A 56,935-nucleotide genomic window follows, 5' to 3' on the forward strand; every position below is an offset into this window, starting at 1 on the left:
ACCACGACGATCGGTGCGTCCCCTGGCGCGGCCAGATGGGATTGCACCGTCTCCAGCACCGAGCGGACGAGCCGGCGAACCGCTGCGGGGGTGTGCTCCGCACTATCGCCGAAGGCATTGAGAACCACCGCGTTACCGGCAGTGTGCGTCGATCGGACGGCAGGCAGCTGTACCCGGTCGATGACGAACACCGAGTCCTCGGCGAGTCCCGATGCAGGCTGCGCCCGCAAGGTGACCTGGGCCGAAAACACCGGAAGGCCGCCCTCGGATTCGCTGACTGTCACAGCGAAGCGGTCGGGGGCAATCGCAACGATGCGCGCTTGCAGGTGCCTGCTCGTCGACGGACGGATCTGCACCTGCGCCCAGACGAACGGGATTTTCGGCTGTCCCTGGCTGTCCCCCAACACCTCCGGTCCCAATGCGTGCAGCACGGCATCGAGAACTGCGGGATGTACGAGGAAACCGGATCGAGCGGACAAATCCTCCGGCAGCGCTACCGTTGCGACAACTTCCGGACCGTGCTGCCACACCGCACGCAGCCCTTGGAACGCCGGCCCGTACTCCAGACCGACCTGCGCCAGTTCGTCGTACCGATGCGTGAGATCCACTGGCACGGCGTCGACGGACGGCGGCGCCACCGGGTATGTGACTGTCTCGGTTGCCGAGCCGAGCAGACCGGTGACATGCAGTTGCCACGGTTCCCCCGTTACCCGAGAGTGCAGGGCGAATGATCGCTCCCCCACCTCGGTGGCGGCGCCCACCGATATCTGCAGTTCCACCGCCGTCGTCTCGGGAACTACCAGCGGTTGCCGCAGCGTCAGCTCGGCCACCACCGGACAGCCGACGCGATCGCCGATCCACGCGGCCATTTCCGCCAGTGCCGTGCCCGGCAGCACAGGCCGGTCCCACACCCGGTGGTCGAGCACCCAGGAATCCTGCCGCGCCGACAATCGCCCGCCGAACAGGACGCCCCCACTGTCCGCAACAGCGGTGACGTGCTCGAGGAACGGGTGCTCGAGCCGGTCCGAGCCCGGACGGCCGGGCGCGACCAGCCAGTGGCGGCGGCGCTGGAACGCATACGTCGGCAGTTCGATCAGACCGGCGGCGGTGCCCGCGAAGACCTTCTCCCAGTCCGGACCACTACCGTTCAGGTGCAGGCGGCCCAGGGCGGTGAGCAGGGCGGCATCCTCGGGACGGTCCGCGCGCATTGTCGCCGTGACAAGCCATTCTTCGTCCGGAAACCGGTTGCTCTCCATCATTTTGGTGAGCGTCGCGTCCGGACCCAGCTCCACGAAGACAGTGACGCCGCGCTCGGCCAGGGTCCGAATCGCGTCGCGGAACCGCACCGGCTCGCAAGCGTTCCGAACCCAATATTCCGGCGAGCCGAGCTGATCAGCATCAACCGCGTGGCCGGTAAGGGTGGAGATGACCGGGATTCGCCCGGCGCTCGACCGAAGGCCGCGCAGCGCGGTGGCCAGGTCGTGGGCGATCGGCTCCATCAGCGAGGAGTGGGAGGCATATTGCACACGCAACCACGCGGTGTTGCGACCTTGCGCGGCAAAGTGATCGACGATCTGGGCCACCGCGGGCTCGGATCCCGAAATCACCACGGAGTGCGGGCCATTGACTGCCGCGAGCGAAGCTCCGACGGTCAGCAACGGCAGCACCTCGTGCTCGGCGGCCGCCACGGCCGCCATCCTCCCGCCCGCGGGCAGCGCCTGCATCACTCGGCCGCGGGCCGCGGCCAGTGTGCACGCATCGGACAGGGACAGGACACCGGCCGCGTGGGCGGCGGCGATTTCACCGCTCGAATGGCCGACCACGAGATCCGGTCGCAATCCCCAGGATTCCACGAGCCGGAACAAGGCGACTTCGAGGGCGAACACCGCGGGTTGGGTCCACTGCGTATCGTCGAGCAGCTCGGCCTCCGGCGAACCCGGCGCGGCGAACATGATCTCACGGAGCGGACGACCCAGGTGCTGCTGAAGTTCGTCGCATACCTCGTTCAAGGCCGTGCCGAACACCGGAAACCGTTCGGACAGTACGCGTCCCATGCCGAGGCGTTGCCCACCCTGTCCGGTGAACACGAAGGCCGTCCGGCCCCTGGACCGCTGCCCGCGGACCACGTCGGGCGCCCACAGGTCGCCTGCCACCGCTTCCAGGCTGTGCAGCAGGTCTTCCCGATTCGACGCCGTCACCAAGGCCCCGTGCTGGAAAACCGAGCGCCGGGTGAGCGAGGTATAGGACACGTCGGTCAGTCGCAATCCGGGATGCGACTCCAGGTGTTTCCGGAGCCGGAAAGCCTGATCGCGCAGGGCCTGCGGCGTCCGGCCGGAGATCGCGACCGGAACGACGGGCAATTCCGCCGCGGTAACGTCGCGCTCGTCGAGCGCGGGCGCTTCTTCCACGAGGACGTGCGCATTGGTACCACTGATGCCGAAGGAAGAGATACCCGCGCGACGCGGCACGTCGCTCGACGGCCACTCCTGTGCTGTGGTGAGAAGTTCTACGCCACCAGCAGACCAATCCACATGGTGTGAGGGCTCGTTCACATGCAGGGTCCGGGGCAGGATGCCGTGCCGCAGTGCCAGCACCATCTTGATGACACCGGCGACGCCCGCGGCCGCCTGCGTGTGCCCGATATTGGACTTCAGCGAACCCAGCCACAGTGGATTCGTCGCGTCACGGTCCTGGCCATATGTCGCGAGAACGGCATCGGCCTCGATCGGGTCACCGAGCCGGGTGCCGGTGCCGTGTGCCTCCACCACGTCCACATCGCCGGTCGTCAGGCCGGCATTCGCCAAAGCATCACGAATTACGCGCTGTTGGGACAATCCGTTCGGTGCGGTCAGGCCGTTGCTTGCCCCGTCCTGGTTTATCGCGGTACCCCGGACCACGGCCAGCACCTGGTGTCCGCGTTGTCGTGCCGCGGACAACCGCTCCAGCACCAGAACGCCGACGCCCTCGGCCCACCCGGTGCCGTCCGCCGCGGCGGAGAATGCTTTGCACCTGCCGTCGGCCGACAGCCCGCCCGCTCTGGCGAACTCGACGAACATCCCCGGCGTGGCCATGAGGGAAACTCCGCCGGCCAACGCCAGCGACGACTCCCCCGATCGCAGGGCTTGCGCGGCGAGATGCAGTGCGACCAGCGACGACGAGCAGGCCGTATCCACGGTTACCGCAGGGCCTTCGAGGCCGAGCGCGTAGGCCAGGCGCCCGGAGATGACGCTGGACGCGCTCCCGGTCAGCGCGTGTCCCCCTAGGCTTTCCGGCACGTCCGCCAGGCGTGGGAGATAGTCCTGTGCCATCGCGCCGACGAACACCGCGGTGCGACTTCCTCGCAGTGCCACCGGATCGATGCCTGCTCGTTCCAATGCCTCCCACGCTGTTTCCAGCACCAGTCGCTGCTGGGGATCGGTGGCCAGCGCTTCCCGCGTGCTCATGCCGAAGAACTCCGCGTCGAAATCGCTGTGGCCGGTGAGGAAGCCGCCGAACTGTGGTACCGAGTCATCTACCTCCCAGCCCCGATCCTCCGGAAACCCGGTAATCGCATCGGTGCCGTCGACCACCAACCGCCACAACTCATCCGGTTCGGACACTCCGCCCGGTAGCCGGCACGCCATGCCCACGATGACGACGGGATCGGAGTCGGCATTCGGTATCGAGGTGCGCCGGCGTCCGGCAGACCCAGCGCGCAAGTGCTGCACCACGGCGGTAATGGTGGGATAGCTGAACGGCAGGCTTGTCGGCAATGGCAGGCCAGTCGACCGTTTGAGCCGTCGCACCAGTTCGACAGCGCGTGCGGAGTCGAATCCGAGGTCGCGGAAGGTCCGGTCGGGATCCACCGTGGCGGCATCGCCGTGCCCGAGCACGACCGCCGCCTGCGCGCGCACCAACTCCAGCAGCGCACTGCCCCCGTCCCCGCGCCGTACATCGCCCAGCTCGAGCAGATCGACTGGCGCAGCAGTGTTTTGGTCAACCTGGTCGTCATCGAACCAGTGCCGTTGTCGTTGGAACGGGTAGGTAGGCAGGTCGAGCACCCGGGCACCGGCGCCATCGAAGACGGCCCGCCAGTCCACCGGCACCCCGTACGCGAAAAGCTCGCCCAGCGCCAGCAGGAACCGCCGGAACTCGTCCTCATCCCGGCGCAACGTGCCCTGCACGACCGCCTCCGGCACGGTCTCCTGCACCGGCATCGTCAATACCGGGTGCGGACTGACCTCCACGAAAACCCGATGGCCTGCGGCAGCCAATTTCCGGACCGCATCCTCTAGACGTACCGGCTCCCGCAGATTCCGATACCAATACTCGGCATCCATCGACGACGGGTCCAGCCGGCCGCCGGTCACCGCGGAGTAGAAGGCGATGTCACTCGGATGTGTCACGACATCGCGCCCCGCCGCCAGCACGGCCTCCCGAATCAGCTCCACCTGAGGCGAATGCGACGCGTAGTCGACCGGGATCACCCGCGCGCGAATCCCACGGGCCGCACAGTCCGCGACATAGCCGTGCACATCGGCAACCGCACCCGACACCACGACACTGTCCGGACCGTTGCGTGCCGCGACGGTGACGCCCGCACAGTCGACCGCTCCCGCGGCCACAGCGATCGATGCCATCGCGCCATGACCCGACAGCCGATCGGCGATCGCGCGACTGCGAAGTACGCTCAGCCGCAACGCATCCGGAAGCTCCAGCAAGCCGGCCGCGCATGCCGCCGCGATCTCACCTTGCGAATGACCCACCACCGCGGCCGGAACCACACCCACCGAGCGCCACAACTGCGCCAACGACACCATCACCGCGCACAACGCCGGCTGCAGGACATCCACACGCCGCAACGCCTGCTCGTCACCGAGCACGTCACGCAACGACCAATCCACCAACCCCGACAGCAGACGCGCACACTCGTCCATCCGCGCCCCGAAAACCGGCGACGACTCCCACAACCCCTGAGCCATCCCCACCCATTGCGAACCCTGCCCGGGGAATACCCACACCACACCAGAGCCGGAAACGACCTCACCCGCAACCACATCGGCCGCAGCACCGCCGGTGGCCAACGCACGCAGACCAGCGCACAGCTCACCACGATCCGACGCCACCACCACCGCGCGGTGCGCGAAGTGCGTGCGCCGCAGAGCGGTCGAAGCGCCGATGTCCACCGGCACAGCGGCGGGCTCGGCCAGGACGAAGTCCAGCAGCCGTGCGGCCTGAGCACGCAAAGCCTCGGCAGTTCGCCCCGACACCGCCACCGCCACCGCGGTAGCACCTTCTTCGCTGGCGGCCGGTCGGCCGGGATCGGGCGCAGCGGCCACAACGAGGTGACAGTTCGTGCCACCGACGCCGAAGGACGAGACGCCCGCCAGCGCCCGGTCCGCGGCAGGCCACGCACGCAAACGGTCGTTGAGGCGCAGCAGCCCGGCCGCGAAGGGAATGTCCGGGTTGGGCTCGCGGTAGTGCAGGCTCGGTGGCAGCGCTCCGTGCCGGATCGCGAGCGCGGCCTTGACCAGCCCAGCGATACCGGCCGCGCTTTCCAGATGACCGATATTCGTCTTGACCGATCCGACTATCAGCGGGTTCGCGTCGTCACGACCCGGCGCGAACACCGAAGCCAGTGCCCCTGCCTCGATCGGATCCCCCACCACCGTTCCGGTCCCGTGCAATTCGACATAGTGCACGTCCGCCGGATCGACACCCGCGCCGGCGTACGCGCGACGGAGCAGGTCCGTCTGCGCCTCGACACTCGGTGTGGTCAGGCTGTCGCCGCCGCCATCGTGATTCACGGCCCCACCGAGAATCACGCAGTAGACAGGGTCGCCGTCGGCAAGAGCGTCGGCGAGCCGCTTGAGCACGACCATGGCGCCGCCCTCGCCTCGGACGAAACCATTGGCGCGCGAGTCGAAGACATGGCACCGGCCATCCGGCGAAAGCACCCCGGCACGAGCCAGCGCAAGGCCGCCGTCGAGCGCGAGATTCAGGTGCACACCGCCCGCAAGCGCCAGATCGGACCGGCCGGAGCACAAGCTCTCGACAGCCCACTGCACCGCGACCAGCGACGACGATTGTGCGGTATCCACCATGACGCTGGGACCGCGTAGACCCAACGCGTGGGACACCCGATTGGCGATCAAGCTGCGGCTCGAACCGGCCAGCGTGTGCTCGGAAACCGCCTCGGGACCGCCGTCGTGCACAAGTGCCGCGTAGTCGTCGCCGGCGGCGCCGATGTAGACGGCGACCTCGTCAGCCCGCAGTCGGTCCGCGACTATGCCGGCGTCTTCGATTGCCTCCCAACTCAATTCGAGCGCGAGACGCTGCCGGGGATCAGCCGCCGCGGCCTCCGGAGGCGACATCGCGAAGAACTCGGCATCGAAACGGTCCACTTCGGCGAGGAAGCCTCCGCGACGCAGCACGGCCGCCTCGGGAATCTCGTCGAGGCGCCACCGCCCGGCGGGCATCTCGGAGGTCGCGTCCACTCCGTCCCGCAGCACCTGCCAAAAGCTTCGGGGGTCGGCAGCACCGGGGAACCGGCAGGAAAGACCCACGATCGCGATCGGCTGGCGCATAATCTGTCCCCTATCCAAGTCGAGCGAAGCTGGGCTGCGATCAGCCACACACGGTCCTGACGGCGTCGGTCGCCGCTACCACCCGGCGCGTTGAGAGCACATTTGCTGCCGCACGTTCGGCATGTGGTTCCCCACCCCTGACCCCCAAAGTCGTTGCGGCACCAAACCGGACCATCCGAGCCCGCCAGTACGGCTTCCCCAAGATAGAACGCGTTCCATAATCACGCAAGCAGAGAATGACGTGAAACTCCTGGTACTGCATAAACTTTCGGGATCGACGAAACACTAGACAGTGGAACCTGTTATCGATACAGTTCGGCGTTGAGTATCGGGACGGGGATTGAAGGGGTTGTCCGAGCGGGGATTCGGACGCGCTCGTCGTCGCATTCACCGCACGATGATCTGGATTGGGAGGGATGATGAACGGACGGACGAGGCGCGCAGGAATCGTCGGCGGCGGAGTCGGCGGGTTGGCGACCGCCATCGCGTTGCGGCAGGCCGGGTGGCAGGTCACGGTGTTCGAGCAGGCGCCGGAATTCGGCCGAGCCGGGGCCGGAATTGTTCTGCCCGCCAACGGCATCGCCGCCCTTGACGCCCTCGGACTCGGGGAACGGATTCGTGAGCATCAAGTACCTGATCGAAGCTCGCAAATACGAACATCGACCGGCCGCACGCTGATGAACTTTCAGTTGAGCGACGCGATGGGCTACCAGGGAATGATCCTGCTCGCGCGATCAGATCTCATCGCACTACTGGTGGATGCCTTGCCCAGCGAGTGCATTCACACGGACGCAACGGTGCGGGCAGTGCGCGAAAACGGTGTGGTGGAAACCGATTCCCGCACCGCGGAGTTCGATCTGGTGGTCGCGGCCGACGGAGCCCATAGTGTCGCGCGGCAACAATTGTGGCCGGATGTCTCGCTGCGGCATACCGGAGTCACCGCCTGGCGTTGGATCGTCGAAGGCCTGTCGACGGACTACGCCGGAATGGTGTGGGGTCCGGGCGGTGACGTCGGGATATACCCCATGCCTCGCAATCGCACCATGGTGTGGGCCGCGGGCCGACCGGGCGTCGACGACCTGGACTACTATGCCGACTGGCTCGACCCGGTGCCGGAATTGATCGCCGCCGCCGATCGAATAGTCCGCAACGACGTTGTCTACCTGCCGGTTCCGCGTTCGCTGGTTCGTGGCCGGGTAGCGCTGGTCGGCGACGCGGCGCACGCGATGGTGCCGTACAACGGCCAGGGCACCTCCGTGGCCTTGGAAGATGCCGTCACCCTCGCCGCATGCGCGCCGAACCTGGCGGCCTACACCGCGGCACGGCGTCCTCGCGCGCAGTACATGAGTCTGATGGCGCGGTATGGCATGCCCACACCCGCGACAAGCAGAGCCGCCGTGATCACCGCCCCGATGGCGGGATTGTTGCCGAACCGGTCGTTGCGGTGGGCCGCGCGCGCGGGAGTGCGGGCGACGACGACCTGGACCCCACCGGAGATCCGGCCTCGCGTCTCCCCGCACTGATCCCGAATCTGGAACGGAGCAACCATGAGCACGTCGACGGATACCGCCGTCGATCACGAGATTCTCATCGTCGGCGCGGGTTTTTCGGGGATGGGCACGGCGATCGAACTGGATCGGGCCGGTGTGCGCGACTACCAGATCCTCGACGCGGGCGACGGTCTCGGCGGAACTTGGCGGTGCAACACCTACCCCGGTGTCGCGGTCGATTTCCCGGTCTTCAGCTATCAGTTCTCGTTCGAGCAGCGATCGGACTGGTCCCGCGTCTACGCCCCCGGCTCGGAGGTACAGGAGTACGCGGAGCACTGCGCCGACAAATACGGCCTCCGTGCACGGATGCGGTTCGATACCAAGATTTCCAGAATCGACTTCGAGGGCCACGCGAATCGATGGCGGGTGACGACGACCGCGGGCGAGACGATGACCGCCAGGTTCGTCGTCAACGCGACCGGAAGCTTTCCCGAACCGAACATCCCGGAGTTCAACGGGATCGAGAACTTCGCGGGACGGGTCCTGCACACCGCACGCTGGGACCCCGCGGTGGACCTGACCGGCAAGCGGGTCGGGATCGTCGGCACCGGAGCGTCCGGCGTACAGCTTGCCTCGGCCGTCGCGACCGAGGTGGCGCAGCTGACCGTGTTCCAGCGGACTCCGGTCTGGGTGGTGCCGAAGTACGATGCGCCGCTGTCCGCGCGGGTGCACTGGGTGTTCGAGCACGTTCCGTTGCTGAAGCCCGCGATCCGGGCGTTGAGCCAGGCCTATATCGAGACGGTCGTCCTGTTGCCCGCCCAGTTTCACAAGCTGTTCCCGTTGACCAAGCTCGCCGCGGTCGCCCTGCGGCGTGAGCTGGCCGCGCAGGTGCACGATCCGGTAGTCCGGGACAAGCTCACGCCGCGTTATGCGCTCGGCTGCAAGCCGCCGGCCTATTCCAACGCGTACCTGTCCACGTTCAACCGCGAAAACGTGTACCTGGAAACCGATCCCATCGACAAGGTGACCACGGACGGCGTCCGCACAGCTGAAGGCGTCGAGCATGAGCTGGACGTGTTGATCCTGGCGACAGGGTTCAAGATGCCGTTCACCTCCGGCGCGCCCTTCCAATGCGTCGGATCCGGCGGGATCGATCTGCACGAATTCTGGTCTCGGGAACGAACACAGGCGTACCAGGGGGTGAGCGTGCCCGGCTTCCCCAACTATTTCTCGGTGTCCGGCCCGTACTCCTACAACGGTTCGTCCTACTTCAACCTGATCGAGGCCGGCGCCAAGCACATCGCCCGCTGCCTCGGCCATGCCCGACGGACCGGAGCGACGCGGGTGGAGGTCACGGAGCGGGCCAACACGGCGTACTTCGAGGAAATGCTGCGCCGCCGGTGGCGGCAGGTGTTCTGGCAGGACACCTGCGGCCGCGCCAACGCCTACTTCGTCGACGTGAACGGCGACGTACCGCTGCGACCGACGCTCAGCCTCGAAACCGCTTGGCGCAGCGCCCGATTCCCGCTGAGCGACTACCGCTTCGACAACACGCCCACGCGTGAAACAGTCAAATAACTTATGCAGGCTTGAAGGGGAAAAGATGACGGTCCTGGAATTTCGCGATTCCGAGAGTTCGACCCGGCGTACCGTGCGGTGGGTTCGCGAATGGGGATGGTTCGCATCCTTGCTTTTCGTGCCCAAGATCCCCAACCGATTCAGTCTGGTGTACGACAAAGTGATGACCGGACACAACACACTGGGCGAGGAGTCGCTATTCATCAACCTGGGCTACTGGAAAGATAGCCCCCGAACTTTGGACGAAGCGGGCGCGGCACTGGCCCGGCTGGTAGCGACGGAAGCGGGCCTCGGGTCCGATGACGTAGTAGTGGACGTCGGCTGCGGAATGGGTGACCAGGACTTTCTCTGGATGAAAGAATTCGGCCCGAAACGAATCACCGGCGTCAATATATCCGCGAAACAGATCCAGGTCTCGACCGCACGGGCCGCCACACTGGGCCTCAGCGACGTCGTCGAGTATGTGCACGGGTCCGCAAACGACCTACCGCTGCCGGATGCGTCCGCGACAAAAGTGACCGCACTCGAATCACCGCTTCACTTTCCGTCGCGTCCACGATTCTTCGAGGAAGCATTCCGAGTCCTGGCACCTGGCGGCCGGTTGGTGACAGCCGACGTTGTGCCACTCGCAAACGAGCATGTCTCGAGCGAGGTCAGGCGGTCGCGCCTCAAACGACTTGTGGTGCACGGAATATTCACAACCGGCCGCAAGAACAATACCGATGCCGAGGAATACCGCCAGGCGCTCCTGGCAGCCGGCTTCCAGGATGTCCGGGTCTACTCCATCCGCGATCACGTCTACCCGCAGTATGCCGAATATGTAAGCCGTCAGCACGACCAGCCGCAAATTCGACGAATCAACCCGTTGCTTCGGGGCTTCTTCGGCCAGAAAGGCGCCGCGTTCTGGGCCCCTTGGCTGGACTATATCGTCGCAGTTGCCGACAAGGCGCCCAGTGGCCCCGCACAGGGTGCTTCCGGCGCGGGGCCTCGAGACGAAAAGAGCTGCTAGGAGCTACTTTTCAGGCCCTGAGCATCACTCACTACGGAGCCGAGGCCGGACAAGGCACCAGCTGTGTTCAGTCCAAGTCGATGCGAATGGTCAGTAGATCGGTACCAACCGCTCGTACCACTGCGCTGTTGGCCCACGGCAATTCACGAAGCCGCGCTCGTGCGTCGTCGCCGCGTACCAAGTGAGCGGTGCCGGAGTACCACCGGCCGCGAATACGCAACCTGACACGGTTGTCCACCTGGATGTTTCGAATGTACTGGGATTTCTCACCGAACTCGGAAACGAGCCAGAAGGAGTTGCCGCTTCGACGGCCGCCGATCGGCGTGATCCGTGGCTGTCCGCTCTTGCGCCCCGTTGTTTCGAGCAGGGTCTGAACCGGCAACCGTCCCATGATCGGGTTACCGATATATCGTTGCCCTGCCGTCACCACACGGTGTTGCAGGTCTCGCAGCTCTGCCATGACCCGATCGTATCCGTGAATTGTTCTGGGGCCGTACGGAGTGACCTTCCCAGGTCGCCCACGGCGACAAGTTCTCTCGGGTCCGGGTTGTGCTCATCCGAATTCAGGCGAGCGTTCGGTGGGCCAGCTCGATGCCGGCGGTGCGAAGTGCGGTCAGATCGTGGTGAACCAGATGGCCGTGACGTTTGACGACGCGGCCATCGACCAGGACGGTGTGGACGTTCGCCGGCGTCAGCGCAGTGACCACGCCACCGCCACTCGGTTGGCTGAGGCCGTCGAGCACGATGATGTCGGCTCTCTTGCCCACGGTCAACGAGCCTGTCTTGCCGCCGAGGCCGATCGACCGGGCGCCGTGGACGGTCGCATTCGACAACACCTGAGCGGCGGGATACATGGTGCGGGAACGCATTCGCTCGAATCTGAGCGTGTCGCGCATCGGCTCGAACAGGTCTGCGGGCGCGTTGACGACGACATCGGTGCCGAGCGCAGCATGTCCTCCGGCGTCGAGGAACGTGCCGAAGGCCGAGGTACCGTGGCCCATCGTCGCTTCCACCACCGGGGTGACCGTGACCGCGACGCCGGCATCGGCCAGCATTCGAGCCTCGGCCGGCGTCATCGCGTTCATGTGGACGAGGTTGAGGTCTGGCCCGAGCAGGCCTGCCTCGTACATCCGCGGGAACGGAGAGTCCGGCCCGCCGCTCGCGTGCATCGACACCGGCAAGCCGAGTTCGCGGGCCAGGGCAATCTCGCGCACGCCGTCGTTCCACGATCCATATTGCGGGCCCAGGATCGCCAGGCCACCGCTGATCAGGCCATCCATGCCGGCAAGTCGCTGCAGGTTGGCCTTGCGGGCCGGGACCGTATGGCCGACCACGACTCGCAATCCGCCGGCGGCGTAGCCGTCCAGCACCGCCTCCGTGTGTTCCGGCGTGACGGTCGTGTTGCTCCAATCGAAGACTGAGGTGACGCCTGAATCGAGCGCTTCGGCCGCGCCGAGTAGCGCCGCGAGCCGTGCGTCCTCGGGGCGGAAAGCCGCGAGGACGCGTCCGAGAACCATGCCGAGGTAGTCCGGCAGGGTCATGTCGGCGCCTATCCCCCGCAGCGGCGCTTGCCAGACGTGGCGGTGCGCGTCCACGAGCCCGGGCATCACCACCATTCCGCTCGCGTCGATCCGGGTGTCGGCGGGGTGCGGCAGGTCCTTTCCGATGGCGGTGATGACACCGCCCTCGGTGAGGACATCGGTCTCGGGCAGTTCGGGACCGCCGTCGCCGGGGATCACGTGGCCGTTGCGGAGCAGGATGCTCATCAGGTACCTCCATAGAAAGCTTTTCTAAAAGGTATGTCAAAAGCTTTCTTGGTGCAAGTCTCCGGGTAGGATGACCTTGTGAGCAGGGATATCGTCGACGTCATCGCCGAGGCTTGGCGCAAGGAGCTGCCCGAAGTGGCCGGCTTGGAGCTGGAGCTCAGCAAGCGAGCCGCGCGGCTGTCCGCTCTGCTCGGCGAGCGGGTCGAGGCCGAGCTGGCCCGCCTCGGGCTTACCAAGGCGGAGTACGAGATCCTGGCCGTGCTGCGTGCCACCGGCAAGCCCTATCGGTTGCGCCCCACCGAATTGTCGCAACGTCTCCTGCTGACCTCGGGCGGCACGAGCAATCTGTTGCGGCGCCTTGCCGCCGCGAAGCGGATCGACCGAGAGCCCGACCCGTTCGACGCCCGCAGCTCCTGGGTCAGCCTCACGCCGCAAGGCGTGACGGACGCCGAGGCGGCCGTAAAGGCAGCGGGCCGAGCTCAGGCCGCACTGCTCCAAGCCGTGCCGGACGGCACGGCTCGTGCCGCAGCCGACGCCCTGCGCGAGGTCTTGGTCGCGCTCGGCGACCAGGCCGACCAACAAAACTCGGACAACTGAATCTCAGTGTTCGCCGACCGGCTGAACGCGATCAGCCGCGGGGCTCGATGGCACACTCGTCAACGGTTGAAAGCACGCCACTCACTGCAGGTGTCCCATGCGAGATCCGAGTTGCAGATCCGCATCTCGGCGTGTTCGGTCCGGATCGCCTGGGGATCCCACACAACCTTGTTCCAGTTCTTGTTCTTGTCGACCGGATTGCGGAATTCGTTGGGCGAGTACCCCTCTACCGCCACTTCCAGATAGACCTCTTGATCATTGTCCGTCGTGTCGTGAGTCGTGCCGTTGAAGACGAATCCGCCGTGGTTCTGTCCCGCAGCAGCGAAATACACTGTGCCGGAGAAGTATCCACCGTCCTCGACGGAGATCTTGACTTCTTGCCGTGCTGCGGCCTCGCCCGGCCCGGCATCGGTCTCCGAGGCCGGAGGGCCCGGTGCTTTCCCGTCCTCCGGGGAGCCCGGATCCGCCGGCTGGGCCTGGCTCGTCGGTGCCGCCACAGCGAGTGCGCACAGGATCGTGGGAATCCTTGGTCGCCACCCGGAATCGCACTGTCTGCGAGCGGCAATCGTTCGAATATCGCCTCCCCTTTGTGATTTCCGCTGCCCTCCACCCTCCCAGCGACCACACCAGTTGGCCAGCCATCGATTTTCACGCCATCGATTCATCGGGCATAGCGCTCATCGCACTGCCGGCAGGCTGCTACATCCTTGCGTCAGAACTGGTGGACTACAGCGGCATTGCTACGCACCAGCGGTCGAATGCATGGATATCCCTGTTCTGCGACGTAGATTTCGGCACGAAGGTGTCCTGCGCGACGATCAGGTACCGGGACCGCTCTGCGGAGCGAAAAGCCTCTACCTTCCAATACTGGACCGGCGACGCCGAGTCCGGCGTCTGCCATCGGTAGGAGTTGTACTCGGCAGCGAAACCCTTGGTGTTGGGCGGAAGGCCTTCGACGACTCGGCTTACGTCGGACTGGTCCCGATAGGCCAGCACCGCATACGTCGGTTTGCCCGTGACGCCGTAGCAATCCCAGGCCGTAACCCAGGGGCCGAGGTTCAGCGAACCGTTTCGAGGTGCCTCCAATGTGGCACCGGTAGGTGCGTATTTGTAGCCACAGCGATGTCCGTCGTATCCCGCTCCGGAAGAACCCAGTTCGGTCGGTCCGTCTGGCTGCACCAGTCCAGGGAACGCATTACGCATCTTGTCCAGATCGGTCCCGCCGCTGCTGGAAGTGCTGCTCTTCCGAACGGCGAACAACGCCACAGTAGCAATCAGGGCGACTACCAGGACACCGACGATGATCCAGATCGAGGCATTCGAGTTCCGCCGCGGCCCGCCGGGATGCGGCGGCATTCCATACTGGGGTGGATACGCTGGCGGGGGCGCCCAACCACCTTGCTGGACAGGAGCATTGGGATAGGGTGCGCCAGGACCTTGCGGTGCCCAACCTTGTCCGTACTGCTGCATACTTCCCCCTAGATGATCACTTGCGAGTGACCCTATCAATGGCGTCGACTACTCCGGAGCAAGTAGGTCTTCGACGGTTGCGACCGCCACGACGTCGCGGGCCATAGCCGCGAAACTCGCGTCAACTGTCACCAGGGCATCGGCCTGCAATCGAGCAACCGCCAAATATTCGGCGTCTCCGAGACTTTCCCAGTCGTGCTCACGAGCGAGCTGCCACGCGACACGACGCGACACCCGGTCCCCGAGCAGCCGGATCTTGATCTGAGTCATTCGCTCGTGAGCCCGCAGCGCAGCCTCTTCGGACCGCCTGCCCGCGCGGACCTCACGCAGCAGCAATTGCAGCGCCGCTGACCTGATCGAGTTCGGCGCGACCAGTTGGTGATCCGGATCGAGGCGAAGCCCGCGATCAACCAAATGCAGCAGCGTCCGCGCATCAATCACATAGCGAGCCATCGATCCAGCTTAGCCAGGCACATAGCCGGCGAGATCCGCAGAACAGGCGGTATCAGCGTGTGTTGCGACATCCAGCTGCCCCGACCCCCTGCCGTCGGGAGCTAGCCGGTTCAAGAACGCGCTGGCGGAATATGGAAGCGCTCGTGATTGTGGAAGCGGCTGTGGTCATGAACGCAACTGGGGTCAGCGACACGTAACCCGTTGCGCACGCGCGTCTTCTCATCGATGCAGAAGCCGCCATCCCCAGTCGGCGTTGCCTCGGCACTCGCCGTCACCGCGCTCGGCGCCCCGATCGCCGCGGCAATCAGTGCGCCAGCCAGGGTGCGGCGTAGCAGCGCGCCAGTCACGGGAATTGTTTGCCTCATCGGCTTCCTTCCGTTTCAAGATCTCACCGTTCTATCAACCCATCGGTGATCCTCTCGAGGAAGTTACGGAGACACCGGCCACAGGCATCGCCCACTATTCGAGCTGATCCCCACTCATGGCAGAGGCCCCGCGCTGGATTCTCCGGTGCGGGGCCTCGAGTCGAAAAGAGCTGCCAGGAGCTACTTTTCGATCACCGTTCCGGATCAACGGCATCCTGGCCTGCGGCAACCGTCGAGCGACGACAGTCACATCGGGCGCCAGCGCGGCGGGGAAGCCCGCGCAGCGTGTCGGCGACCGCAGTTCGGTCGAGCCGAGTGCGAAACAGGAGATCGCGTCCGTGCGTTTGGCTTCGGCTGGGATGAATAGGTTCATATACATTCCGAACAGGCCGCGTCGCTGGTAGCGAACCCGGCGCGCCACCACCAGCGCGTGATTCATGGTTTCCAGGCCCAGCGTGTCCGCGACCCAGCGATCGGCCCGGTAAACGACGCGCCGTCCCCATGCGACTCCCGCGCCGGAAAACGCGACCAGCCACACCGTGAACGCGAACCAGAACATGTCGGCAGGCAACTGGATGAGGTTGACGAACCACGAGCCTGCGCGTCGACTACGCGCCCGCGAACGGCTCGCCGAGATAGCCGCCGCAGCGTCGGTCGATGGCGATTGGTGATCACCGACTACCCTGCCGATGATGAGCGCGGACGACTGGTTGACCGATACCCGAATCTCCTACGACACAGTCGCGTCGAGCTATGCCGACCAGGTGCGCGATGCCCTGGCTGGACACCCATACCTCCGTGCGGCTCTGGCATTGTTCGCCGACAGCGTGCGGGCCGACAGTGGCGGGCTCGTCGCCGATGTCGGATGCGGTCCCGGACACATCACCGCCTACCTGCACGAGCTGGGTGTCGATGCCTTCGGCGTCGATCTCTCCCCCGGGATGATCGAGACGGCTCGGCGTGACCACCCCGGCCTGCGGTTCGAAGTGGGTTCTATGACGGAGCTGGACTTCCCGGCAGCCTCGATGGCCGGCCTGCTGGCCTGGCAGTCGTTGATCCACATCCCCGACGACGAGGTCCCGGCCGTGCTGAGACGCTTTCATCGAATACTGCGGCCCGGCGGAACTCTGCAATTACTGTTCCACGTCGGCAACGAGTCGCAGTTGAAGACCCAAGGCTATGGCGGTCACCCGATGAACGTCCATGTCCACCATCGACAGCCCGACCTCATGACGACCTGGCTGCGTGATGCCGGATTCAAGGTCGAGGCTCACCTGCTCCTCGCCCCGGAAGAGAAAGCATCGCAAGCAATACTTTTCGCACGTCACCAGCCCTGCCAGTAGTTCAGAGAAGCTTGCCTCCGATGCCCCCGTTCTCATCGTTTCCCCGAGCGAGCGGCCCCGGCTGGTCGTGATCCGCGACAACCTTCGGGACCGCATCGCCGAGTCCGAACGTGAGGGCTGGCTCGGTGAGATCGAAGGTCATTCCGTCAGTCTTGCCGCGGCCGAGGAGAAACTCGCACAACTCGACGCCCAGCAAGTACGAAAGGACGCACCTGTCTTCCTAGAAATACTGACGCTCGATCAGGTCATCGCACGAAAAGGCGATGCTGGGCCACCATGATCAGTAGGTCACGAAACCGCCGTATAAGCCGCATTTTCGTGCGTAGGGCTGATAGTGCCGACGAGCGGCACATGGCTGCGGCAACGCGCGAGTGGGCCCACCACCATGTGCCACTCACAAACGTCGTCGCGTTGGCGTTTCCGACTGCGATGGCGCCCATGTGCTCCAGGGCGGGTCGGATCGCCTTGCCGAGATAGTCGGGGATGAAACCGGAGAGCGGACAGGCTCACCGTGAGAAGTCGATACCGGCCCGGTAGTGCACACGGCAACTGTCGGTGCCGGTGGGTTCGACCGTCACGCTCCGTGAAGTTCGAGAGATGCAGTCGCCGACCAAGATCGGCTGCGAGGCGAATGTTGCGCGGCCGTAGCAATGGACTATCAGACCTTGTCCCACGTCATTGATGCAGGCATCGTGTGTCCGCATCACTCCATGGGCGCTGACGATGTGAGGGGTGTGGCAGCTCTCGTCCCGCGCTGAGGCTCATCGTGCCGGGGCGAGGCAGAATACGGCGTCGAAGACGTTGTCCGGGTTGCTCTGGGCTGCCTCTCTTTTCAACCGCACACCTTGCACCTTGGTCGCCGCCGGGATGCCCTGGCAGGTGTCGCGCGTCGCGGCGACCTTCTCGAACCGGGCCAGGACACGGAATGCGCCCGGCTCGGTGCAGGGTGCTTTCCGGCCGCGTTTCCCGGTGCCGACCGCTACGCAGTCGCCCACTTGGGCGATATTGATGCCGGCGGCCGGATCGGCGCCTACGTCCCCGGCGCAGAACACGCCGATTGTGGCTCCCGCGGCGTCCTTATGGCGATACTGCATGTGCACGCCGGGCACCTGCCAGCAGTCGGAGGTGGCGCCGGGGAGGTTCTCGAGCAGCACGTAATCCGCTGTGGGGTCACTACATTGGACGACGGCGAAGCCGGTCGGGATGTCGTCGAGGCAGTCGCCCTTCTTGACCGCGACCTCCGCGGGAGCGGACGGCGTCGTGACGGCGGACGACAGTGCCGACGTCGAGGGCTGGACGTTCGGATCGGTCACCGTGCACCCCGCGACCAGCAGAACCATCAAGGCCGGGATCCAGCCCCGGCCGCTTCGTAATGTCCCCACCGTGTCTCCTAACTACAAGCCGCCCAAGGATATGTCGTGGTCGAACCGTTGTGAAGCCGAGCGGCACAGGCGGAATTCGAGCTCCGCACTCACGGCCGCGTCGCTTGCAGAGGTGATATGCGCACGCCACCACGGGGGAATCGCTGAAGTTCAGGCGTACGAACGTAAATACGGTGTGCTCGCGGAGGGCAGCGCTGAAGATTGGGACTGGTCGAGGTCGGCGCCCTCGACCAGATATCGGCCGCGGAATTCGAGGCAGCATGGACGATGGCTCGTAAAGCAATCGAGCAGCGGTGGCACACCCGGTAGCTGAGCAGCTTTCCCGAAACGACAGGCCGCTCGCTCGTCGGCTACAGGATGTGCTGAGCCGTAGCCGTTCTCGATCGCTACCTGCTGCGGTCTAGTCGGTCGGCCCCACCGTCACCGGGTTCGCTGCGAAGATCTCGTCAGCTGCTCTTAGAGCCTCTCGTTCGTCCATTGTGAGGTGCGACGGAATCGATCACGCCGATGCTGCCGCCTTCCGGAGAGGCGATCTCGACTCCACTCCTTCGTACGCGGTAAATGACTGGCCTGCAGATGGATTACGAGGTCGCTGCCCCTGGTTTCTCGTCGTCGGCTGATCCAGCCGCGCCGAGGCAGCCGCGAGTCGCACATATGCCCCGGTAGGCAGCACGGCCGCGTACCCGGGTATGTGACCGTTTTGAGCGTGACAGGCCGGTATTCGAGCTGATCTCCAGTGATGGAAAGGCCCCGCACCGGATGTCTCCAGTACGGGGCCTCGAGTCGAAAAGAGCTGCCAGGAGCTACTTTTCAATCACTGAACATCACTCACTTGCTGGCGGCCTTGGCCTCACGCCGGCGCCGGTGCAGGATCGGCTCGGTGTAGCCATTGGGCTGCTTGGTGCCTTCCAGCACCAGTTCCTTGGCCGCCTGGAACGCGATGCTACCGGCGAAGTCCGGGGACAGCGGGCGGTAGTTCGCGTCGCCGGCGTTCTGCTGGTCGACGACCGGGGCCATGCGCTGGAGGCTGGCGAGGACCTCGGCTTCGGTGACGACGCCGTGGCGCAGCCAGTTGGCGACCTGCTGGCTGGAGATGCGCAGGGTGGCACGGTCTTCCATGAGGCCGACGTCGCGGATGTCGGGGACCTTGGAGCAGCCGACGCCCTGGTCGATCCAGCGGACGACGTAGCCCAGGATGCCCTGGGAGTTGTTGTCCAGCTCCTGCTGCTTCTCCTCCGCGGTCCAGTTGGTGTCCTGCGCGAGCGGGATCTCCAGGATCTGGTCGACGGTGGCGCGGGGGCCGGCCTTGGCGAGCTGCGCCTGCTGCTTGAACACGTCCACCTGGTGGTAGTGGGTGGCGTGCAGGGTGGCGGCGGTCGGCGAGGGGACCCAGGCGGTGTTGGCGCCGGCCTTCGGGTGGCCGATCTTCTGGACGAGCATGTCGGCCATCAGGTCGGGCATGGCCCACATGCCCTTGCCGATCTGCGCCTTGCCGGGCAGGCCGGTAGCCAGGCCGGTGTCGACGTTCCAGTCCTCGTAGGACGAAATCCACTGCTGCGACTTCATGTCGGCCTTGCGGACCATCGGCCCGGCCTCCATGGAGGTGTGGATCTCGTCGCCGGTGCGGTCCAGGAAGCCGGTGTTGATGAACACGACGCGCTCGGACGCAGCGTTGATGCACGCCTTCAGGTTCACCGTGGTGCGGCGCTCCTCGTCCATGATGCCGACCTTGAGGGTGTTGGCGGGCACGCCGATGACCTCTTCGATGCGGCCGAACAGCTCGTTGGTGAAGGCGACCTCGTCGGGGCCGTGCATCTTCGGCTTCACGATGTAGACCGAGCCGGTGCGGGTGTTCTTCAGCTCGGTGTCACCGTTCAGCGCATGCTTGGCGATCAGCGAGGTGATCAGGCCGTCCATGATGCCCTCGGGCACCTCGTTGCCTTCGGCGTCGATGATCGCGTCGGAGGTCATCAGGTGACCCACGTTGCGCACAAACAGCAGCGAACGGCCGTGCAGCACGAGCTCGGAGCCGTCCAGCGCGGTGTAGACACGGTCCGGGTTCATGGTGCGGGTGAAGGTCTTGCCGCCCTTGGACACCTCTTCGGCCAGGTTGCCCTTCATCAGGCCCAGCCAGTTGCGGTAGCAGACGGTCTTGTCTTCGGCGTCGACGGCGGCGACCGAGTCCTCGAAGTCCATGATCGTGGTGACCGCGGACTCCAGCACGATGTCCTTGACGCCGGCGGTGTCGGTGGACCCGATCGGCGAGGACGGATCGATCTGGATCTCGATGTGCAGACCGTTGTGCTTGAGCAGGATCGAGGTGGGCGAGGCCGGATCGCCGAGGTAGCCGACCAGCAGCGACGGATCGGCCAGGCCGATGGTGGTGCCGTCTTCCAGGCCGACCTCGAGCTCGTCGTCGACGATGGTGTAGCTGGTGGAGCCCAGGTGCGAGCTGGTGATCAGGGTGGCGACGTCGTCGAGGAAGTTACGGCCCCACTCGATGACCTTGTCGCCGCGCACCTTGTTGTAGCCGGTGCCCTTCTCCGCCCCGTTGTCCTCGGAGATGGCGTCGGTGCCGTACAGCGCGTCGTAGAGCGAGCCCCAGCGCGCGTTGGCGGCGTTGATCGCGAAGCGCGCGTTCATCACCGGCACCACCAGCTGCGGGCCGGCCTGCACGGCGATCTCGTCGTCGACGTTCTGGGTGGAGATCTGGAACGCGGCCGGCTCGGGGCGCAGGTAGCCGATCTCGGTCAGGAACGTCTTGTAGGCGGCCTTGTCGTAGCCGGTGCCCGGGTTCGCGGCGTGCCACGCGTCGAGCTTGGCCTGGATCTCGTCGCGCTCGGCCAGCAGGGCGCGGTTGCGCGGCGCGAGATCGTTGATGACCTGCTCGGCGCCCGCCCAGAACGCCGCGGAATCTACGCCGGTGCCGGGAAGCGCCTCATTCTCGACGAAATCGTGGAGAACACTGGCCACCTGAAGGCCACCGACCTGAATCCGCTCTGTCATCTCATGCCTCACTTGTCGAGAAGAACCGGTTTAAATAAGACGCTCGTAATGTTACCCGTCGGTAGACGCTGCTCCGCGCGTCGGGTCAACACAAACAGCCAGCAATCTGTTCCGGGAGGCCGGTCAACCTCTTGATTCTAGCTCGCGCCCGATTTAATGTACTGATCGGAACATTATGTGGCGCAGGAGGCTGAATGCCGGACCAACCGTTGCTGGATCAAGTCGTGCTGGTGACCGGCGGCAGCCGGGGACTCGGGCGGGAGATGGTGCTGGCCTGCGCCGCCGCGGGCGCGGACGTGGTGATCGCGAGCCGCAAGCTCGACGGCTGCGCCGCACTCGCCGAGGAGGTCAAGGCGACCTACGGACGGCGAGCGCTGCCGGTCGCCTGCAATGTCAGCGACTGGGAGCAGTGCGGCGCGCTCGTCGAGACCGCGTACGCGGAATTCGGCCAGGTCGACGTGCTGATCAACAACGCGGGCATGTCGCTGCTGTACCCGAGCTTGACCGAGGTCACCGAGGCCATGTTCGACAAGATCATCGGCGTGAATCTCAAAGGGCCGTTCCGGCTCTCGGCCCTGATCGGATCCCGGATGGCGGCCGGTGCGGGCGGGCGGATCGTCAATATCTCCTCGATCGAGGCCAGCCACCCGGAACCCATGGCGGTGCCGTACGCGGCGGCCAAGGCGGCACTGAACAATCTGACCGCCGGGCTGGCCCAGACCTACGGCCCGAAGGTGCGGGTCAACGCTATTCAGTGCGGGCCGTTCGCGACCGATATCGCCAAGGCTTGGACCGAGGAGATGGTCACCTACATGAGCGGCCACAACGCCCTCGGCCGGATCGGTCAGCCCGCCGATATCGTCGGCGCCGCACTGTATTTCGCGACCGAGGCATCCGCGTTCTGTACCGGTTCCACGCTCACGCTCGATGGAGGATGGCGATGAAGGCGCTCACTTACGAAGGACCGCGGCAGATCTCGTTCAGCGAGGTCGCCGATCCGAAGCTGCCCGGCTCCGATGGCGCGATCGTGCGGGTCACCGCCGCCGGAATCTGCGGCAGCGATCTGCATATCTACAGCGGGCACGGATTCGTCCAGGGCACCGGCTACGGCGTCGGGCACGAGGCCGTGGGCGAGATCGTCGAAATCGGGCCGGACGCGCACGGATTCGAGGTCGGTGACCGCGTGCTCGTCTCCGCGTCCGCAGGCTGCGACCAGTGCCGGAATTGCCGTCAGGGCTTGGTCGCCGCGTGTGCGCGCCATCCCCTCCCCGTCGATGTCTGCTACGGGCTCGGCGGTTCGCTCGCCGGTGCGCAGGCACAGTATCTCGCCGTGCCGCACGCCTCCGGAAACCTTGTCCGCCTGCCGGATTCGATCAGCGACGAGGCCGCGATCGTGCTCACCGACAACGCGCCCACCGCCTGGTACGGCGCACGCCGGGCGCGGATCGCCCCGGGCGATCACGTCGTGGTGATCGGCCTGGGGCCGGTGGGACTGATGGCGGTGCAGTCGGCGTTCGCGATGGGGGCCGCGCGCGTGCTCGGCGTGGACCTGGTCGCCGAACGCCGGGCGCGGGCCGCCGAACTCGGGGCCGAGCCGGTCGAGTCCGCGGATCCCAAGGCCGCTATTCGCGAGATGCTGGACGGCGGTGCGGAAGTCGCGATCGAGGCGGTCGGCGCGGATGCCACCATCAAACTGGCGATGAGCGCGGTCCGGCCGCGCGGGCGGGTCAGCGTGATCGGGGTCAGCCAGAACCCGGCCTACCCGATCAATATGCCGCTGGCACAGGTGAAAGAGCTCGAATTCCATATCGGGCTGTGCTCGATCCAGTACGAACTTCCAGCGCTGCTGCGGCTCGCCGCCGCGGGGCGGCTGCGGCCCGAAGTCGCGGTCACCCACCGGATGCCGATGTCCGATGGTGCGGCGGCCTACACCATGTTCGCCGACCGCGCCGACGGCGTCAGCAAGATCGTCCTGGACCCGTGGCAATGACCGCGGCAGCGCGCAACGGCGACGACTCGGGCGCACCGAGACAGCGTGGCGGCCCGGTCGCGGCGGGCTCCGGCACGCCCGCTCGCCGCCGCGGCCGGCCGCCGGCGGCCCACAGTTCCGCCGGTGACACCCGTGAGCGGATCGTCCGCGCGGCCGTCGAGCTGTTCGCGGACAAGGGTTTTCACGGCACCGGCGTCGCCGAGATCGGCGATCGCGCCGACGTGCAGCGGGGCGCGCTGTACTACCACATCGGCTCGAAGGAGGAGCTGCTGTGGGAGATCCTGCGCGACTACATCCAGCTGATGCGCGACGACGCCGAGCAGATCGCCGCCAGCGGACATGATCCGATCACCAAGCTGCACAAGCTGATTCAGTCCTATGTGGCCTTGATCATCGCGCACCGGCGGGAAGTCGCGATCCAGTTGCGCGATGTCACCGCGTTGACCGGCGAACGCGCCACCCAACTCCAAGACCTGCGCGACGACGTGCAGGACTGCTGGCAACGAGTACTCGACGACGGCTACGCCGCCGGGCTCCTGCGCACCGCCGACCACGTGATCACCAACAGCCTGCTCGGCATGCTGAACATGATCACCGTCTGGTACCGCCCGGACGGCAACCACTCCCCCGGCGAGATCGCCGACCTGCTCGCCACCACCTTCCTCGACGGCATCACCACGGAATCTACGCAGTAGTACCTCAATGAAAGGTTGATCATGGCTTGGGATTTCGACACCGACCCGGAGTACCAGCAGAAGCTCGACTGGGTCGCGGAGTTCGTCAAGACCGAGGTGGAACCCCTCGATCTGATCTACCCCGAACCCTATGACCGCAAGAACCCGGAGGTCCGGGCGCTCATGCGGCCGTTGCAGGAGAAGGTCAAGGAGCAGGGCCTGTGGGCCTGCCACCTCGGCCCCGAGCTCGGCGGTCCCGGCTACGGCCAGGTCAAGCTGGCGCTGCTCAACGAGGTGATCGGCACCTCGAAGTGGGCCCCGCTGGTGTTCGGTTGTCAGGCGCCCGATTCCGGTAACGCCGAGATCCTCGCCCACTTCGGCACCCCCGAGCAGAAGGCGACCTACCTACAGCCCTTGCTCGACGGCGAGATCGGCTCCTGCTACGTCATGACCGAACCCACCGGCGGTTCGGACCCGACCGCGTTCCGGACCCGCGCGGTCCGTGACGGCGACGAATGGGTCATCAACGGCGAGAAGTGGTTCAACTCCGCCGCCGAATTCGCCTCCTTCCATATCGTCATGGTGGTCACCGATCCGGACGCCGCCCCGCACCAGCGGCTGTCGATGTTCATCGTCCCCGCCGGCACCCCCGGCCTGGAGATCGTCCGGAACTTCACGGTGCCCGGCTTCTCCGACAACGAGGGCCACCTGCGGTTCACCGATGTCCGGGTGCCCGCCGACGCGCTGCTCGGCGCGGAGGGCCTCGGCTTCATCGTCGCCCAGACCCGCCTCGGCGGCGGCCGGGTCCATCACGCCATGCGCACGGTCGCCATGGTGCGCAAGGCTTTCGACATGATGTGTGAGCGCGCGGTCTCGCGGCCCATGCGCAAGGGCGTGCTCGGCGGCCTGCAGATGACCCAGGAGAAGATCGCCGAGGCCTGGATCGAGATGGAGCAGTTCCGTCTGCTCGTGCTGCGCACCGCCTGGCGCATCGACAAGGAACAGGACTACCGCAAGGTCCGCCACGACATCGCCGCCATCAAGGTCGCGATGCCGAAGGTCATGCACGACATCGCTCAGCGCGCCATGCACCTGCACGGCGCCATCGGCGTCAGCACCGATCTGCCCTTCGTCGACATGATGAACTACGCCCAGATCATGGCGATCGCCGACGGCCCCACCGAGGTCCACAAGATCACCCTCGCCAAGGAGGTCCTCAAGACCTACACCCCGGGCGACCCGGTCTACCCCTCCGGCTTCCGCCCCACCCTGCGCGACGCGGCCCGGGAGTTGGTGGCGCAACGGCTCGAACACACCGTCGGCAACCTCTGACTAGCTGGAATAGCTCAGGATGACGGCGCAGCGCGCGGCGGTGGCATCGGCGAAGAACTCCAGCAGGAGTTCATGGCAGAGCTGGTAGCGAACCAGTTCGTCGATGGCCCGCAGCGCGAGTGCGTCCGGATCGTCCAGCGTGATGTCGGGATCGATGTCCGGTAGCTCCGTGCCATCGAAATCGGCGGCCAGGTCGTCGAACGGCGTTGCCCGCAAAAGGGATTCGATCACGGCGGCCCGGTCGTCGGGGATGCCGAACACTCCGGCCGTGCCGATCGCGTACGCGGACAAGTCCTCGGGACGGAAAGAGACCTCGACCTCGGCGGCGTCCAGCAGATACTGGACGCCGTGCCAGGCGTCGTCGACAGACAGGTGATAGTCGAGTTCGCTCGATTCCTCGGCCAGCGTCGCGGCCCCTTGCGGGTCCGCGACCGCGGCCGCCAGCGTGTCCGCGTTCACCGCGGTCATCGTGATGTGCACGCGGAGAAGGATATTGGCTCAGGACGATTTCGGCGCGGGGTGCGAACGAGCCCACCCTAGGGGTGAATCTGCGCCGCGGCGCTCGCGCGGCTGAACCGGCGCCGCGACCCGGTCGTAGCTCTCGGGCATGACGACAACTACTGCTGCTGATTCCCGTACCGCCACCGACTGGGTCACCCTCGCCCGTTCCGTCGGTGCGACACTGCGCGCCGAGGTCGCCGACCGCGACCGCAGCGGCGAGATCAATGCCGCCGCCTTCGAGCAGCTGCGGGCGACCGGGCTGTCCGCGGCGCTGGTGCCCGTGGAGTTCGGGGGCGGCGGGGCCACGCACGCCGAGATGGGCGCGGCGCTGCGGGAATTGGGCCGCCACGATCCCGCCACCGCGGTCGCCTTCGCGATGCATTCGCATCTGGTCGCGACGCAGGTGTGGCGGCACAACCACGGGCAGGACGCGACCGCGGTGTTCGGGAAGGTGGCGGCCGGGGCGATCCTGGTGAGCACCGGCGCCTCGGACTGGGTCGGCTCCAACGGGCGCGCGGTGCGCGTCGACGGCGGATACCGGGTGCACGCCCGCAAGGCCCCCGCCAGCGGCTGCGAGGTCGGCACCGTGCTGGTGACCAGCTTCCGCTGGGACGACGCGCCCGGCGGCGCGCAGGCGCTGCACTGTGCCATCCCGCTGGCCGCGCCCGGTGTCCGGATCGAGAAGACCTGGAACACGCTGGGTCTGCGTGCCAGCGGCTCGCACACCGTGGTGCTCGAGGACGTCTTCGTACCCGACGCCGCGATTTCACTGGCCCGCCCGGCCGACGTCTGGCCGCCACTGCTCAATGTCGTGATCGGCGCGGCGCTGCCGCTGGTCATGGCGGCCTACCTCGGAATCGCCGACAGCGCGGTCGAACTCGCGACCGGCCTGGTGCGCGGGCGCACCGACGCGCACGTCTACCAGCTGGCCGGCGAGATGATGAACGCCTACACCACCGCCGGGGACACGATCGAGGCGATGTTCCACGGCTCGGCGAACCTGACCTTCGCCAATACCGACGAGTACGCCGCGCGCACCCTGAGCCGCAAGACCGTCGCCGCCGACAAGCTGATCGAGACGGTGCGCCTGGCCATCGAGACCGTCGGCGGCCTCGGTTACTCCCGGACCTGCGCCCTGGAGATGTACTACCGCGATATCCACGGCGGCCAGTTCCATCCGCTGCCGCGCGCCAAGCAGCTTCAGTTCACCGGACGGGTAGCGCTCGGTCAGACGCCGCTGGGCTGACAACTATTAGGCGTGTGCGGCCGCCACGCGGTTGAATAGGGTATGGCCTTCGCGAGGAGAAAACCTCAGAAGAAGATCGTGCTCGCGGTCGCGGCGGTGCTCGTCGTCGTGGTGGGCGCCGGTCTGGCCTTCTTCCAACCGTGGAAGCTGGTCACCGACACCACCGTCGTCGAGGACGCCCCCACTGCGGTCCTCGGCACCGATCCGGGCGCCGTGCCGCAGCTGCCGGTCCCGCTGTCCAGCGGCCGGTTCATCTCGCATGAGCACAGCACCACGGGCAGCTTGGTCATTCTGAAACTGCCCGACGGCAGCCGGGTGCTGCGCCTGGAGAATCTCGACACTTCCGACGGGCCCGCCCTGCACGTCTGGCTCACCGACGCGCCGGTGCTCGAGGGCCGCGACGGCTGGGGCGTCTTCGATGACGGCGCACACCTCGACCTGGGCGGGTTGAAAGGCAATAAGGGCAGCCAGAACTACCCCATTCCGGCGGACGCGGACCTGTCGAAGTACACCAGCGTCTCTATCTGGTGCGACCGGTTCAACGTCTCCTTCGGCGCCGCGGTGCTGGAAAAGGCCTGATCTACAAGAGAATTCGAAACAGCACCTACCGGTCGGCGAAATAAATGAGCCGACAACGGTGGGTGCTGTGTGCCACCATGGAATCAGACGATGATCAAGGAAGGAGGAGACGGCCTGTGCAACCGCACGAGATGAAGAATTCGGCGAATACGCCCTTGATCGGCATGTGTGGACAGCGGATCAGTGATCCCAGCCCCGTCCTCCTCCAGGCCGGTCGCTAGACCCGCCCCATCCCACCGCAGCCGCTCCCGCAAGGGCCGCCGCATTCTCCGAATTCGTCCCATTCTTCATGAAACATGGTGAGCCCCATGCCGTTCCGACGTGCCGCTCCGGCGGCGTTGACCGCAGACAATTGGATACACACTCCGGTACTGGTCTTGAACGCCTCTTTCGAGGCGCTCGACGAGATCAGCGCCGACCGTGCCGTAGTGCTGCTGATGAGCGGGGCCGCCGAATCCGTCGCCGACCGCGAACCGCAGTTCCCGATCCGCTCCAAGCAACTGGAAATCCCACTGCCGGAAACGATTCGGCTGCGGCGATACATCTATATCCAGCACACCGCGCTGGTGCACGACGAAAGCCGCGCCACCCTGGCCGGCGTGCTGCGCCGCGACGACCACCGGTGCGGCTACTGCGCCGCGTGGGCCCGCACCGTGGACCACATCCGGCCGCGCAGCCGGGGTGGCCCGAACACCTGGAGCAACCTCATCGCCTGCTGCGCCCCGTGCAACTCGGTCAAGGCCGACCGCACGCCGGAAGAAGCGGGCATGCGGCTGCTGTGGGTACCGAAGGCGCCGAACCACCTGGCCAAGCGTCAACGTCAGATCTGGAAGACCCTGGCCACTGCCTGACCAGGCCGGAGATCGGAGAAAGGAGCAAGGACCATGACAGTCCGAACCGAGCTGAGACGTACGGCCAACGACGTCACCGAACCGACCCTGGCGGACCTGCTCCCACTCTCGGACACCCGGGACTGGCATCGGGCCGCCTGCCGCGGCGACGCCAACCACGACGCCTGGTTCCCGTACCCGTCGGAGGACTTCGAGTACGCGCGCGGCATCTGCGCCGGCTGCCCGATCCGGGTGGCCTGTGGTGAATTCGCCGCCGAGACCGGACAATCCGGCGTCTGGGGCGGGCACGAGTTCGACCGCGGGCGCATGATCCGCGAGTGAGCCGCTCGCCGACCATGGCGAGCGACCAGCACGAAGACGTCCCGCGTCAGGCATGGGCTGCCGTCATGCACCGAGTGCATGACGGCAGTCCGTGTGCCGCCCGCGCTCGGGCTGACCGGTCGCCCAGTAAAGCGGAGGTGACCATAGACTGTGCGCCGTGGGCACTCATCGCAGCGGAACCAGATCCCGGGGCGTCAGCAAAGGTCCGGTTATCGCAGTGGTGGCCGTGTTGTTGCTGGCCGGGGCGGTCTTCGCGTGGTTTCAGCTAAGTGACAGAGCCGCGCAGGAGAATACCGCCGCGGCCTCGGAGTGCGTCGAGGGTGACGCCACGTTGTTCGTCACCGTAGATCCGGACCTCGAAGCGCCGGTGCGCGCCATCGCCGGCCAGTACAACGCCGCGAAACCACAGGTGCGTGATCACTGCGCGAAAGTCGTGGTGACCGCGCGCCCGTCGGCCGACATGGTGGCCGGATTGACCGCGGGCGGGGCCTGGAACGGCGTGCTCGGGCCGCAGCCCGCGCTGTGGATTCCGAGTTCCTCGCGCGCCATCGAGGCCGCGCGAGTTCCCGGTCTGATCGAGGGCGATCCGGCGTCCATCGCGGCCAGCCCGATCGTGCTCGCCGTCCCCGAAGACCTCCGTCTAGCGCTCGAGAAGTCCGAGACCACGTGGGCGGATCTGCCACGCCTGCAACAGGGTTCGCTCAGCACGATCGGTCTGCCGAACTGGGCGGGCCTGAAACTGGCGCTGCCCGCCGGCGACGCCACCCTGGCCGTCGCCACCGCCGTCGCCGCGGCGACCTCGGGCACCGACCCGCTCACCGAGCAGGCCGCGCAGACCGGTCAGGTCGTGTCGGCCGTCTCCGGGCTCGCCGCCGGCGCGCCCGACGCCGACACCGCGGCCGCCCTCACCACGATCGCCGCGCCGCAACCCGCGAAGGCGGCGATCCACGCGGTCGCCGCCACCGAACAGCAAGTGCGGGCACACGCCGGGGTAGCCATCTACCGCCCGGTGGGCTCCGCGCCGGTGGCCGATCATCCGGCCGCATTGATGTCGGGCGCGTGGGTCGATCAGACCCAGAACCTCATCGCCAGCGTCTTCGCCGAGTACCTGCGCGCGCCGGAGCAAGCACAGTTCTTCACTTCGGCCGGATTCGCCGCCGCGCCGCCCGCAACCGGTCCCGGCGCGACCCGGACCGCGCTGGAGAAAGTGCGCGCCACCCTCGACAACCCCGTGCTCGGCGTGCAATCCACGGTCCTGCTCGACACCTCGTCGTCCATGTCGACCATCGACGGCTCGGCCACCCGCCTCGCCACCGTGATCGGCGCGCTGAAGTCGACCATGAACGTGATGCCGCCCGATTTCGGTCTCGGTGTCTGGGCGTTCGCCAAGAACCTCGACGGAACCACTCCGTACGACGTGCTGACCCCGACCAAGGCGCTCACCGACGACCACCGCGCCGCCGTCAACACCGCGCTCGGCGATGTCGAGGCGGCCGAATCCCGCACCGACCAGGCCTACCCGACGCTGCTCGCGGCCTACCGCAACGCCGTCACCAATTATGTGGCGGGCAAGACCAATTCGATCCTGCTGGTCACAGACGGACCGGACGACGATTCCACGGTCACCGGCCAGAAACTGCTCGCCGACCTCACCGCCGCGATCGATAAATCCAAGCCGGTGCGCATCGATATCATCGTGATCGGCGGGGCGGGCACCCAAACCCTGCAAGCCCTCGCCCAGCAAACCGGGGGCACCTACACCAAGCTCGCCACCTCCAACGACCTCAGCTTCGGCACCGCGATGGTGCAGGCGCTCACCACGCCGTAACCCCGATTTCGCCATACCACGACTGGGGAGCGACAATTGCCACGAACGAAGGATTAAACCTTCAATTAGTGTTCAGATTTCGAGCGGGAGTTTGTTTGTGGAGACCCAGCGTCGTCCTGGTGGCCGTAGTGCGCGCGTTCGGGACGCGGTGCGGCAGGCAACGCTGGTAGAGGTGACCCAGCGTGGCTACCAAGGCCTGACGGTCGAAAACGTGGCCAAACGCTCGGGCGTGCACAAGACCTCGATCTATCGCCGCTGGGGCAGCCCGGAGGGACTGGTCGCCGACGCGCTGGAACTGGCCGCCACCGAACCCATCCCGATCCCCGACACCGGCACCGTCGGCGGTGACCTGCGCGCCCTCACCGAAGCCGTCCGCGCCGGTTTCGCCAGCCCGCAGGGCGGCGCCGTCGGCTGCGCCTTCATCCTCGCGGGCATGCAGAACCCCGCCGCCGCCACCGCCTTGCAGTCCTTCATCGCCGCCCGCCGCCACCAGTCCCTGGTGATCGTCGACCGCGCGGTGCAACGCGGAGAACTCGCCGGCTCCGTCGACGGCGACGAACTGATCCGCTTCGCCCTCGCCCCGATCTACTACCGAATCTTCGTCACCCACGAACCCCCGACCCCCGAGGACGCCCGCAAGTCCGCTGACGCCGCCCTGGCCGCGGCCCGCGCCGGAATCCTCTGAATTCCCCAGTCGGCGTGGTTTACGGGCTTGCGCGACTCGCTGGCGGCGTGAACCCCCTGGGCCACACCGTTTTCTGACTGTAGAAGATTCCATCCAGCTTCGCCCGGTCCAGCTGAGCATCGGTGAGGTCGGCATCTGCCAGGTTCGCCCCGGTCAGATCCGCACCGTTCAAGTGGGCGCCGGTCAGGTTCGCGGCGGGCAGGTTCGCGCGAGTCAGACTCGCACCCACCAGGACGGCATTGGTCAGGTCCGCGCGGGACAGGTTCGCCGCGACCACGCGGGCACCGCTCAGCTGCGCGCCGCGCAGGTTCGCCACGGCCAGCCACGCCCCGGACAGATCAGTGTTGACCATGGCCGCGGAAGTCAATGCGGCGCTTTGCATCTGCGCGCCCGAGAGGTTGCCGCCCGACAGGTTCGCGTTGGCCAGGCGGGCGCCGCCGAGCCGCGCTCCGGCGAGGCAGGTACGCACCAGATCGACCTCGAGCCCGTCGTCGCGATCCGTGTCGCGCCGGCCGATCACCGTGACCGCGGCCTGGAGGTCAACCGGCAGCCGCTGCTCGGGGTCGGTCCCGTCGACCACTGTGCCGGGTGGCGGGCACGAGGAATAGGGGCTGTGCGTGCGGAGGAACGCGGCGAGGACGTCGATGACGGTGCCCTGATCCGCCGGGGAGTCACGCGCGAGTCGCTCGAGCAGGAATATCCCGCCGAGCCTGACGTCGAGTTTGTCGGATCCCAGGTTGTCGATCGCGCCGCTGAATCTCTCGGTGACCTGGCTTTGTTCGGCCAGCCGATACTGGCCGCGAGTGGCGTCGAGTGATTGGCCGGTGAACCAGAGCCCGGACACGGCGGCGACGGCCACGCCCACCGCGGCGACTCCGGCGATCGCGCGCCCGAGCTTGGCCCAGCCCGCCCAGCCGAAAATCCGGGCGGCCGCCGACCGAGCCCGTTGCGACCGGCGCGGCGACTCGTCCGGATCGGGCGCGGATGGCAGTGGGCCGGAACTCATGCTGGCAATCATGACGGGCCCGCCCCGTGCCCGCACTGTTATCCATAGCCGCGCAGCGATATTCGCGGCCGCGCCGCCGGATCGTGGCGGTCCGCCCCGCGGTAATGCGGGACGGACCGGACTGCTCAGTCCGCGTAGTCTTCCAGCGGCGGGCAGGAGCAGACGAGGTTGCGGTCGCCGTAGGCGCCGTCGATGCGGCGCACAGACGGCCAGACCTTGGCGCGGGCGTGGCCGACGCCGCGCGGGTACACCGCGGTCTCCCGGCTGTAGGGGTGATTCCATTCGCCCACAAGACATTCCGCGGTGTGCGGCGCGCCGCGCAGCGGGTTGTCCTCGATCGGCCAGACACCGGCGGCGACCTGGTCGATCTCGGCCTTGATCGCGATCATGGCGTCGCAGAAGGCGTCGATCTCCTCCAGGTTCTCCGACTCGGTGGGCTCCACCATCAGCGTGCCCGCGACCGGGAAGCTCATGGTCGGCGCGTGGAAACCGTAGTCGGCCAAGCGCTTAGCCACATCGTCGACGGTGACGCCGGTACGCTTGGTGATCTCGCGCAGATCGAGGATGCATTCGTGCGCGACCATGCCGTTGTCGCCGGTGTAGAGCACCGGGAAGTGCTCGTCGAGACGGCGGGCGATGTAGTTGGCCGAGGCGATGGCGGTGAGGGTGGCGCGGCGCAGGCCGTCCGCACCCATCATCCGGATGTAGGCCCAGGTGATGGGAAGGATTGAGGCGGAACCGAATTCGGCCGCCGACACCGCGTGCGAACCGGCCTCCAGCGGATTGCCGGGCAGGTACCGGGCCAGGTGCTCGCGCACCGCGACGGGACCGACGCCGGGGCCGCCGCCGCCGTGCGGGATGCAGAAGGTCTTGTGCAGGTTCAGGTGGCTGACGTCGCCGCCGAACTTGCCCGGACGGGCCAGGCCGACAAGGGCATTGAGGTTCGCGCCGTCGACGTAGACCTGCCCGCCGGCCTCGTGCACCAGGGCGCACAGTTCGGCGACCTCGTGCTCGTACACGCCGTGCGTGGACGGGTAGGTGATCATGATGCAGGCCAGCCGCTCGGCGTGGTCGGCGATCTTGGCGCGCAGGTCGTCGAGGTCGATATCGCCGTTCTCCCGGCACTTCACGACCTCCACCCGCATGCCCACCATCGCGGCGGAGGCGGCGTTGGTGCCGTGCGCGCTGGACGGAATCAGGCAGGTATCCCGGTGCGTATCACCGCGATCCAGGTGGTAGCGGCGGATCGCGAGCAGGCCCGCGTACTCCCCCTGGCTACCGGCGTTGGGCTGCAACGAGACCCGGTCGTAGCCGGTGACGTCGCACAGCCACCCCTCCAGGTCCGCGATCAACTTGCGCAGGCCGGGAGCGTCCTCGACGGGCGCGTACGGGTGCACCCGGCTGAAACCGGGCCAGGTGATGGGCTCCATCTCGGCGGTGGCGTTGAGCTTCATGGTGCACGAGCCGAGCGGAATCATGCTGCGGTCCAAGGCGATATCCTTGTCCGACAGCGAACGCAGGTACCGCAGCATGGCGGTCTCGGTGTGGTAGCGGGTGAAGGCCGGCGCGGTCAGGAACTCCGAGGCGCGGTTCTCGATATGCGGGCGCGGCTTGCCGTGGAACAGCGCGCCTTCCGGCCCGACCGGCACCTCGGCGCCGAAGCAGTCCAGCACGGCCACGACATGACCGTCGGTGGTCACCTCGTCGCAGGCGATCGCGACGTGGTCGGCGTCGACCAGGCGCAGGTTGATGCCCGCGCCCTTCGCCTTGGCCACGATGGCCTCCGCGCCGGCCGGAACCTTGACCAGCACGGTGTCGAAGAAGCTCTGATGCACGACGGCGTCGCCGAGCCCGGCGGCCAGCCACTGCGCGTGCCCGTGCACCCGGCGCGCGATGTTCCGCAGCCCCTCCGGACCGTGATAGGAGGCGTACATGGCGGCCACGATGGCCAGCAGCACCTGTGCGGTACAGATGTTGGAGGTCGCCTTCTCCCGGCGGATGTGCTGCTCACGGGTTTGCAGCGCGAGCCGGTAGGCGGTGTTGCCGTCGGCGTCGACGGAGACGCCGACCAGGCGGCCCGGCAGCTGCCGCGCGTGCGCGGAATGCACCGCCAGATAACCGGCGTGCGGCCCGCCGAACCCGAGCGGCACACCGAAACGCTGGGTGGTGCCGAAACAGACGTCGGCGCCCTGCTCGCCGGGCGGGGTGATCAGCGTCATCGCCAGCAGATCCGCGCCGACCCCGACCAGTGCGCCCCGCTCGTGCGCGGCGTCGATCACCGGTCCGGCGTCGATGATCCGGCCCGAGGCGCCCGGCTGCTGCAACAGCACACCGAAGAAATCCCCGTCCGGCAGCGCGCCCGCGGACAGGTCGGCCGCGACGATCTCGATGCCCAGCGGCTCGGCCCGAGTCTCGAGCACGGTCCGGGTCTGTGGGAACAGATCGGTGTCGACCAGCAGCCGCACCGACTTGGACTTGCGGTTGGCCCGCTGCAACAGCGTCATCGCCTCGGCCGCGGCGGTCGCCTCGTCCAGCATGGACGCGTTGGCGACCTCCATGCCGGTCAGCTCCGACACCATGGTCTGGAAGTTGAGCAGCGCCTCCAGGCGGCCCTGCGAGATCTCCGGCTGATACGGCGTGTACGCCGTGTACCAGGCCGGGTTCTCCAGCAAGTTGCGCACCAGCACGGGCGGGGTGAGGGTGTCGTAGTAGCCGAGCCCGATCATGGTGGTGGCCACGGTGTTCGAATGCGCCAGCGCGGCCAGCTCGGCCAGCGCCTCGTGCTCGGAGACGGCCGGCGGCAAGGCGTCCAGGCCGTTGGCGGCGATCTCGTCGAGAATGCTCGCGGGCACGGCGCGACCGGCCAGCTCGTCCAGGGTGCCCACGCCGACGACGGGCAGAATCTTGGCGAGTTCGCCCTGATCAGGACCGATATGGCGGTCGGCGAAGGTACGGGTGGGAATCACGGCGGCTCCAAGGTCGGGGCGGGTCGACGGGTGCGGTCGACAAGGGCCCTCCCCCTCTGTCGTTGGAGCCTGAGAGATTCGGGAGTGGTCGTCCCTTTCCCCATGGGCGGGTGAGGTGCTTCGGATAAAGCACGACCACCACTTTCCAGAGGCGCCGAAGCCCGTACGGTCCCTGTTGCCTGAGAGATTGACGGGGAGGTGCTGCTCCTTCGGCGCCCAGCCTCGAATTGAGACCAGGACTCTCCCGCACGGCGGCGACGCACCGCCCAGTTTAGGTGGTGTGCCGACGAATCCCTGCCATCAGGTCCGTGTTTCGTGCGTCACGGGCCCCTGGCCCCGGAAGACGAGCCGGATGAAGGTCTCGGTGTGGGCGCGGATATCGGCGCGGGCCTGCGCCCGGTCCTGGTCCGACGCGTCGGCGTGCAGGTGCAGGATCCGGGTCAGGCCGATGAATCCCGTGAAGGACATCGCGAGGTCGTCGGCCGCGGCGCGGTCCGCCGGAATCAGGCCGGCGGTGATCCAGTGGTCGAACAGGTCCCGCACTCGAGATCGCATGGCCGCGACCGCGTCGTGCAGCGCGGGGCTGTGCAGCAGACCGTCCCGCGCCATCACGCTGATCAGCAGCAGCGCGTCCTCCCGCTCCCACTCGTCCAGTGACACGCGTACGAGTTCGCGCAGGTACCGCGGTGGGTCGTCGTCGACTCCGGCATTCTGGGCCGCCTCCCCGAGTGACGTATTGGGCCCGAGCGTGGACAGCACAGCATCGAAGATCGCCTGCTTGCCGGCGAAATGCGCGTAGAGCACGCTCTCGCTCAGCCCGACCTCGCGCGCGATGGACCGGATCGAGGTCCCCGCGTAGCCGTTGCGGGCGAACAGCCGCAGCGCGGCGTTCAGCAGGTCGGCTTTGGTATCACCGGCGTCCGCTTTCCGCGGCCGGCCCGGTCCGCGCCGTGGCGTTGTCATCGGGCTTCCACTCTTCCTCCTGCGGGGATACTATTAATCGAACGCTCGATTATTTTATAACCACAGGAGGGTGTCATGTCCACTGCACAGCAAACCCATGTCAATCCGGCCCCGCCCTACGTGGAGACCGCGCCGTACGGCTACGTCTACCTCGGGTTCCGCGCCGACCCGCCGAGCCGAATCCCCCTGGTGCTCCCCAGTTCCCGGCGCCGCGCAGCGCTCCGCCGCTGCCAGGACCTCGTCCGGCGACTCCAGGAACTCGACGAGGTGCGCACGGCCACGGTCTACCGGGCCATAGCGATCCAGCCCTCCGCGGTCAGTCCGCGCTTCGACGTGATCGTCCTGATCGAGACCACCTCACCGGACACGATCGCGACCGTGCAGGCCGCGCCGGCGTTCGGCCAGCTGCAGGCCGACTTCGTCATGACCGCCCGCAACATCCGGCGGCTCGGCGATATCGACCGCTCCCCCGCGGGCACGTTCCTGTTCAACCACTTCACCTCCGACGACCCGGACCGCGCACTGCGGTACTTCGACTCCGTCGCCGGATGGTTCAGCTATGACGCCGAGGTGGACGACATCGCGCTGCTCGGACCGCTGGCGCCCGCACCCTACGTTTTCGTCAACCAGGTGCGGCTGCCCGGCACCCTGGCGGGCTTTCTGCTCGACCTGATGCGGCCGAACTTCCGGAACGCCGTGTACCGGAAGATGCGGGCGAATCAGATCGGTTTCGCCTCGATCATCTGCACACCGATCTGACTCGCCGGCCGCGTCAGCCGACGTTGCGGTTCAACCTGGCCTTACGCCGGTAGGACAGCTCGTCCTCGGGCCGCTCGGTGACCGTGGACGCGCGCTCCGCGGGGAAGTTCGCGATCGCGCCGGTGAGCTCCTTCATGGCGCCGCTGACGGCGATACCGAACACGCCCTGCCCGCCCTGCAGTAAATCGACGACCTCTTCCGCGGAGGTGCACTCGTAGACCGTGGTGCCGTCGGAGAACAAGGTGATCCCGGCCAGATCCGCCACGCCACGGTCCCGCAGATGATCGACGGCGATCCGAATGTTCTGTAGGGAGATCCCGGCGTCCAGCAGCCGCTTCACGATCTTGAGGACCAGGATGTCCTTGAACGAGTACAGCCGTTGCGAGCCCGAACCCGCCGCGCCCCGAATGGATGGCACGACCAGACCGGTCCGTGCCCAGTAGTCCAGCTGCCGGTAGGTGATTCCGGCGACCTGGCATGCGCTGGGGACCCGGTAGCCCACCAGATCGTCGGGCACCGAGTCGTCCGGGAACAGGCCAGGCTGTACGACGTCATCCTGCGTGTGCTCTGCCACTGACCACTCCCTTACTTCGACGCCGAGCCCCTATACGAGGACTTGGCGGCCCGCCCAACTTCCGAGATTACTCCCCCGATTCTCCCGGGAGCAGGAGCATCGGACCAAGCGCGACGCGCGGTAAAAGTCTCTAGCTGTGGTCTAGACTCCGGGCCCTACCGGGAGCATGCCCTAGCTGTCGGTCGCCTTGAAGTCGTCCGGGGAGACCGATTCGAGGAACTCCTTGAACTTCTCCACCTCGTCTTCTTTCTCGTCCGGCATCACCAGCCCGGCCTCCTCGAGCACCGGTTCCTCGGCATAGATGGGGCAACCCACCCGCAAGGCGATGGCAACCGAGTCCGAGGGCCGCGCGGAGATCCGCAAGCCGTTCTCGAAGACCAGATCCGCGTAGAAGGTGCCCTCCTGCAGATCGACGATCCGCACCTCTTTGAGGGTGTGCCCCAGCTTGGAGATCAGCGTCTTGATCAGATCGTGCGTCAACGGCCGGATCGGGGTCACCCCCTCCTGCTCGAGCACGATCGCGGTCGCCTCCGCCTGACCTATCCAGATCGGCAGATAACGATCACCCGACACCTCGCGGAGCAGCAGCACGGGCTGATTCTGTGGCTGCTCGACACGAATGCCGATGACCCGCATTTCACTCATCGAACTGCCTCCCATACTCGCCGGCCGCCCGGCATGACCACCGCGGGGCTCGCCGTACCCCCGAGTCTAAGCGAACTCGGAGCACCTCTGCGATCGGTGTGCACAGCCGAAATCGGCGTGTTGCCATGGTGGAATACGGGACTGGGGAATGGGCGAATACCGGTCAGTTACCCAGAGAGTTCCGTACCGAGGCCTTGACCAGGCAGGTATGCAAGGTCAACGACAGCGCCGCCAGCTCCCGGACGGTTTCCTCGGCCCGGGCCCGCGCGCCGGCATCCCGGCTTTTCGCTATCGGCGCAGCGATCTGCGCGACCAGGGCGGCCTCGCGGTCGGCAGCGAGCTTGAACGCGCGCAGATGCCGTGCCTCCAATCCGAATTCGGCCATGGCGCGGGCGGTGCGGGCCAGCGTCACCGCGTCGGCGTCGAAATACCCGGCGGCGCCGGGGACGATCAGGTTGGCGCGGATCAGATCGTTCAGGAACGGCTCGTCGATGTCGGCCTGAGCCAGCAAATCCGCTCGGGTGAGCCGGATTTCGTGATCGAAGCGCAATTCCTCCGGCGAGACCTCGCCGGGCACCACACCCAGCTGGACGGCAGACGCCCGGGCGCGGGCTTCCCGCACACCGAGCGTCGCCGCACCTTTGTCGATCGCTTCCAGCTGTTCCTTGATCACCTTCAGCGGCAGGTACTGGTCACGTTGCGCGGTCAGCACGAATCTGAGTCGTTCGGTGTCCGCGACCGAGAACCTGCGGTAACCCGACGGCGTGCGTTCGGGCCGGATCAAACCCTCGGCTTCGAGGAATCTGATCTTCGAGATGGTGATGTCCGGAAAATCGGGTCGCAGCAGGTCGAGCACGGAGCCGATCGACATCCCGCCGCGAGCCCACTGCGCCGCTCCCGTCACAGCGCCGATCCCGTCGAGATCGTCGGCGCTGCCTTTCTCATAAGCTGCCTGCACCCGCCGCCGAGTCGGTGGCCTGCGCGCGCGGACCGGTGAGGAAGACCAACCGGAACTTGCCGATCTGCACTTCGTCGCCGTTCTGCAGCTCCGAGGAGTCCACCGGTTCGCGGTTGACGTAGGTGCCGTTCAGGCTGCCCACATCCACCACCTGGAACGTGTCGTCGTCCTGCCGGAATTCGGCGTGCCGACGGCTGACGGTGACGTCGTCGAGAAAGATGTCACTGTCGGGGTGGCGGCCGGCCGAGGTGGTCGGCTGGTCCAGCAGGAACCGCGAGCCCGCGTTCGGGCCGCGCTTGACGACCAAGAGGGCAGCACCCACCGGCAGACCCTCGACCCCTTGGACCGGCTGCTCGCCGGTCACCTCTGCGGAGCGCGACGCGTCGGCCTCGTTCAGGAAATCGGCGCGGAAGACCGACGTCGTCTCTGCCGCGGTCTCCTGGTAATGCGGGCCTTGGTTCTCGCTCACCGTTTCTCTCCTCCTCGAACCTGATTATCTATGCAAGCAGGTGATGCCAACTCCGACACGAACGCTGGGGCTGTGTCACTAGTACACCGGGGTCGCGACCCCGGCGGAACTGTTGGCATTGACCGTACCCTGCCAGGGCGTACCCGTGCAGGTAGAACTGGGAAGGGACCTTCAGCCCCCGATAACTCCTTGATAACCTGCGGAATCCAGCAATTCGGCAAGCGTCTTGTCGAGTGCTTCGGCGTCGTCGACCTCCAGCTCGAACATCCAGCCCTCACCGTAGGGGTCGGTGTTCAGCGTCTCCGGCTCGGCGTCCAGAACCTGGTTCACGGCAACGACTTTGGCCGCCAGCGGAGCGTAGATATCGGACACGCTCTTGGTGGACTCCACTTCCGCGATGCTGTCACCTGCGGCGACGTCGGAATCCGACTCCGGCAGCTGCACGAACACCACATCGCCGAGCTGGGATTGCGCGTAATCGGTGATGCCGACCCGGACCCGGGTGGGGCCCACGCGGCGCACCCATTCGTGCTCCTCGGTGTAGCGCAGATCGTCGGGCAGATCGGTCACAAGCCGTCCTTTCCTTTTGAAGGTTGCACGTAACTCTATGCGCTACTGGGTGGGGTGTGCCGCAGCAGGTATCGCTCGCGCTACCGCGACTGCCTTGGCCACATACAGGACGCCGGTCCAGACGTACACCACCGTGCCCCAGACCAGGAATGCCCCGCCGAATGCTCGGCCGAAACCCGCCAGGGCCCAATCCATCTGACCGGCCAGCAGCCACGGCAGCGCGGACATCAGCGCGAAGGTGGCGGCTTTGCCCAGGTAGATCACTTCCGGCGGGTCCAGATCACGGCGCTTGTAGACCGTGAGGGTGACGGTCAGGACGAGGTCGCGTGCGACCAGGATCACCGCGACCCACCACGGAATCAGGCCCCGGATCACGAAGGCCAGCAACGTGGTAACCAGATAGAGCCGGTCCACGAAGGGGTCGAGCAGCGCGCCCAGTCGCGAGGACTGATCCAGCAGGCGGGCCAGTTTGCCGTCCAGGAAGTCGGTGACGCCGCTGGCCACCAGCAGCGCGAATGCCCAGCCATCGGCATGCCGCACCAGCAGCAACCACAGAAACAGCGGGACACCGAGCAACCGGATCACGCTCAGCACGTTCGGGACGGTCACGATGCGGTCGGCGAGGACCGCGCGCAGGCCGGTGGGTTCGGTTGTCACAGCCCGTGCATACCGCACGGCGGCGCGCAACGCCATCCAGGCGCGCGGACACCGCCAGCGACTGCTCGCAGGTCGCTCGAAAAGATCGGCGGGTGGCCGAACATCTCTATCAGTGGGATTTTCAACGTGAAACGATTCACACTCATCGGCTCGCTGAGTGAGAGGAAGTCATGCCCGCCTTCGACTACGACGTGGTAGTGATCGGTTCCGGTTTCGGCGGCAGCGTGAGCGCGCTGCGCCTGACCGAGAAGGGGTACAAGGTCGGGGTGCTGGAAGCGGGCCGGCGCTGGACCGCCGACGATCTGCCGGGCACGAACTGGAATGTGCGGAAATCGATCTGGGCCCCGCGGCTGGGGCTCACCGGCACCCAGCGGATCAGCATCCTGGGCAAGTGCGCGGTGTTCTCCGGGGCGGGCGTGGGCGGCGGATCACTGATCTACGGCAACACCCTCTACGAGCCGCTGCCGAACTTCTACTCCGATCGGCAGTGGGCGCACATCACCGATTGGAAAGCCGAACTCGCCCCCTACTACGACCAGGCCAAACGCATGCTGGGAGTGGCGCCGAACCCGCGCCTGTCCCCCGCCGACGAGGTGATCAAGGAGATCGCCGAGGACCTGGGCGTCGGCGAGACCTTCCACGCCACCAACGTGGGCGTGTTCTTCAATGAGGCCGATCCGGGCGCCGAGGTCGAGGATCCGTACTTCGGCGGCGTCGGCCCGCGCCGGCGCGGCTGCGTGCACTGTGCGCAATGTTTCACCGGCTGCCCGCACAACGCCAAGAACACCACCCCGACCAACTATCTCTACCTCGCGGAGCAGGGCGGCGCCGAGGTGCACGCGCTCACCGCGGCCACCGCCGTCCGGCCGTTGCCCGACGGTGGCTACGCCATCGATACCGCCCGCCCGGATCGCTGGATCCGCAAGCAGGCCAAGACGTTCACCGCCCAGCAGGTGGTCTTCGCCGGGGCCGCGCTGGGCACCCAGAAGCTGCTGCACAAGATGCGCGACGAGCGGGTGCTGCCGGGCCTGTCTCCGCGCCTGGGGGAACTGACCCGCAGTAATTCGGAAGCGATCCTGAATGTGGTGAGCCGCACACGCAAGGACTTCGCCGAGGGCATCGCGATCACCTCCTCGATCCATCCCGAGGCCGACACCCACATCGAGGTGTGCCACTACGGCAAGGGCCAGAACGCGCTGTTCCCGATGTCGGTGCCGATCGTGGACGGCGGCGCGTTCCGGTTCCTGCGGTTCCTGCTCGCGATCCTGGTGCACCCCCTGGTGTTCCTGCGCAGTCTCAACGCCCGGCGGGCCTCGGAGAAGTCGGTGATCCTGCTGGTCATGCAGTCGCTGGACAACTCGCTGACCTCGTTCCGCAAGCGCGGCCAGCTCAAGACCAAGGCCGGCACCGGCGAACCGAATCCGACCTGGATTCCGCTGGCGCACGACGTCGGCCGCCGGTTCGCCGACAAGGTCGGCGGCGACACGCACGGCCTGGTCATGGACGTGTTCAACATTCCCGCGACCGCTCATTACATCGGCGGTTGCGTGATCGGCGAGAACCCCGAGACCGGTGTGGTCGACCCGTATCAGCGGGTCTTCGGTCATCCCGGACTGCATGTGGCCGACGGCTCGGCGGTCACCGCCAATCTCGGCGTGAACCCGTCGCTGACCATCACCGCGCAGGCCGAGCGCGCGATGGCGTTCTGGCCCAACAAGGGTGCGACCGACCCGCGTCCCGAGCTCGGTGCGGCATACCAGCGGATCAGCCCGGTGGCGCCGGAGCAACCGGCCGTTCCGGCGGCTGCGCCGGGGGCGCTGCGGCTGCCGATTTCCCCGGTGTGAGCGGTCCGCGTGCACCACGCGGACCCCGGGCCTGCCGAATCAGGTGCGATGGTCGTGACCGGAACGACACAGCATCTGTGATCCGCGCACGCTAGCGTGATCCGTTGTGTCAGACAGTGGTATCGATCTCCGCACTTACGTTCCGGAAGAGGAAGTCCGCGCCCGCGGCCGGGCGCTGCGGGAGGCTACCCCGATAGCGGCCCGCGACCGCGCCGCCGCCGGGCCGGATCGCCCGGACGTGCTGGACTATCTGCGGGCCGCGCACGCGAATCGATTGCCGCATCTGGTGCCGTTGCGCGTGGGCCGGATGATGTCGAGCCCGTTCACCTTCTATCGGGGGGCGGCCGGGCTGATGGCGGCGGATCTGCACGGCAGCCCGGTCTCCGGGTTGAACGCGCAAATCTGCGGTGACGCGCACGCCGCGAATTTCGGCTTGTTCGGCACCTCGCAGGGCGAAATCATCATGGACATCAATGATTTCGACGAAAGCGTGCCCGGGCCCTGGGAGTGGGATCTGGAGCGGCTGGCGGCCAGCCTGGTGCTGGCCGGGCGGGAATCCGGGGTCGACGCCGACGGCTGCCGCGCTGCCGCGCGGGACGCCGCCCGGGCGTACCGGCTCGAGATCGACCAGCTGGCACGGATGCATTTCCTGGAAGCCTGGACCGCGCTGCCCGACGAGTCGGTGATCGGCAAGGCCAAGGCCGACGATCTGCTGGACAACTTCAAGAAGGCCGCGAAGAAGGCGCGCAAGAACACCAGCGCCAAGGTCGCGGCGAAATGGACTCACATCGACGACCACGAAACCGGTATCCGCAAGCACAGATTCGTCAGCGAGCCGCCGGTGCTCACCACGGTCGACGATCAGGTCGCGGAGGCGGTGATCGACGGCCTGGAGCGCTACGCCGCCACCCTGCGCGACTCGCGCGCCAACCTGCTGGCCCGATTCACGGTGTCCGACATCGCTTTCCGGATCGTCGGTACCGGCAGCGTCGGCCTGCACAGCTATGTGGCGCTGTTGCACGGCAACGACGGCGAGGTGCTGGTGCTTCAGCTCAAACAGTCCATCCCCTCGGCGCTGACGCCGTTCCTGCCGGTGCCGCCGGTGCCGCACGAGGGCGAGCGAATCGCGCGGGCCGCCAGCCTGGTTCAGGCGCAGAGCGACCTGCTGCTCGGCTGGACCTCGGTGCGACTGACCGACCCGCACGACGGCTCCCCCGCGGAACTGCCGTTCATCGTGCGGCAGTTCCGCAACTTCAAAGGCAGCATCGACCCGGCCGCGCTGTCCGCGGACGACCTCGACGACTACGGCCGGCTCGCGGGCGCGCTGCTGGCCCGGGCGCACGCCCGATCCCTGGACCCGCGCTTGACCGCCGGATATCTCGGCGACGACGAAGGCTTCGACGACGCCGTGGCCGCGTTCGCGGTGCGCTACGCCGACCGCACCGAGCAAGACCACGCGGAACTGGTCCGGGCGGTCGAAGCCGGCCAGCTGGCCGCCGAACTACCGCTGGACTGACGGTGTCATCGAAAGAACACGCCGAACCCCGCCGCAGCGGCGCGGTGGGCCGGACGGCTCGTATTCTGAGCACTGACGACTGAAGGGCGGTCACCATGCTGGTACGAGTCCAGAACCCGGCAGGCACGAATGCCGAACGGGCGCTGATCGACTGGCTGCGCACCTGGAAGGAACCGGACAACCCCAAAGGTGTCGCCACCATCAATTGCAGCCTCTTCCACTCCGATCGGCTGCATCAGTTCGACGCGGTGGTGTGGACCCCCACCAGTTGCGTGGTGATCGAGGCCGAGGCGCTGGTCGCCCGGCAGGACGGCGTGCTGGAGATCCCGCTCAACGGTCCCTGGACCATCAACGAGGAACCCGCCGTCATGGAGGGCCGGGACCGGCGCACCCCGCTGGAGAAATCCCGTGAGCACACCTTCGCGCTGCAGAACTGGCTGGCGGCGCGTGGGCTCGGGCAGCGCGCGGTGCACGGCGTCGCGCTGGTCGTGCCCTTGCGCGGCGCGCAGCTGACCGTCGAACAGGCTTGGAGCGACCCGAGTTTCGATGTCATCCTGGGCAGCGAGCCGGCGGAGCTGGAACAGTACTTCGACGCGCTCGCCGAATCCGAGAAGCACCTGTGGACGGCCAACGACGTGGCGGTCGCGTTCCGCGCGATGGGCATCCTGCCCTATCTGCCGTCCCCGCAGGAACTGCTGGCCGAGGGCTTCCTCGGGCCGATCGACATCACGCTGTGGCACGGCGGGCCGCAGCAGGCCCAGGCCGAGGCGTACGCCGAGGAACTCGCCATCGCCGAACGCGAGGCCGCGCGGGAGGGCCGGCGGGTGGTCGTCGCGCCCTGGTACAGCCCGTGGAAGTTGTATCCGGTGGAGTCCGGGCAGGTGAACATGGGCCGCGGATTCATGCGGACCGCGCTGCTGTTCGGCATGATCATCGCCTTCGCCTGGGTGCTGTGGTTCGTCATCACCGCACTGCTCACCTACGGGCCGTAGCGGGGGTCGTGGTTGACTTCGACGAGTGACGGTTCTGGGTAGGCGGCCGGGTTTCGGCTGGGCAGGCGTGGTCGCGGTTTGTGTGCTGATCACGGTGCTGGTGCCACTGAGCTTTCCGGTGGGCGGCGGAGCCACCGAGGTCGATCGCGAGGTCTCCGGTGCGATCCACGGGGCGCTGGACGGACGCGGTGTCTACCAGGCGCTCGTCTTTCCCAGCAACGCCTATGTGGTGCTGCCGCTGCTGCTCGCCGCGGTGGCGTGGTTCGCTTATCGACGTCAATGGTGGCGTGCCGCAACGATGTTCGTCGTCCCGGAAATCACGCTGGCGATCAACGCCGGATTCCTGAAACCGTTGTGGGACCGCCCGCTCGACGGCTACCTCGCCTATCCGAGCGGTCACACGGTGCACCTGGTCGCCGTCGCGACAACCTTTGCGCTGCTGACGGATTCGGCTCGCGTCCGGTACTGCGTGGCCGCGGTGACCGGGCTGGCCACGGCGGCGGTCACCGCCGGCATGATCGGGCTGGGCTACCACCATCTCACCGATGTCCTCGGCGGCATCGCGGCGGCGATCGCGCTGGTCACCGCGCTGTGCTGGGCGGCGCAGCTCCTGGCCGATCGTCTCCCCCACTGAATTTCGTTGTCGCCCCGCCTTCCTCGCACGTACGGTGGATGCGGGAAGGGAGCTCGATATGTCCGGGAAGACGCCGTGGTGGGCCATTGTGGCCGGGTTGTTCATGTTCGTGCTGCTCGCGTCCAGCCTGCTCCAGGCGGTGCGCGATCTGTTCACCTACGCGGTCGTTCTCCTGTTGCTGGTCGCGGTGGCGCGGCTGGTATACGTGATCCGGCACGAACGCGCGGTGGCCGAGAAGAAGCAAGCCCGCGCGCGGCTGGAGCGCAGGCAACAGCGCGGCCCGCGCCGGCAGGGCGCGATGTTGCTGGGCGCCATGGAGTTCCCGGCGCCGCGGGAGTCGCGACGCCGGGATTGGCGCACCCAGAGCTGAGTCAGGAAGGCTTGCGCGCCGGGAACTCCGCGGCGAGTTCGACGAACATCGCGGTGTTCATGGCGAAGGCGCGCTGCGCCTCGTCCAGCGCCCGGCGGCGGTCCAGGTCATTCAGCGACAGTTCGTCCAGCAGCGCACGGTATTCGCGCTTGAACGCGGCCGGATTGCTGATGCCGTCGAACACGTAGAACCGCACACCATCGCCGCGGCGCGGCAGATCCCACAGCTTCTCGGCGGTGCCGCGGATGACCTGCCCGCCGGACAGATCTCCGAGGTAGCGGGTGTAGTGATGCGCGATGTACCCGGCGGGCCAGTCGCGGGCGCACTCGTCGATGCGCGCGGCATAGGCGGCGGTCGCGGGCAGCGCCTCGATCCGGTCCCGCCAGCCCGGGCCGATCAGCGCGTCGAGATCGCGTTCCAATTCGGCGGTCCGGGCCAGTTCCGGCCGGATGAACGGGCCCGCGATCGGATCCTCGGCCAGGGTGTCCCACCGCGCCTCCAGCGCGCGGTACACGAACCACAGCTGCCCGGTATAGCGATGGTAGGAGTCGATCGGCAGCCCGCCGCCGAGCATGTCGCTGATGAACGTGGAGTTCTCGGCCTCGGCATGCTGGGCCGCGGTCGCGGTCCGGATCTGCGCCGAGAACGGAACTGCTTCGGAAACATCCTGTTGCCCCACGAGCCACCTCACCGATCACCTGCTCCTCGGCAACCGACTTTGGTTACCCTAACTACTCGACCATACCGACTCGACGCGCTCCCCGATATCCAACTTTTGGTGGAATCCGTTCGATCATTGGGCGGAATGCCCGCGCCGGATGCGACGGGGGCGGCGCACCACGATCGGACGACGCAGCGCACCAGCCCGTTTCAGAATCTGCGGGCGCAACTGCGTCCGGTCGAACCATTCACCGAGGGTGACGCCCGCGGCCAGCGCACAGCTCACGCCGAAGGCATTGATCAGCTGGTTCAAACCGACGATCAACTGGTCGTTGAGCAGTCCGTACAGACCGCGGTAGACGCTCAGGCCCGGGAGCAGCGGCGTAATGCCGGCGACCGCGACGACCAGCGGCGGCGTCAAGGCGCGGCGGGCCATCAGACCACCGGCCAGGCCGACCACCGTGGCGGCCACGCCGGAGGAGACCACCGGACCGAATCCGGCGTAGCGCACCAGCAGGAAGACGATGGTGCCCGCCGCGCCGCCGAGCGCGGCCGCGACCAGGGCGCGTTTCTCGGCGTAGCAGGCGAGCGCGAAGGCCAGCGCCGCCACCGCACCGGCCAGGAGCTTGACCGGCAGATTGGTGATGTCGCGGCCGGCGACCATATCGATCGCGGGCACGGTCGCGCCGATCTGTTCGCCCAGCCGCAGCGCGAGCGCGATGCCCGCGACGATGCCGCCGGTCATCATCACCACCTCGAGCATGCGGGCGGTCGCGGTGATCGGCGCGCCGGTGATCGCGTCCTGGACCGCGCCGAACAGTTGCAGACCACTGAGCAGCACCGTGATCCCGGCCGCGATGACCAGCGTCGGATCGGCCGAAATGCCGCGTGGCTCCGCGAAGGTCGCGAGCAGGATGGCCGGTGTCGCGGCGATCACGCCGCCCACCATGTGCTGGAAGAAGAACGGCAAGCCGAAACGATTGAGCACCCGGTTGGTCCGGTCGATCGCCGCGGTGGCGACGAAACTGACCGCGGCCACGATCAGGTTGCCGCCGAGCAGGGCCGCGATCGCGGCGGCCAGCAGCGACCAGCCCACCGTGGCGGTCCAGCGGTGGTACGGATGGTCGGCCCTGGTGATCTCGTCGAGGGCGGCGCGCGCTTCGTCCGGCGGCACCACCTGATCACGAATGCGGCGCGTGAGCCGGTCCACCGCGGCCAGGCGGGTGAAGTCCAGGGCGCGCTGGCGCACCACGCGCATGCTGCTCGCCGGCGGCAACGCCGGGCCCCGGTCGGCCCAGATGCGGATCGCGTCGAAGGTGACGTCGACATCGCAGCGCGACAGACCGTAGGTGGCGGCGATGAATCGGACCTGGTTGGTCGTGTCCATCACGCCGGTACCCGAGGCCAGCACCACTTCGCCGACGCGCACCGCCAGATCCAGCACCTCGGCCACCCGGGCGTCGTCGCTGAGATCGATCGGTTGCAGCGGCGTCGGCGCCGAGACGATGGTGTCGACGGTGGCCTGCCGATCGCCGACGAGGACGCCGACAGCTTGGCTCACCACCGGAATATGCGCCCGGCGCGGCCGCAGCCGGCTCCGCCAGGTCCGCTGGTCGACCGGCGCTCTTGGTTCCTCTCCTCCCGAGGACGTATCGAAACCCATGACCGTCGAAGGTAGTCGAAGCCCTTAACCCGAACCGGCAACCGTGGTAGAACTTGTTACAGTTTTCGACGATGGGAGTCTGCGCGGTGCGCTACGGAATTGTGTTGTTCACCAGTGATCGAGGCATTACGCCCGCGGATGCGGCGGCCACCGCGGAGCGGGCCGGATTCGATTCGTTCTATGTTCCCGAGCACACCCATATTCCGGTGGTGCGCGCCGCCGCGCATCCGACCACCGGCGACTCGACGCTGCCCGACGACCGGTACCTGCGCACCCTGGATCCGTGGGTCGCGCTGGCGACGGCGGCGGCGGTGACCGAGCGGATCACGCTGTCCACCGCGGTGGCGCTGCCCGCCGAACACCACCCGATCACCCTCGCCAAAACCCTCGCCTCACTGGACTTCCTGTCCGGCGGGCGGGTCAGCCTGGGCGTCGGATTCGGCTGGAACACCGATGAACTGGCCCATCACGGCGTGCCCGCGAACAAGCGCCGCACCGTGCTGCGTGAGCACCTGGACGCCATGCGCGCCATCTGGACCACCGAAGAGGCCAGCTTCGCAGGCGATTTCGTGAACTTCGGGCCGAGCTGGTCCTGGCCCAAGCCGGTGCAGAAGACCATCCCGGTGCTGCTGGGCGCGGCCGGCGGCGAGAAGTCGTTCACCTGGCTGGCCAAGCACGCCGACGGCTGGATCACCACCCCGACCGAGGGCGAACTGAGCGGGAAGATCGAACTACTGCAACGGATCTGGAAAGAGCAGGGCCGTACCGGATCCCCGGAGATCATCGCGCTGGCGGGTCCGCACAATGCCGAACAGCTGGCCCAGTGGGCCGAACTCGGCGTCACCGAGGTGGTTTTCGGCATGCCCGACCGCGACGCGGATGTGGTGCGCGGTTACCTGGGCAAGCTCGCGGGCAAGCTGGGCCTGAATCCCTAGGTCACGTCGATCCGGCGCGCGATCGCTTCCGGCACTTCGTAGATCCGCTCGGGCGGCAGTAGCCGCTTCGCGGCCGCCACGTCACCGCTCCTGAGCAATGCCGCCATCTTCGTCACCTGTGGCGTCAGGTCACGGATTTCGACGGTCCACTCGTCGACATAGCGGTCAATGATCTGGCGGCTCAGGCCGATCTGGATGCTGCGGTGGTCCAGCTTGGCGTCCCTGATCGAGTATTCGGGATCCCACTGGACATGGACCGGCGCATGCCGGAACGCCGCACGCCACTCCTCCGCCGACCGATAGACCCGGGAATTCGGGCCGGTCAGTACGGCATTGGCGAGCGCGTCCTCGAAACCGGCACGGGTGATCCGGACCGCGAGGACGTGCTCCTGGCCGGGTTTACGACCCCAGCCGCTGCGGTGCATCATCCAGCGGAAGGACGGCTTGATCCAGGTCATCCGCCCCAGCGAGAAGGGCGGCACGAAACGCTGTGCGGCGACCGCCGGTTCGGCGATCGCCGCCGAATACGCTTGGTAGACAACGACGGTGTCGCGATCGTAGTCGGCCCGGATCTGGTTCATTTTGGTACTCATAACCAGAACAGCATCGCAGGGCGCGCGCCCGGTTCGCAAAGCATTTACCGGCGAGCCACCGCTCGAACCCCATTGGTCGAGCGGCGGCTTCCGTTCGCCATCAACGCAAATCGCGCCGGCGGAAGGCTATGATGCCTGCCGCGACGAGAGCGGCCGCGATACCGAGCAGCCAGGGCAGCGGCTCGGCCTGGAACGGCGCGCCGGGCAGCTTCGGCGGGTGGATGAACGGGACCAGGTCCACCATCCACTGCGGCAGGCCGTCCAGGGATCCGACCAGGAACAGCACGATCATGCCGCTGAGCACGCCCCAGGCGACCGGGGTGAAACGCGGGGCGAAGCCGTAGATCGCGACCGTGCTGCCGGTGACCACCCAGACGGCGGGCACCTGAACGGCTGCGGCGCCGAGGGATTCGGGCAGTTTGCTCATCTCCCCCGTCGAGGCGCCCCACACGATGCCGATCGCCGCGCCGGCCACCAGCAGCAGCACCGCCGGTCCGAGCAGCGCGAATCCGATGTGGCTCAACGCGTATCGCGACCGGCCGACCGCGCCGGACAGGGTGGCCTCGACGCGGCTGGTGGCTTCCTCGTCGTGCAGGCGCAGCGCCGCCGAGATGGAGTAGGCGGCGGCCGCGGCGGCCAGCATGGTGATCGCGTAGCTGACGAAGGAGTTCTCCAGCGCGCTGGAGCCGCCCATGCGTTCGATGAGCTCGCGGACCGTGCTGTTCTCGTTCAGCATGTCGCCGACGCTGTTCACCGCGCCGCCGATCAGCATGCCGTAGAGCGCGAATCCGACGCCCCAGCCGAGGAGGGTGCCGCGTTGCAGCCGCCAGGCCAGGCCGAACGGACCGGACAGCGCGGGTGCCGCGCCGGCGGGGCCGGGTCGCTCGGCGATCAGCCCGGAACCGGTATCGCGGTTGCGGAGCAGGCTGTAGGCGGCCACGGTGCCCAAGACCACCATGGCGAGCAGCGGGAGCAGCACCCACCAGCGTTCCTGGGCGTACGGCCGGATCTGCAGCGACCAGCCGATCGGCGAGAACCAGCTCAGCACACCGTTGCCGGCGTCACCGACCGCGCGCAATGCGAAGGCCGCGCCGAGCGCTCCGAAGGCGACGCCGCGAGCGACGCGGGCGCCGGTGCTCACCTGCGCGGCGACCGCCGCGACCGCGGCCCAGGCCAGGCCGGAGCCCGCCAGCGCCGCTCCCCAGGCGATCGAGCCCGCCGCGGGCAGGTCCGCGCCGTACAGCGATGCGGCACAGAGGATTCCGGCGATCAGTGTGCCGCCGAAGGTCATGATCAGCGCGGCGGTGAGTCCGGCGTTGCGGCCGATCGCGGTGGCGCCCACCAGTTCCGCGCGCCCGGTCTCCTCCTCCACCCGGGTGTGCCGGATGACGGTCAGGATCGTCGCGATGGCGATCATCGTGTACATGGCGCCGGCTTTCCAGGTGCCGACCGAGCCGAGCGTGCTGTCGAACACCGGGCCGTACATGGCGGCCAAGGCCGGGCTCTTGGCCAGGCTCGCGGCGTATTGGTCCAGATCGGCCTGGGTTTTGTAGAGGCCCTTGACGCTGAGCACCTGGATTGCCGGCATGAAGCCGAGCAGCAGCACCCACAGCGGCAGCACGATGCGATCCCGGCGCAGGAACAGCCGCAGCAGTTTCGTGGTGCCGGTGAAATCCGAGGAAGGGCCGAAACTCGGTATGGCCGAGGGTCGTTCGGCGGTGATCGTGGTCATGCCCGCACCTTCTCCCCGGATGCGGTGGCGGCCGGAACTTCGCCGTCGACGTGGTAGTGCCGCAGGAACAGCTCCTCCAGGGTGGGTGGCGCGCTGGTCAGGCTGCGCACACCGGCGTCCCCGAGCACCCGGATCAGCTCGCCCAGATGTTCGCCGTCGACCTGGCAGCGCAGCGTCGAGCCGTCGCGCTCGATGTCCTCGACACCCTCGATTCGACTGAGATCGCCTGGGTCGCCGAGCAATTCGGCCGTGATGGCGGTGCGCGAGAGGTGCCGCAGCTCCGAGAGCGTGCCGCTCTCCACGGTGCGCCCGGCCCGGATGATGGTCACCCGGTGGCACAGCGCCTCGACCTCGGACAGGATGTGGCTCGACAACAGCACGGTCGCGCCCCGCTCCTGCGCCTCCTTGGTGCACTCGCGGAATACCTGCTCCATCAACGGATCCAGACCCGAGGTCGGTTCGTCGAGCAGCAGCAGCGGCACATCGGAGGCGAACGCCGACACCAGGGCGACCTTCTGCCGGTTGCCTTTCGAGTAGGTGCGCGCCTTCTTGCGCGGATCCAGATCGAAGCGTTCGATCAGTTCCGCACGGCGCTGGGTGTTGATGCCGCCGCGCATACGGGCCATCAGATCGATGGTCTCCCCGCCCGACAGCGACGGCCACAGCGTGACATCGCCTGGCACGTAAGCGATCTCGCGATGCAGGCCGACCGCGTCGGACCACGGATCGCGGCCGAACAGGGCGGCGCGGCCGGAGGTGGCGCGCAGAATGCCGAGCAGGACTCGGATGGTGGTGGACTTGCCCGCCCCGTTGGGGCCGAGGAAGCCGTGGATTTCGCCTTCGGTGACCGAGAGGTTCAGCCCGTCGAGGGCGGTGACGTGACCGAAGGTCTTGACCAGATCGTGGACTTCGATGACCTCGGACATCGGTCCTCCTATTTTTCGGTATCAGGTGGTAGCACCGTCTCCAGCAGTGTGGGATCGGTGAGCAGGCCCTGGGTGTACAACTCCAGGGCGGGTGGCGTGAGCTCCTCGGTGAGATCACGAATTGCTGTGCGGTAGTTGAGCTTTCCGTCGCGCTGCTCGCGCATCTGCATCCATACGACGGTGGCGCCGACATTGAGCAGCATCAGATATCTGGCACGGGCGGCGGGATCGCGACTGGGCTTGATCGCGCCCGCGTCGATTCCGGCCTGAATGTAGGTCTCGGCGTCGGAAACCATGTGCTCGAACAGAGATTCGGCGAGTGGGCCGCCGGCTTGCAGGCTGCGGACCATGTACGCGACCAGGGGGCCGTATTCCTCGATCTCCGCCAGCGCGGCCAGCATGCCCTTGCCGAGATTGTCGGCTTTGATCGCCTCGACCTTCTTGTCCCGGATCAGCTGTAGCACCCGCTCGTCGCAGACGCCGCGCAAGCCTTCCTTGGAGCCGAAGTGGTGGTTCACCAACCCGGGCGAGACGCCGGCTGCGGCCGCGATCGCGCGGACACCCACGGTGAAGCCTTGTTCGCCGAACACTTCGATCGCAGCATCGCGAATGCGAGCCGCCGTCGAAAGGTCCGAGACCTTTATCGCGGAGGCGGGTCCTTGCGGAACGGGCTGTTGATTAAACACATGTTCAATATACTAAACGCGCGTTCAATGTGTGACAAGGGTTTCATGACGGTTAGTTCTGGCGGGCGGGGCTAATGTCGGAGGCATGACTGACGGTGGCTCACAAACGGCAGATCACCTACGCGCGGCCCTGGACGGGCCTTGGGCAGCGGTGCGGGAAGAAGCCCGGCTCCAGCTCGCCGACGACCGATTCACCGGGGACCCCTACCTGGACTACAAGGCCGCCCGGGCCCGCGTACTCGACCAGATGAAGGTCATCGCGGGGATGGGCTTGGCCGAGCGCGGTTTCCGCCGGGAGAACGGCGGCACCAGCGAACCGGGCGCGGCGGTCACCGGCCTGGAGATGCTGGCCTACGCCGACCTGTCGCTGTGGGTGAAAGCCGGTGTGCAGTGGGGGCTTTTCGGCGGTGCGGTGGAGAACCTCGGCACCGAGCGCCACCGGGACCACATCACCCGCCTGCTCTCCCTCGATCTGCTCGGCTGCTTCGCGATGACCGAATCCGGGCACGGCAGCGACGTGGCCAACCTGGAAACCACCGCGACCTACGATCCGGCCACCCAGGAATTCGTGATCCACACCCCGACCCCGTCGGCGCGCAAGGACTACATCGGCGGCGCGGCCGAACACGCCCGGATGGCGGCGGTTTTCGCGCAGTTGATCACCGGCGGCGAGAACCGCGGCGTGCACTGCCTGCTGGTGCCGATCCGCGACGAACACGGCAAGGACCTGCCGGGCGTCACCACCTTCGATGACGGACTCAAGGGCGGACTGCCCGGTGTGGACAACGGGCGCATCGTGTTCGACCAGGTCCGGATCCCGCGCGAGAACCTGCTGAACCGCTACGCCGACGTCGACCCGGACGGCGCGTACTCCTCCGAGATCGAGAACCCGAGCCGCCGCTTCTTCACCACGCTGGGCACGCTGGTGCGCGGCCGCGTCAGCGTCGGCGGGGCCGCGGCGGCCGGCGCGCGCGTCGCCTTGAGCATCGCGGTGCGGTACGCGGAGAAGCGCCGGCAGTTCGCCGATCCCGACAGCGGCGCCGAGACATTGCTGATGGACTACCGCAGCCATCAGCGCCGGCTGCTGCCGCTGGTGGCCAAGTCGTGGGCGCTGGCGTTCGCCCAGAACGACCTGGTGCGGCGCATGCATCTGGTGCAGACCGGGCAGGATCTCGATCCCAGCGCCCAGCGCGCCCTGGAGAAGCGCGCCGCCGGCCTCAAGGTCGCCCAGACCCGGCATGCCACCCGCGCGATCCAGGAATGCCGTGAAGCCTGTGGCGGCGCGGGCTATCTCACCGAGAACCGGCTGGTCACCCTGAAGGCCGACACCGACGTGTTCACCACCTTCGAGGGTGACAACGTGGTGCTGACCCAGTTGGTGGCGAAGGAACTGCTCACTTCCTACTCCGACGAGGTCCGCGATCTCGACGCGCTCGGCTGGGTGCGGTTCGCCGCCACCATGGCCGGCGACGTGGTGCGCAAGCGCTCCGGCGTGCGGCAGATGATCCAGACCCTCGGCGATCGCAACGGGGAATCCGTCGACGAAGCCGATCTGTCCCGGCGCTCGGTGCAGCTGAAGCTGTTCGCCGACCGCGAGGACTACCTCGTGCGCACCGCGGCGCACCGGCTACGGGCCCGCGCCAAGGAAACCGGGCCGTTCGAGGCCTTCAACAACGCGCAGGACCACATCCTCACCGCCGGCACCGCGCACATCGACCGCCTGGTCCTGGAGGCGTTCATCGAAGGCATCGCCGACATCTCGGATCCGGAGGCGCGGGCGCTGGCCGAGGACGTCTGCGACCTCTACGTGTACTCGCTGCTCGAGGAGCACACCGCCTGGTTCATCATGCACCGGTTCATGTCGGTGGAGCGGGCGAAGGCGGTGCGGCGGGGCATGAACGAACTGGTCGACCGGTTGCGCCCGAACGCGCTCACCATGATCGAGGCGCTCGGCGTGCCAGAGAGCATGCTCCGGGCCGCCATGCTGGAGGACGCGAGCGTCTTCGAAAGGGCCTGAGCAACAAGCGAACACGCCGACAAAGCAGGCGAATCCGGCAAGTCGGGACTGGATTTGTGTTTGTTCACAATGTTATCGACAGCTGTGGAAACGCTGGAGGTGAGGTTGAGCCTCACCTCCAGCGTTTCCCGCTACGGGCCGAGTAGGTCCCATCGATTGCCCGCGATGTCGAGGAAGACCGCCACCCGCCCGTACGGCTCCGACCGCGGCGCGGACACGAATTCCACGCCGGCGGCGGTCATCCGGTCGTAGGCGGCCTGGAAATCCTCGACCCGCAGGAAGAGCCCCACACGCCCCGCGAATTGCCGCCCCACCGCCCCGGCCTGCTCGCCCCCGTCCGCCCGCGCCAGCAGGATTCCGGTCTCCGCCAGCGGCGGCCGCACCACCACCCACCGCTTCGGCCGGCCATCGTTCGTCGAAGCCGGTGTGTCCTCGACCAATTCGAACCCGAGCGCGCCTACGAAGAACGCGATCGCCGGGTCGTACTCCTCGACCACGATCGCCATCAGTTCGATCCGCATCCGCCCGACCATAGCCAATCGGCGGATTGCCTGCGGGCCAGTATTAAGTGTTGCTAGGTACCAGTAGTCAGCGTTACTATCTACCAGTAGTCAGCGACACTGAGTAGCAAAGGCGGTGCTCCATGAGTAAGCAGGCGACGGAAATGCTCAAGGGGACCCTGGAAGGCATCGTGCTGGCGATCCTTGCCGACCGACCGGCCTACGGCTACGAGATCACGGCCTGGCTGCGGGAACAGGGATTCTCCGACATCGCCGAGGGCACCATCTACGCGTTGCTGGTGCGGATCGAACAGCGCGGCCTCGTCGACGTGGAAAAGGTCCCGTCCGAGAAGGGGCCGCCGCGCAAGGTCTACGCCCTCAATCCGCAGGGGCGGACGTATCTCGAAGAGTTCTGGAGGACCTGGAGCTTCCTCTCCGAACGGCTCGAACAGCTCCGCCGAGGAGGCAACTGATCATGGACATCTCGAAGCTCGCCGGGAAGGTGATCGGCGACCTGGGCGACAAGCGGTTGTGGTGGCAGTACAAGAAGCGCAAGGAAGCGCTCTCCGAGAGCTACCGCACCGCGATCGACGCCCTCGAGCGGTACCTGATGGTCGTCGGACTCGGCGGCAGCGTAACGATTTTCGACGACCTGATCGACCTGTTCGAGCAGAGTGCCGCCAACGGAACCCCGGTCCGCGAGGTCGTCGGCGACGACCCGGTGGAATTCATCGAGGCATTCGCCGCGAACTACGCAGCGGACTCGTGGAAGAAGCGCGAACGGAAACGCCTGACCGACGCCATCGACCGCGCGGCCGGGGACACCACGCAGAGCTGAGGCATTCGATGACGACAGCGCAGACCCCGGCGTTCACGATCGACCGGGCGGCGGCCTTCGCCGGGATCGCGGTGACGACCGTGCAGCAATACCACCAGCACGGCCTGGTCGGCGAACCAGAACGCGACAGCACCGGCCACCGCCGGTACCGCTCCGCCGAACTGCTTCGGCTGGTGCAGATTCGGACGCTGGCCGGAGCAGGAGTGCCACTCACCGAAATCGGGGATCTACTCGACTATCTCGCGCACGTCGAGCAGGTGCTCGAATCGCACTGAGCCCGCGCGCGGCGAAACCACAGAGATCTCTCACAACTCGCGGCAGCGGGGTTCGGCTCGGGGCAGTAGCGTCCAGGGCGAACGAAGGAGAGTGACGATGGCTGGTGGGCGCAACGGGATCCTGCTGCTCGGTGGTGTGGCCTCGGTGGGAGCGG

General features: G+C 67.1%; 54 protein-coding genes and 1 riboswitch (2 of these 55 only partly in view). Of the genes, 28 read left to right on the forward strand and 26 right to left on the reverse strand.

The genetic code is table 11. The features are described 5' to 3' along the window. Positions 1 to 6,566, reverse strand: the 5' portion of a protein-coding gene (locus AB0M14_RS33885) for a type I polyketide synthase (protein WP_365002880.1). 6,484 nt of this gene lie to the left of the window's left edge; the window shows 6,566 of its 13,050 coding nt (coding positions 1-6,566); the start codon lies at positions 6,564 to 6,566; its stop codon lies beyond the left edge, outside the window. Between the two features lie 419 nt (positions 6,567 to 6,985). Here AB0M14_RS33885 and AB0M14_RS33890 point away from each other — a divergent pair, with 419 nt between their 5' ends. From AB0M14_RS33890 to AB0M14_RS33900, 3 genes are read left to right on the forward strand one after another with little or no spacing between them, the layout of a single operon-like run. Next, positions 6,986 to 8,089, forward strand: a complete 1,104-nt coding sequence (locus tag AB0M14_RS33890; protein ID WP_365002883.1) for an FAD-dependent oxidoreductase — start codon at positions 6,986 to 6,988, stop codon at positions 8,087 to 8,089. Positions 8,090 to 8,113: 24 nt separating this feature from the next. After that, entirely contained in the window at positions 8,114 to 9,634 is a 1,521-nt protein-coding gene (locus AB0M14_RS33895) for an NAD(P)/FAD-dependent oxidoreductase (RefSeq protein ID WP_365002886.1), read from the forward strand. A 25-nt stretch (positions 9,635 to 9,659) separates the two neighbouring features. Next, on the forward strand, positions 9,660 to 10,643 hold the full coding sequence (locus AB0M14_RS33900; RefSeq protein WP_365002889.1) for a methyltransferase domain-containing protein: 984 nt from the start codon (positions 9,660 to 9,662) through the stop codon (positions 10,641 to 10,643). A gap of 67 nt (positions 10,644 to 10,710) precedes the next feature. On the opposite strand, the gene AB0M14_RS33905 is transcribed toward AB0M14_RS33900, so the two are convergent. Both AB0M14_RS33905 and AB0M14_RS33910 read right to left on the reverse strand, forming a co-directional pair. Further along, on the reverse strand, positions 10,711 to 11,103 hold the full coding sequence (locus tag AB0M14_RS33905; RefSeq protein ID WP_365002892.1) for a nitroreductase/quinone reductase family protein: 393 nt from the start codon (positions 11,101 to 11,103) through the stop codon (positions 10,711 to 10,713). 103 nt (positions 11,104 to 11,206) lie between these two features. Next, positions 11,207 to 12,409 carry an amidohydrolase family protein gene (locus AB0M14_RS33910; RefSeq protein WP_365002896.1) on the reverse strand — a complete coding sequence of 401 codons (1,203 nt, stop codon included), beginning with the start codon at positions 12,407 to 12,409 and terminating at the stop codon, positions 11,207 to 11,209. A 78-nt stretch (positions 12,410 to 12,487) separates the two neighbouring features. Between AB0M14_RS33910 and AB0M14_RS33915 the strand changes: the two genes are divergently transcribed. Further along, entirely contained in the window at positions 12,488 to 13,006 is a 519-nt protein-coding gene (locus AB0M14_RS33915; RefSeq protein WP_365002899.1) for a MarR family transcriptional regulator, read from the forward strand. Positions 13,007 to 13,065: 59 nt separating this feature from the next. Here AB0M14_RS33915 and AB0M14_RS33920 read toward each other — a convergent pair whose 3' ends face one another. From AB0M14_RS33920 to AB0M14_RS33935, 4 genes are all read right to left on the reverse strand, one after another. Beyond that, the gene (locus AB0M14_RS33920; RefSeq protein ID WP_365002902.1) at positions 13,066 to 13,503 is read right to left on the reverse strand and encodes a hypothetical protein; all 438 of its coding nucleotides are present in this window, start codon (positions 13,501 to 13,503) and stop codon (positions 13,066 to 13,068) included. Between the two features lie 229 nt (positions 13,504 to 13,732). After that, a complete protein-coding gene (locus tag AB0M14_RS33925; RefSeq protein ID WP_365002905.1) occupies positions 13,733 to 14,362 on the reverse strand; it encodes a hypothetical protein in 630 nt (209 codons plus the stop codon). A 162-nt stretch (positions 14,363 to 14,524) separates the two neighbouring features. Next, complete coding sequence (locus AB0M14_RS33930; protein ID WP_365002908.1) at positions 14,525 to 14,929, reverse strand: hypothetical protein; 405 nt, start codon at positions 14,927 to 14,929, stop codon at positions 14,525 to 14,527. 459 nt (positions 14,930 to 15,388) lie between these two features. Then, entirely contained in the window at positions 15,389 to 15,865 is a 477-nt protein-coding gene (locus AB0M14_RS33935) for a hypothetical protein (protein ID WP_365002911.1), read from the reverse strand. A 121-nt stretch (positions 15,866 to 15,986) separates the two neighbouring features. Here AB0M14_RS33935 and AB0M14_RS33940 point away from each other — a divergent pair, with 121 nt between their 5' ends. Both AB0M14_RS33940 and AB0M14_RS33945 read left to right on the forward strand, forming a co-directional pair. After that, on the forward strand, positions 15,987 to 16,637 hold the full coding sequence (locus AB0M14_RS33940) for a class I SAM-dependent methyltransferase (RefSeq protein ID WP_365002914.1): 651 nt from the start codon (positions 15,987 to 15,989) through the stop codon (positions 16,635 to 16,637). A gap of 67 nt (positions 16,638 to 16,704) precedes the next feature. Continuing rightward, complete coding sequence (locus tag AB0M14_RS33945; protein ID WP_365002917.1) at positions 16,705 to 16,917, forward strand: hypothetical protein; 213 nt, start codon at positions 16,705 to 16,707, stop codon at positions 16,915 to 16,917. Positions 16,918 to 17,398: 481 nt separating this feature from the next. On the opposite strand, the gene AB0M14_RS33950 is transcribed toward AB0M14_RS33945, so the two are convergent. Then, positions 17,399 to 18,019 (reverse strand): hypothetical protein, encoded by a 621-nt coding sequence (locus AB0M14_RS33950; RefSeq protein WP_365002920.1) that lies wholly within the window; start codon positions 18,017 to 18,019, stop codon positions 17,399 to 17,401. Positions 18,020 to 18,847: 828 nt separating this feature from the next. Continuing rightward, positions 18,848 to 21,025, reverse strand: a complete 2,178-nt coding sequence (locus tag AB0M14_RS33955) for a malate synthase G (protein ID WP_365002923.1) — start codon at positions 21,023 to 21,025, stop codon at positions 18,848 to 18,850. A 194-nt stretch (positions 21,026 to 21,219) separates the two neighbouring features. Here AB0M14_RS33955 and AB0M14_RS33960 point away from each other — a divergent pair, with 194 nt between their 5' ends. The 4 genes from AB0M14_RS33960 to AB0M14_RS33975 are packed head-to-tail and all read left to right on the forward strand — an operon-like array spanning position 21,220 to position 25,021. Beyond that, the gene (locus AB0M14_RS33960) at positions 21,220 to 21,969 is read left to right on the forward strand and encodes a glucose 1-dehydrogenase (protein WP_365002926.1); all 750 of its coding nucleotides are present in this window, start codon (positions 21,220 to 21,222) and stop codon (positions 21,967 to 21,969) included. After that, complete coding sequence (locus AB0M14_RS33965; RefSeq protein ID WP_365002928.1) at positions 21,966 to 23,015, forward strand: alcohol dehydrogenase catalytic domain-containing protein; 1,050 nt, start codon at positions 21,966 to 21,968, stop codon at positions 23,013 to 23,015. The genes AB0M14_RS33960 and AB0M14_RS33965 overlap by 4 nt, the downstream gene beginning before the upstream one ends. Beyond that, the gene (locus AB0M14_RS33970; protein WP_365002930.1) at positions 23,012 to 23,710 is read left to right on the forward strand and encodes a TetR/AcrR family transcriptional regulator; all 699 of its coding nucleotides are present in this window, start codon (positions 23,012 to 23,014) and stop codon (positions 23,708 to 23,710) included. The genes AB0M14_RS33965 and AB0M14_RS33970 overlap by 4 nt, the downstream gene beginning before the upstream one ends. A 21-nt stretch (positions 23,711 to 23,731) precedes the next feature. After that, positions 23,732 to 25,021 (forward strand): acyl-CoA dehydrogenase family protein, encoded by a 1,290-nt coding sequence (locus tag AB0M14_RS33975; RefSeq protein ID WP_365002933.1) that lies wholly within the window; start codon positions 23,732 to 23,734, stop codon positions 25,019 to 25,021. Here the strand turns inward: AB0M14_RS33975 and AB0M14_RS33980 are convergent, their stop codons facing one another. Next, on the reverse strand, positions 25,022 to 25,501 hold the full coding sequence (locus AB0M14_RS33980; RefSeq protein ID WP_365002936.1) for a DUF1877 family protein: 480 nt from the start codon (positions 25,499 to 25,501) through the stop codon (positions 25,022 to 25,024). A gap of 127 nt (positions 25,502 to 25,628) precedes the next feature. Between AB0M14_RS33980 and AB0M14_RS33985 the strand changes: the two genes are divergently transcribed. The 6 genes from AB0M14_RS33985 to AB0M14_RS34010 all read left to right on the forward strand — a co-directional run bounded on the left by AB0M14_RS33985 (position 25,629) and on the right by AB0M14_RS34010 (position 31,032). Next, positions 25,629 to 26,768 carry an acyl-CoA dehydrogenase family protein gene (locus AB0M14_RS33985; protein ID WP_365002939.1) on the forward strand — a complete coding sequence of 380 codons (1,140 nt, stop codon included), beginning with the start codon at positions 25,629 to 25,631 and terminating at the stop codon, positions 26,766 to 26,768. Between the two features lie 42 nt (positions 26,769 to 26,810). After that, on the forward strand, positions 26,811 to 27,347 hold the full coding sequence (locus AB0M14_RS33990) for a DM13 domain-containing protein (protein WP_365002942.1): 537 nt from the start codon (positions 26,811 to 26,813) through the stop codon (positions 27,345 to 27,347). Positions 27,348 to 27,655: 308 nt separating this feature from the next. Next, on the forward strand, positions 27,656 to 28,198 hold the full coding sequence (locus tag AB0M14_RS33995) for an HNH endonuclease (RefSeq protein WP_365002945.1): 543 nt from the start codon (positions 27,656 to 27,658) through the stop codon (positions 28,196 to 28,198). 33 nt (positions 28,199 to 28,231) lie between these two features. Next, positions 28,232 to 28,519 (forward strand): WhiB family transcriptional regulator, encoded by a 288-nt coding sequence (locus tag AB0M14_RS34000; RefSeq protein WP_365002947.1) that lies wholly within the window; start codon positions 28,232 to 28,234, stop codon positions 28,517 to 28,519. Between the two features lie 157 nt (positions 28,520 to 28,676). Next, the gene (locus AB0M14_RS34005) at positions 28,677 to 30,347 is read left to right on the forward strand and encodes a VWA domain-containing protein (RefSeq protein ID WP_365002949.1); all 1,671 of its coding nucleotides are present in this window, start codon (positions 28,677 to 28,679) and stop codon (positions 30,345 to 30,347) included. 148 nt (positions 30,348 to 30,495) lie between these two features. Then, entirely contained in the window at positions 30,496 to 31,032 is a 537-nt protein-coding gene (locus AB0M14_RS34010) for a TetR/AcrR family transcriptional regulator (protein WP_365003044.1), read from the forward strand. A gap of 19 nt (positions 31,033 to 31,051) precedes the next feature. On the opposite strand, the gene AB0M14_RS34015 is transcribed toward AB0M14_RS34010, so the two are convergent. The 3 genes from AB0M14_RS34015 to AB0M14_RS34025 form a co-directional block, all read right to left on the reverse strand. Continuing rightward, a complete protein-coding gene (locus AB0M14_RS34015) occupies positions 31,052 to 32,038 on the reverse strand; it encodes a pentapeptide repeat-containing protein (RefSeq protein ID WP_365002952.1) in 987 nt (328 codons plus the stop codon). Between the two features lie 125 nt (positions 32,039 to 32,163). After that, on the reverse strand, positions 32,164 to 35,004 hold the full coding sequence (gene gcvP / locus AB0M14_RS34020) for an aminomethyl-transferring glycine dehydrogenase (protein WP_365002955.1): 2,841 nt from the start codon (positions 35,002 to 35,004) through the stop codon (positions 32,164 to 32,166). Positions 35,005 to 35,160: 156 nt separating this feature from the next. Next, positions 35,161 to 35,261: riboswitch (glycine riboswitch) on the reverse strand. 43 nt (positions 35,262 to 35,304) lie between these two features. Beyond that, positions 35,305 to 35,967 (reverse strand): TetR/AcrR family transcriptional regulator, encoded by a 663-nt coding sequence (locus AB0M14_RS34025; protein ID WP_365002957.1) that lies wholly within the window; start codon positions 35,965 to 35,967, stop codon positions 35,305 to 35,307. A 75-nt stretch (positions 35,968 to 36,042) separates the two neighbouring features. Here AB0M14_RS34025 and AB0M14_RS34030 point away from each other — a divergent pair, with 75 nt between their 5' ends. After that, a complete protein-coding gene (locus AB0M14_RS34030) occupies positions 36,043 to 36,726 on the forward strand; it encodes a hypothetical protein (RefSeq protein WP_365002960.1) in 684 nt (227 codons plus the stop codon). Positions 36,727 to 36,739: 13 nt separating this feature from the next. On the opposite strand, the gene AB0M14_RS34035 is transcribed toward AB0M14_RS34030, so the two are convergent. From AB0M14_RS34035 to AB0M14_RS34060, 6 genes are all read right to left on the reverse strand, one after another. Next, positions 36,740 to 37,300, reverse strand: a complete 561-nt coding sequence (locus tag AB0M14_RS34035) for a MerR family transcriptional regulator (RefSeq protein WP_365002962.1) — start codon at positions 37,298 to 37,300, stop codon at positions 36,740 to 36,742. Between the two features lie 171 nt (positions 37,301 to 37,471). Further along, the gene (locus AB0M14_RS34040) at positions 37,472 to 37,945 is read right to left on the reverse strand and encodes a bifunctional nuclease family protein (RefSeq protein WP_194818433.1); all 474 of its coding nucleotides are present in this window, start codon (positions 37,943 to 37,945) and stop codon (positions 37,472 to 37,474) included. A gap of 163 nt (positions 37,946 to 38,108) precedes the next feature. After that, on the reverse strand, positions 38,109 to 38,816 hold the full coding sequence (locus AB0M14_RS34045) for a MerR family transcriptional regulator (protein WP_365003047.1): 708 nt from the start codon (positions 38,814 to 38,816) through the stop codon (positions 38,109 to 38,111). A 70-nt stretch (positions 38,817 to 38,886) separates the two neighbouring features. Further along, entirely contained in the window at positions 38,887 to 39,372 is a 486-nt protein-coding gene (garA, locus tag AB0M14_RS34050; RefSeq protein ID WP_365002966.1) for a glycogen accumulation regulator GarA, read from the reverse strand. Positions 39,373 to 39,543: 171 nt separating this feature from the next. Continuing rightward, positions 39,544 to 39,942 carry a glycine cleavage system protein GcvH gene (gene gcvH, locus AB0M14_RS34055; RefSeq protein WP_365002969.1) on the reverse strand — a complete coding sequence of 133 codons (399 nt, stop codon included), beginning with the start codon at positions 39,940 to 39,942 and terminating at the stop codon, positions 39,544 to 39,546. A 42-nt stretch (positions 39,943 to 39,984) separates the two neighbouring features. After that, the gene (locus AB0M14_RS34060; protein WP_365002972.1) at positions 39,985 to 40,599 is read right to left on the reverse strand and encodes a CDP-alcohol phosphatidyltransferase family protein; all 615 of its coding nucleotides are present in this window, start codon (positions 40,597 to 40,599) and stop codon (positions 39,985 to 39,987) included. Positions 40,600 to 40,769: 170 nt separating this feature from the next. Here AB0M14_RS34060 and AB0M14_RS34065 point away from each other — a divergent pair, with 170 nt between their 5' ends. The 5 genes from AB0M14_RS34065 (at position 40,770) to AB0M14_RS34085 (ending at position 45,955) form a co-directional block, all read left to right on the forward strand. Then, a complete protein-coding gene (locus AB0M14_RS34065) occupies positions 40,770 to 42,443 on the forward strand; it encodes a GMC family oxidoreductase (RefSeq protein WP_365002975.1) in 1,674 nt (557 codons plus the stop codon). Positions 42,444 to 42,549: 106 nt separating this feature from the next. Continuing rightward, a complete protein-coding gene (locus AB0M14_RS34070; protein WP_365002978.1) occupies positions 42,550 to 43,959 on the forward strand; it encodes a DUF2252 domain-containing protein in 1,410 nt (469 codons plus the stop codon). A gap of 95 nt (positions 43,960 to 44,054) precedes the next feature. Then, positions 44,055 to 44,951 (forward strand): nuclease-related domain-containing protein, encoded by an 897-nt coding sequence (locus tag AB0M14_RS34075; protein WP_365002981.1) that lies wholly within the window; start codon positions 44,055 to 44,057, stop codon positions 44,949 to 44,951. Between the two features lie 25 nt (positions 44,952 to 44,976). After that, positions 44,977 to 45,585 carry a phosphatase PAP2 family protein gene (locus AB0M14_RS34080; RefSeq protein ID WP_365002984.1) on the forward strand — a complete coding sequence of 203 codons (609 nt, stop codon included), beginning with the start codon at positions 44,977 to 44,979 and terminating at the stop codon, positions 45,583 to 45,585. 58 nt (positions 45,586 to 45,643) lie between these two features. Next, complete coding sequence (locus AB0M14_RS34085) at positions 45,644 to 45,955, forward strand: hypothetical protein (protein ID WP_365002987.1); 312 nt, start codon at positions 45,644 to 45,646, stop codon at positions 45,953 to 45,955. Between the two features lies 1 nt (position 45,956). Here the strand turns inward: AB0M14_RS34085 and AB0M14_RS34090 are convergent, their stop codons facing one another. Next, positions 45,957 to 46,646 carry a biliverdin-producing heme oxygenase gene (locus AB0M14_RS34090; protein WP_365002990.1) on the reverse strand — a complete coding sequence of 230 codons (690 nt, stop codon included), beginning with the start codon at positions 46,644 to 46,646 and terminating at the stop codon, positions 45,957 to 45,959. A 102-nt stretch (positions 46,647 to 46,748) separates the two neighbouring features. Further along, positions 46,749 to 48,185, reverse strand: a complete 1,437-nt coding sequence (locus tag AB0M14_RS34095; RefSeq protein WP_365003050.1) for a threonine/serine exporter family protein — start codon at positions 48,183 to 48,185, stop codon at positions 46,749 to 46,751. 179 nt (positions 48,186 to 48,364) lie between these two features. Here AB0M14_RS34095 and AB0M14_RS34100 point away from each other — a divergent pair, with 179 nt between their 5' ends. After that, a complete protein-coding gene (locus tag AB0M14_RS34100) occupies positions 48,365 to 49,213 on the forward strand; it encodes an LLM class F420-dependent oxidoreductase (RefSeq protein ID WP_365003053.1) in 849 nt (282 codons plus the stop codon). Here the strand turns inward: AB0M14_RS34100 and AB0M14_RS34105 are convergent. The 4 genes from AB0M14_RS34105 to AB0M14_RS34120 all read right to left on the reverse strand — a co-directional run bounded on the left by AB0M14_RS34105 (position 49,210) and on the right by AB0M14_RS34120 (position 53,150). Then, positions 49,210 to 49,806, reverse strand: a complete 597-nt coding sequence (locus AB0M14_RS34105) for a DUF4291 domain-containing protein (RefSeq protein WP_365002993.1) — start codon at positions 49,804 to 49,806, stop codon at positions 49,210 to 49,212. The genes AB0M14_RS34100 and AB0M14_RS34105 overlap by 4 nt on opposite strands. A gap of 100 nt (positions 49,807 to 49,906) precedes the next feature. After that, positions 49,907 to 51,538: an ABC transporter permease gene (locus AB0M14_RS34110; protein WP_365002995.1), complete on the reverse strand. Its 1,632-nt coding sequence runs from the start codon at positions 51,536 to 51,538 to the stop codon at positions 49,907 to 49,909. Then, on the reverse strand, positions 51,535 to 52,464 hold the full coding sequence (locus tag AB0M14_RS34115) for an ABC transporter ATP-binding protein (protein WP_365002998.1): 930 nt from the start codon (positions 52,462 to 52,464) through the stop codon (positions 51,535 to 51,537). The genes AB0M14_RS34110 and AB0M14_RS34115 overlap by 4 nt, the downstream gene beginning before the upstream one ends. 8 nt (positions 52,465 to 52,472) lie before the next feature. Continuing rightward, positions 52,473 to 53,150, reverse strand: a complete 678-nt coding sequence (locus AB0M14_RS34120; RefSeq protein WP_365003001.1) for a TetR family transcriptional regulator — start codon at positions 53,148 to 53,150, stop codon at positions 52,473 to 52,475. Positions 53,151 to 53,235: 85 nt separating this feature from the next. Between AB0M14_RS34120 and AB0M14_RS34125 the strand changes: the two genes are divergently transcribed. Further along, the gene (locus tag AB0M14_RS34125; protein ID WP_365003004.1) at positions 53,236 to 55,167 is read left to right on the forward strand and encodes an acyl-CoA dehydrogenase; all 1,932 of its coding nucleotides are present in this window, start codon (positions 53,236 to 53,238) and stop codon (positions 55,165 to 55,167) included. A gap of 131 nt (positions 55,168 to 55,298) precedes the next feature. Here the strand turns inward: AB0M14_RS34125 and AB0M14_RS34130 are convergent, their stop codons facing one another. Then, a complete protein-coding gene (locus AB0M14_RS34130) occupies positions 55,299 to 55,688 on the reverse strand; it encodes a VOC family protein (protein ID WP_365003007.1) in 390 nt (129 codons plus the stop codon). 122 nt (positions 55,689 to 55,810) lie between these two features. Between AB0M14_RS34130 and AB0M14_RS34135 the strand changes: the two genes are divergently transcribed. The 4 genes from AB0M14_RS34135 to AB0M14_RS34150 form a co-directional block, all read left to right on the forward strand. After that, positions 55,811 to 56,140, forward strand: a complete 330-nt coding sequence (locus AB0M14_RS34135; protein ID WP_365003009.1) for a PadR family transcriptional regulator — start codon at positions 55,811 to 55,813, stop codon at positions 56,138 to 56,140. A 2-nt stretch (positions 56,141 to 56,142) separates the two neighbouring features. Then, entirely contained in the window at positions 56,143 to 56,505 is a 363-nt protein-coding gene (locus tag AB0M14_RS34140; RefSeq protein ID WP_365003012.1) for a DUF1048 domain-containing protein, read from the forward strand. A gap of 8 nt (positions 56,506 to 56,513) precedes the next feature. Continuing rightward, the gene (locus AB0M14_RS34145; RefSeq protein ID WP_365003015.1) at positions 56,514 to 56,780 is read left to right on the forward strand and encodes a MerR family transcriptional regulator; all 267 of its coding nucleotides are present in this window, start codon (positions 56,514 to 56,516) and stop codon (positions 56,778 to 56,780) included. Positions 56,781 to 56,877: 97 nt separating this feature from the next. Continuing rightward, positions 56,878 to 56,935, forward strand: the 5' portion of a protein-coding gene (locus AB0M14_RS34150; RefSeq protein WP_365003017.1) for a hypothetical protein. The gene runs 818 nt beyond the window's last position; the window shows 58 of its 876 coding nt (coding positions 1-58); it begins with the start codon at positions 56,878 to 56,880; its stop codon lies off the right edge, out of view.

The sequence above is a fragment of the Nocardia sp. NPDC051832 genome (genome assembly GCF_040681285.1).
Taxonomy (GTDB): domain Bacteria; phylum Actinomycetota; class Actinomycetes; order Mycobacteriales; family Mycobacteriaceae; genus Nocardia.

What these genes read in the sequence shown, in the direction of transcription:
- AB0M14_RS33890 (WP_365002883.1), top strand. Translation starts at nt 6,986, where the DNA reads ATGAACGGACGGACGAGGCGCGCAGGAATCGTCGGCGGCGGAGTCGGC.
- AB0M14_RS33895 (WP_365002886.1), top strand. Translation starts at nt 8,114, where the DNA reads ATGAGCACGTCGACGGATACCGCCGTCGATCACGAGATTCTCATCGTC.
- AB0M14_RS33900 (WP_365002889.1), top strand. Translation starts at nt 9,660, where the DNA reads ATGACGGTCCTGGAATTTCGCGATTCCGAGAGTTCGACCCGGCGTACC.
- AB0M14_RS33905 (WP_365002892.1), bottom strand. Translation starts at nt 11,103, where the DNA reads ATGGCAGAGCTGCGAGACCTGCAACACCGTGTGGTGACGGCAGGGCAA.
- AB0M14_RS33910 (WP_365002896.1), bottom strand. Translation starts at nt 12,409, where the DNA reads ATGAGCATCCTGCTCCGCAACGGCCACGTGATCCCCGGCGACGGCGGT.
- AB0M14_RS33925 (WP_365002905.1), bottom strand. Translation starts at nt 14,362, where the DNA reads ATGCCGCCGCATCCCGGCGGGCCGCGGCGGAACTCGAATGCCTCGATC.
- AB0M14_RS33930 (WP_365002908.1), bottom strand. Translation starts at nt 14,929, where the DNA reads ATGGCTCGCTATGTGATTGATGCGCGGACGCTGCTGCATTTGGTTGAT.
- AB0M14_RS33940 (WP_365002914.1), top strand. Translation starts at nt 15,987, where the DNA reads ATGAGCGCGGACGACTGGTTGACCGATACCCGAATCTCCTACGACACA.
- AB0M14_RS33955 (WP_365002923.1), bottom strand. Translation starts at nt 21,025, where the DNA reads ATGACAGAGCGGATTCAGGTCGGTGGCCTTCAGGTGGCCAGTGTTCTC.
- AB0M14_RS33960 (WP_365002926.1), top strand. Translation starts at nt 21,220, where the DNA reads ATGCCGGACCAACCGTTGCTGGATCAAGTCGTGCTGGTGACCGGCGGC.
- AB0M14_RS33965 (WP_365002928.1), top strand. Translation starts at nt 21,966, where the DNA reads ATGAAGGCGCTCACTTACGAAGGACCGCGGCAGATCTCGTTCAGCGAG.
- AB0M14_RS33970 (WP_365002930.1), top strand. Translation starts at nt 23,012, where the DNA reads ATGACCGCGGCAGCGCGCAACGGCGACGACTCGGGCGCACCGAGACAG.
- AB0M14_RS33975 (WP_365002933.1), top strand. Translation starts at nt 23,732, where the DNA reads ATGGCTTGGGATTTCGACACCGACCCGGAGTACCAGCAGAAGCTCGAC.
- AB0M14_RS33985 (WP_365002939.1), top strand. Translation starts at nt 25,629, where the DNA reads ATGACGACAACTACTGCTGCTGATTCCCGTACCGCCACCGACTGGGTC.
- AB0M14_RS33990 (WP_365002942.1), top strand. Translation starts at nt 26,811, where the DNA reads ATGGCCTTCGCGAGGAGAAAACCTCAGAAGAAGATCGTGCTCGCGGTC.
- AB0M14_RS33995 (WP_365002945.1), top strand. Translation starts at nt 27,656, where the DNA reads ATGCCGTTCCGACGTGCCGCTCCGGCGGCGTTGACCGCAGACAATTGG.
- AB0M14_RS34000 (WP_365002947.1), top strand. Translation starts at nt 28,232, where the DNA reads ATGACAGTCCGAACCGAGCTGAGACGTACGGCCAACGACGTCACCGAA.
- AB0M14_RS34015 (WP_365002952.1), bottom strand. Translation starts at nt 32,038, where the DNA reads ATGAGTTCCGGCCCACTGCCATCCGCGCCCGATCCGGACGAGTCGCCG.
- AB0M14_RS34025 (WP_365002957.1), bottom strand. Translation starts at nt 35,967, where the DNA reads ATGACAACGCCACGGCGCGGACCGGGCCGGCCGCGGAAAGCGGACGCC.
- AB0M14_RS34030 (WP_365002960.1), top strand. Translation starts at nt 36,043, where the DNA reads ATGTCCACTGCACAGCAAACCCATGTCAATCCGGCCCCGCCCTACGTG.
- AB0M14_RS34040 (WP_194818433.1), bottom strand. Translation starts at nt 37,945, where the DNA reads ATGAGTGAAATGCGGGTCATCGGCATTCGTGTCGAGCAGCCACAGAAT.
- AB0M14_RS34045 (WP_365003047.1), bottom strand. Translation starts at nt 38,816, where the DNA reads ATGTCGATCGGCTCCGTGCTCGACCTGCTGCGACCCGATTTTCCGGAC.
- AB0M14_RS34065 (WP_365002975.1), top strand. Translation starts at nt 40,770, where the DNA reads ATGCCCGCCTTCGACTACGACGTGGTAGTGATCGGTTCCGGTTTCGGC.
- AB0M14_RS34075 (WP_365002981.1), top strand. Translation starts at nt 44,055, where the DNA reads ATGCTGGTACGAGTCCAGAACCCGGCAGGCACGAATGCCGAACGGGCG.
- AB0M14_RS34085 (WP_365002987.1), top strand. Translation starts at nt 45,644, where the DNA reads ATGTCCGGGAAGACGCCGTGGTGGGCCATTGTGGCCGGGTTGTTCATG.
- AB0M14_RS34105 (WP_365002993.1), bottom strand. Translation starts at nt 49,806, where the DNA reads ATGAGTACCAAAATGAACCAGATCCGGGCCGACTACGATCGCGACACC.
- AB0M14_RS34110 (WP_365002995.1), bottom strand. Translation starts at nt 51,538, where the DNA reads ATGACCACGATCACCGCCGAACGACCCTCGGCCATACCGAGTTTCGGC.
- AB0M14_RS34115 (WP_365002998.1), bottom strand. Translation starts at nt 52,464, where the DNA reads ATGTCCGAGGTCATCGAAGTCCACGATCTGGTCAAGACCTTCGGTCAC.
- AB0M14_RS34125 (WP_365003004.1), top strand. Translation starts at nt 53,236, where the DNA reads ATGACTGACGGTGGCTCACAAACGGCAGATCACCTACGCGCGGCCCTG.
- AB0M14_RS34130 (WP_365003007.1), bottom strand. Translation starts at nt 55,688, where the DNA reads ATGCGGATCGAACTGATGGCGATCGTGGTCGAGGAGTACGACCCGGCG.
- AB0M14_RS34135 (WP_365003009.1), top strand. Translation starts at nt 55,811, where the DNA reads ATGAGTAAGCAGGCGACGGAAATGCTCAAGGGGACCCTGGAAGGCATC.
- AB0M14_RS34140 (WP_365003012.1), top strand. Translation starts at nt 56,143, where the DNA reads ATGGACATCTCGAAGCTCGCCGGGAAGGTGATCGGCGACCTGGGCGAC.
- AB0M14_RS34145 (WP_365003015.1), top strand. Translation starts at nt 56,514, where the DNA reads ATGACGACAGCGCAGACCCCGGCGTTCACGATCGACCGGGCGGCGGCC.